This window comes from Desulfitibacter sp. BRH_c19 (assembly GCA_001515945.1).
Lineage (GTDB): Bacteria > Bacillota > DSM-16504 > Desulfitibacterales > Desulfitibacteraceae > Desulfitibacter.
In genome coordinates this window covers 1-57,671 of record LOER01000026.1, presented here as the reverse complement: position 1 = coordinate 57,671, position 57,671 = coordinate 1, and the positions used below count along the sequence as shown (strand labels likewise).

Sequence of the window (57,671 nt, the reverse complement as noted above, 5' to 3'; positions counted from 1 at the left end):
GTGTACTTTTTTGTTATGCTAAAAATACCGATAATCAGGCTGCTAACCAGCATACCCATGGCGCTAACGGATTCTACTATGCCAAGGGTTTTAACATCTGTTATGGACAGCATCATAGGTATAGATAAGGTTTGTACAAAGCCAATAAAAAATGTGACTATGGAAATAATTATGATAAGAAACAATACACCTTTTTTCTCAGTAACAGCATTCCAACCTTCAGCTAAGTCTTTTAAAAACTTCTGCCTTTCCTGTTCTTTTTTAGTTACCTGCATACCTTTTTTAACAAACATAACTGCAAAAACAGTAACAGCGATAGTAGATATATCAATAATTAAGATGGTTTCTAGGCCAGTTACACTAAGTAAAAATCCTGCAATAATAGGCGAAAGAAGATATTTTGATGATGCAGCTAGTTGTACCAGACCACTTGCCTTAGAAAATTGTTCCTCTGTTAATAAGTCTGTTATGGTAGCTTTGTAAGATGGTTCTAAAAGGGCAACAAAGACAGAACTGACCATAACCCCAAGGTATATTTGCCATAATGCAATTTCTCCGGTCAACATAATCAACAAGATAAAGACAAGTCCAAAAGAAGAACAGCCATCACCGATGATCATCATTAACCTTCTGTCAAAACGATCTGCCAGCACACCGGCAATAGGACTGAGTAAAACAGAAGGGAGAAATGCAAGAAGAATAACAAGTGCAACACTTGTAGCAGTCCCCGTCATTTGGTAGACATAAACTCCCAGAGCAAAGGCGGTCAGCCCACTACCAATACTCGATACTAACTCCCCTGCCCAAATAATCAAAAACTTCCCAAAAGATTTATTCTCAACATTTTTCATAATCTTACTTTTCCTTCGTTCTAAGAGCCCGTTATTTATGTTCACCTAAATCGTTCCCACATACTGGATTAACTGTAGTACAAGCATCATAATACGATAACAAAGATAGGGTTGTCCCCTATCTAAAGATATGTTTACCTAAAAAACCACCTGTTTCACAATTGCAAACAAGTGGTGTATTTCCCCGGTCTTGATCCTTCTGTATTTTCACTATTTGGCTATCATCCTATTAAGATTACAGCCTCTTTAACTTAGGCTTTCAATTGCATGCTTTGCCCATTTTGAGTCTTTCAATATTGCTCTACCTACACCTATAAGGTCTGCCTTTTCTTGGGATAATAGTTTTTCAGCTTCCTGTACTTCAGTTATTCCCCCTGTTAAAATAACTGGGATGGAAACTACCTTTTTGATGGTCTCAGTTAGTGGAGAAAAGTATCCCTGACCTGTAAGCCCATTTACAATATATCCAGAGAAACCACCAGAAATATCTAGAACGTCTACCCCTGCCTTTTCAAATTCTCGAGCAGCAATTTGACTATCTTCAATAGTTACCCCTCCATCAATAAAATCAGAAGCCCCCAGCCTTAAGAATATGGGAAAATCCGTGCCTACAGTTCTACGAATTTCCTCAATAACTTCTAGATGAATACGTATTCGATTATGAACATCTCCGCCATATTCATCCGCTCTTTTATTTGTCAGAGGAGAAAAAAACTGATTAAGAAAGTAGCCATGGGCTGAATGTATTTCCACACCATCAAAACCTGCTTTCTTTACACGTACTGCCGCATCTTGAAATGCTTTTATAATGTCAGCAATTTCCCCCTTTGTAAGCTCATGGGGTGTACTTCCCTTGCGTGGATTTGCTATGGATGAAGGTCCTACTGGGGTTTTTCCTGTAACTTCTTCATCTGTTGCACTACCTGCATGATTAATCTGCATTATAACCTTAGACCCATTTTGCTGAATCACATCTGATAAATTCTTTAACCCTTTAATAACACAATCATCTGCAACGGAAAGTTGATTTTTACTTGCCTTTCCCTCTTGAGAAATGAAACTATGTTCGATAGTAACTAGTGAAATATATCCACCTTCAGATTTTTCTTTATAGTACTGGACAATCTCCTGAGTAACCTTACCATCTGCCTCTGACTTTGAAGTTGCCATTGGTGGCATAACTAGACGGTTAGATAGTGTCAACTTTCCGACTTGTAATGGTTTAAGTAAATGATACATAATTAAACCCTCCCAAATTAGTATATTAAGGATTAATTTCTCTTATCTAAAGTTATCAGAATTAATCTGAAGGTTTTTTAAATGGTATTATTTTGGCTTTAGCTTGCTTAGCTGGAGTTTCGTGGCAAGAATTGCACCCTCCGCTACAGCCCGATTTATGGCCTGTAAACACTTTACGCCATATTATTTGCCATTTCCCTCCCACATTTTCTACCTTGGTTTCGACTTCATACTGAGCTCCACGAGCTTGACTTGCCAATCTGGCTTCTGTAGTAGAAATAATATTTGCAACCTTTAGTGCCTTTTCTTCTGAATCATATAAATTCTTTGCTTTTATCCATTCCATCACTATCCACCCCTTTTGGAAACATTACTCACTAATATTTTTTCGAGAGGTATTCATACAAGACCCCTCTATACCTAGTATTATACCATCAATAGTAAGAAAACGTTAATCGAGAAACCTATTTGTGCTACCATTCTCCGTATCAAGTCTAACGGCGGTTTCTTCAACTAACCATCCATCTTGACACAGATCATTATCCAAGATATAGTTATGTTAGCTATATTAGCTAATATAGCTATACGGAGGTGTTATGGGTGAAGGTCAACTCAACAGAGCTTCAGAATAACTTTGGTAAATATTTGATGCTGGCAGCCAAGGAAGATATTATTATTACCAGAAATGGGATGGAAATAGCAAAGCTATCAGCTTTAGGAGATGTATCATCTATAGGCAATACTGAAGACATAGTTATGGAGACATTAACTGGAAGTGGTTATGGAGGAAAAAAAGCCTCTTATGAGGAATTTCTTGAATTGACCAAGGATACCGAGGAAAGGTACGAGTATATTGATGGTGAAATATATTATCTAACTTCACCTAAAACTGCTCATCAGGTAGCTTTGACAGAGCTTTTTGGGATTTTTTACAACTGGTTTCAGGGCAAGAAGTGTTCTCCCTTTGTGGCCCCTTATGATATTACCCTGAGAAGACAGAAGAACGATATCAATGTGGTCCAGCCAGACATTATGGTAATATGTGACCTTGAAGAAAAGCTTGGCAGAGATGATTACTACAAGGGAGTTCCTACATTGGTAGTAGAGATTCTCTCTAAAAGTACTCGAAGTAAGGATTTAGTTAAGAAGCTTGATCTTTACATGTCTTGTGGGGTTGCAGAATACTGGATTGTAAATCCAATTGCCAGAGAAGTGACTGTTTACTCATTTGAAGGTGGCGACATTAGCGATAATGTTACATTCAAACAATCTGAAAGTGCGAAGTCAATATTTTTTCATGGTCTGACAGCAGACCTTGACAAGATATTCAGGTTAATTAAATAGATAGCAATTATTATATATAGAAGGTTAACAAGATGCACTAATATTCAAAGCTATTTACAATTCCCCAATTGGTCTTTTGCAGACTCTCTCCCAATATATGCAAGTTTTAATTCTATATTATTTGCAATTCTCACTATTTTTCATTTTATTTCCCCAATTAGCTAGTGCTTTAAGAGCTGTAATAAGATTTTCCCCATTATTAGTCAACGAATACTCAACTCGCGGTGGTACTTCCATAAATTGCTTTCGTTTTATAATATAATACAATTCCAATTCTTTGAGTGTTTGAGTCAGCATCATGTTGGTAATTCCATCAATACTCCTTTTTAATTCATTGTATCTCATGGTTCCATTTTTACTTAATGCCCAAATTATAGGTAATCTCCACTTTCCACCGATAATGTTTAATGCAAATGTTAATGGACAGTTGTCAAGGGGGCCTTTATACAATCCTTTATCATTCATAATATCACTCCAATACTCAGTTTTTTCTTTCTTAAACAGAAAATACTGCATACTTGTTATAATAATTCTAGCTGATATAATCATATCAAAGCTGATTGATTAATCAAATATGCTTTCAATTTTTTTCTAGAAAGGAAGATTGCTATGAGTATCCATTATGAGGTTATTTCTGATGATAGCATTATTTGCATTAAGAATTTATGCAATGAATTAATGGTTTATCAAAAATCTAAAGCACACTTCCATCCCGAGTGGTTTGATAACATGTCTTTTGAAACCAGAATGATCCCATCTATCAAAAGTGCTAAGTCTAACTATATAATAATAGCTAAAGATGATAATGAAATTGTTGGATATGCCTATAGTAATATTTGTCCGAAGGATACATATTCTGGAGGATTTGCTACTCTTGAACCTGTTAATTTCTTTGACTTTGATTCTGTTAAAACTGATGACGTAGGTTGCCTTTCTCAGTTTTATGTAAAAGATGCGTATCGTAAAACTGGCATTGGTACAGTTTTATTCGAAAAGTGTATGAATTGGTTAAATTCATTTAACTCAATAAATGATTTGTTTATCTTTGTATCAAACGGAAACGATAGTGCATTAAAATTCTATCAAGGTAAAGGCTTCAAAGTAAGTCATCAGATACTCGATGGGTTTATTACAGTATTAAGGAATACATAAACCTAAATTAATAGACAGACAGAGATACAATATAATCTAACATTTTTTTGTTAGATTATTGACAATTAAATTTGTATATATTATATTATTCTTAGGCACACTATAGGTGGTGATTACATGGAAAGTAGCAGTAAAGATCCCGTATTTAGTATAAGTGTGGCAGCCCGTCTTGTAGGTACTAGCATTAGAGTGCTGCGTTATTATGAAGAAATGGGTCTTATCACTCCCTATAGAACTGATGGAAATACTAGGTTATATTCTGATCATAATATTAAAAAACTAAAGCTTGTCTTTTTACTTCAAAAGGAGAAAGAGGTTAATTTATCAGGGATTAAAATTATTCTAGGTATAATAGCGGACCAAAAAATGACCGATGGTAAAGTTAAAGAATTACTATTAAAATTTTAATGGAGGGATGACCATGTCTAATATAATTAGAAGAGGACCTTTTAGTGAATTAATGAATATGAGAAATGAAATGGACCGCTTATTAGGAGACACTTTTCGCTTATTTGACCAAAAAATAGTGGATGACAGGCTTGGTTTACAGCCGTCAATGGATATCTATGAAACTGCAGAAGCAATTGTTGCCAACATAGATTTACCAGGAATAAGCAAGGAAGACATTAAAATTAACATAGTAAATAATGAAGTAACAATATCCGGTGAGATTTCAAAGGAAAACAGAGAAGAAAATGGAACATATTTTTTACAAGAAAGAAGTAGTGGTAAATTCTACAGAAGCTTTTCATTAAATACTCCAGTTGATACAGAAAAAGTAAAGGCATCCTTTAAAGATGGAGTTCTTGAACTTAAACTTCCAAAAGCCGAGCAAGCTAAACCAAAAGATATACAGATTGATGGGTAATATCAATTATAACTGGAGCTGTTTTATAACTCCCCGGTCTTTAGGTCCGCTATAAATAAAACAAAACTTGGCTTCCGCCAAGTCCTTAGACGCGGGTGGAAGCCTTAGCCTTTGTGAATACTATCTACCTTGTTTGAACTTATACTTTCTGATAGTATAAAAAATGACCGCCCTTTGTTCATTCCATATTTAATATTTTAGCAATGGGCGGTTTTTTATTTTGGTAAATAATAGAACTGCAATGCTTTTGTTTTTTGAATAACGTGGAAACTACTTGATGTTGATTGCCAAAGAAGATATTATTATCACTAGAAACGATGAAAATAGTAAAGCTATCAGCTATAGAAGATGGCTTTAAACTTACTAGGAGGACTATATGAATTCTATTGTACAAGAGGTAATTTATAATTCTCCAATTGGATTAATTAAAATAACAGGCACGGAACAAGGAATCATATCACTAGATTTTACTGAAGAAGGAGAAGCTCCAAAAGAAATACCTGATTACCTCGTTGACTGCTATAATCAGTTAGATGAATATTTTAAGGGTCAACGCAAGGATTTTTTCTTAACCTTAGTAATCAATGCTACAAGCTTTCAAACGCAAGTTTATGAAAAACTTAGAGAAATACCCTATGGCAGGACTGCTTCGTATAAGGATATTGCCATTGCAATTAACAATGAAAAGGCAGTTCGGGCAGTAGGAGGCGCAAATAACAAGAACAAGCATGCTATCGTAGTTCCCTGCCATCGTATCATCGGGCACAATGGAGGCTTGGTGGGCTATGGAAGTGGATTGTGGAGAAAAGAATGGTTGTTGGAGCATGAGCAGAAACATATTTAGCTAAAAGTTAATACTCTTTGCAATATTAGCAAAGATGCTTGAATCTAAAATTAAAGTTTATCTTAGGACTCCAGATAAAACTCTTAAAAAATTTTTACCCAATACTTTTTCAATGACATCAATTCCATAGCCTCTAACCAAAAGTTCTTTGGTGATATTGGGAAAACACCTGGCATCCTCTAATCCAGTTGTCATTATTTCTCCTATGTAACCATTAAAGTCTAAGCCAAGACCAACATGATCCTCTCCAGCCCTATCTATTATATAGACAAGATGCTCCATAAATGTATCTAAAGATCCTTTATCATCATCTTCGGAATAATAGTTATTTAAACCAATTACCCCTCCAGTTTTAACGATTGCGTCTATTTGTTCATCTGTTAGGTTTCTAGGATGATTATAAAGTGAACGAGCATTAGAATGAGAGGCTATAATAGGTTTTTTTGCAACCTCAATTACATCCCAAAAGCCTTCATCATTTAAATGGGAGACATCCACAATTACACCAAGACGCTCCATCTCCTGAACAGCCTCTTTTCCTAACCTGCTTAAACCACCTATCTCACCAGTACCTGATGCAAAATAGTTTCTAAAGTCCCATGTTAGACTAGCGCTACGTAATCCTAGTTTATAAAAAACCCTTAATAGACTAAGGTCATTGCTAATAGGTTCTAATCCTTCCATGGATAAGAGTAATCCAATTTTATCTCCAGTAATAACCTTGCTTAAATCCTCTGATGTCTTAATTAGGGTTAAGTAGGGGCATTCATCTATTTCTTTATAAATATCCCCAAGTTGAAGAAGAGTCTGCTTTAATGAACCTTCGGGATGTAACTCTGCATATAGATTCACAAAGACAATATTTACTCCCCCCTCTCTTAAATGGGGCAAGTGCTTCTGATTAATTATATTGTCAATTCCTTTATTTCGAGAATAGTAGATATCTAACGGTATGTCGCTATGGGCATCAACAACTATGGAATGTTTATGAACCTCTTTATAATCGTACATTTGATTTCTCCTTCGAACGTTTATTAACTACGCTTTAATAAGATCCTTTCTTGCTGCAGAGATTATTTTATCAAGTTCCTTTTCTACTGCTAAATCAAGCGGCTCCACCTGATGCATTTTTATTATATAATCTGCCTTTTCTTTAGCATTATCAATAATACTCCTTTTACCATCCTGTACCCAAGCTGTATAAACTCGACTATTACCTATATAGTTAATTCGACTCCAAACTTCTTTGCTCCTAAGATATTTCATAGTATTTTCATGGGTAACAAAATCATTATTATTATCCATAATATCCTTTATTACTTCATAACCATAATCCTCTTCATCATCCTTTATTGAACCTAGCAATTGGAATATACCCCCAAAGAATTCATTATCAAGGACTAATTGTTCATAGGATATACTAGCACCATCCGCCACTAACCCAGCTCCGGACAACCAGTTGCTGCCAACTATAGCTGGGAAGATTGTATTTAGAGCTTTTTCGAAGCCCATTTGAGCATCACCCAGAATGGCACTAGAGCCTGCTCCATAAACATTGGAATCAAGTCCATAAAAGTCAGCTAATTGTACTGCACAGGCTCCCGTTATAGCAGCCTCAGGAGATCCACCTACTGTGTTTCCGTATCTCATATCTGCATAGGAGAGTCTTGCACTATACGTAATAGGGACAGACGGATCAATTAAACGCACTAAAACTAAGACTGCTAGAATCTCTGCATTTTGCTGAGTAAGTGATCCTAAAAAAGTGATGGGGGCTGTCATCCCAGCTATGGGACAAGGTAATGCCCCAATTGGAATACCTCTTTTTACTCCCCAAATTGCTGTATCTGTATCACCTTTTGGAAAGGTCAATGGACTTAAAGGCGAAAAGCCTATATCATACATTGGTTTTTCTCTTAGTGTTTGTTCATCTCCTGCAAGAGCGACAAACATCTCATGGATATATTGGGCTTCTATTATAGAACTAACCCCTGGTCCACAGATAGGTTTTGTGGTATTTTTGATTATTTCTCTTACAGCATATAATAGTGCCACGTCCTGCTCAATTTCTTGAGGGTATACGATGGGCGTAATAGCATGGATATTTTCAAGGGCGTCCATCAATCGGACAAGATTAGCTGCATCATCCAAAGTAGCTGCTCTTTGACTGCCATTTTCCAAATCAATAATATTGGCAACTGCACCAACATTATGCACAAGTATGTTTCCCTTTTCAACATCAACAGTTTTTCCAGTTCTAGAGTATAGTGTAGTCTTTCCTTGTGGTATAAAGGCTAAGTCTTGGATTATATGCTCTGGAATATACACTCTACTTCCTACTATCTTGCAGCTATTTTCCCCAAATATTTCTCTTGCAACTTTTGACTCAACATTAATTCCTATGTCTTCTAATATTTTAACACTTGTTTCATGAATTTTATGTATTTGTTTTTCATCCAGTAAGCGCAATGGTAAAAATCTATTATTCATCATCATTTGCCTCCCCCCAGATTGGAAAAATAGTAAAGTCTTTTATTAATTCTTGATTTGGTTTAAGCTTATATCCCACATTAGAATTGTCATCATCTATGGTGGACCAGCCTTCCTTTTCAATGGAAATGCTAAATCTGTCTTGAAAACTTATCACACACTCATAAGAGCCATTCTTTCTCACAGGACTGGAGGCTAAAGTCTCACCATTTTTATTCTCAAAGAATCTTTTGATTTTAACTGTTAAATATGGAGGAATTCTACCTTTAACAGTAACCTTTCCTTTTATTATTGCAGCCACATCAAGGGGGAAAACCATGAATTTTTCATCAATATCCTGTATGCTTAATTCAAACTGCTTTGATTTATATAAAAGACCCTCTTTTATTACTGCAACGGATACTAAATATTCTCCAGGTGATAAAATTAACCTGAAGCTCCCATCCTCACCACTAATCCATTCTCCTATAAATCCTTCTATAAGTTCATATCCATTTGGATCAAGTTTGCCTCGCCAGGCTCTTATCAAAGCCCCTGAAAGAGGAAGTGCATTTTTTGAATCAACAACTGTACCTCTCACTACGGCATATTTCGCTTCCTGCAAGTCCACTTCAATTCTATCCTCCGAAGCAGCTTTCCATAACTCTTTTTTGAAAGGAACATAACCTTCCAGTAAATCATACAATGGAAATTGTTCTTCAATGGTTAACTGTGCTGCCTCTTTTGCACAAAATAGTAAAAACTCTTCCCCTTGTTTTATAACCGCTTCAGCCAGTGAGTATGGCAGATTACCTTCTAATAGCCCCGCACGAACTAAGAATGATTTATTAGAACTGGGTGTAGATTTTACTATTCCTTTATATTCGCGGCCTTCAGTAAGCTTAAGTTGAAAGATAAGCTTCTGTGCCCGTAACAGCATTCTGGTATGATCATCAATAACCAGGAGGGGAATAAGAAAGTGCAATCTATAGCCTTCTCTTAAAATTTCAGTAGAAAAATGCCAACCACTTTTCATATTTATTCTCATCGGAGAAAGCATGAGATAGGGAATTTTGAAATTAGAAAAATATTCTATGGCCTTTTTTTGCAGATCTAGTGTCTTTCCACATATAGCACATTCTGCACCTGCTTCTACATCAATTAAGGTCAAGCTCAACGGAGCCTTTTCCCTAGGCAAATCCATTTTCACATGTAAGTAATTAGACATTATTGCTACATCAGATATCCCGTCTGTATCAGGTGCTAACTGGTAAAAATCTCCCCAGGGTACTAGGTTCTCTGCAACAGGTGTAATCACCTCAATTGAACGGGACTTATAATACTTTCGAATAAGGTCTTTTTCATTAACTATAGCCCTGGCACGTTTCCAAGAAGATAAAGGAATGTTAATCTCAATAACCTGATCAGTATCCTTATTATTAACTGATTTTAATATGGTTTTTGTATGAGTAACCTTAGGATGGGGTACTAAAGCTGGATCTCCAAGGAGTATCTGTTGATGGATAAAATTTGCAGTTCCCTCCTTGTATAACCTATATAAATCTGGAGCTTTTTGATTAAGCATGGATGAATATAAGGAGACAAAATTGCGAGTTTCATTAACTGCCTCTCCAACACCCATACCCTTTAAAAGCAGGGCCTCCATGAACATACTATACACAGAGGTAGTATACTGTAAGTCTTCAGATGAGGCACCTCCAACAAAGCATACTGCACCTTTTTCAACAAGTGACAACCCTATTACTTTCTCAGGCTCTATATCTATTGCTTCCCAAGAGAAGCCTTCATCAATTGATAACCAGTAGGGTCTAGGATTAATGGTCGAACAGGCAGAAGCATAAGCTATCAAAGGTGGTAGCTCAGGCAGGTCTTCACTAGTTAAATAACGCCCATGGGTATTCAAAGTTTCTTGTCCACCATGGCCAGTATATAGAAAATAATCTGCCTCCACTAAGTGATCTGCTACCTTTTCATAACTAGTAGCTTTTTGGGCTAATACTGTTACATTATTTCCTGATTTCCCAAGAAGTGGTTTTAAGTATGCTTCAATGATGGCATCATCTGAATCGAAGATGATACCAGTATCCACATAGGGTGTGGTGGCAATGAGCACCTTTTTCTCTGATTTATGGTTGATCTCGTGATAATATTTTGAACTAAGGATCTGTAAGGATAACCCAGCTAGTGTTGATTGAAACAGTCTGCCTTCTGCAGTATCAATAAAAATATCATTATTGAGCTGAAGATGAATGTCTCTTACCATTTCTTCTGCTTCTGAACCAATGGTTTTAATGCTTGAATGGATAAATGGAATAGCTCCCGGAGAAGCCATTATTGCAAGAAATTCAGGTTTTAAGTTTGATTCTTTAACAAATTGATTTACTGTTTTCTCAACGTCTATGGAAACAGGATTTTCTGAGGCAATATCATAAATAAAAGTATTTCTATATGAAGCCAGAAGAGGGCATAATAAGCTTATACCATTTACCCATAAATCCCCAAGACTATTAGTTTGTTGGGGTCTCTTAGCTAAGTCACAGGAATTTACTAAAACCAGATAATCCACACTTAATCCTACCTTTACCATATACTCATATATCTCTTCATCACTCGCTAAACAGAGGTAATCACCTAGTAGATTCTTTTTGGTATATTCAGTTATATCTTCTTCACTTCCTAAATGAATTAATGGTAATACTTGAGATTTGTCTTTAAAGCATAAGTTTAAGTAACTTTTTAAATATAAACCCTGTTCATCCTCAGGCAAAAATACATAGCCCAGTCTTACAGCTAGGGCTGCAGCTTTAATACATGTTGATGGGGAGCTTGCAGATGTAGAAACAATACCCTTAGGATAGCCAAAATATTCTAATAACCTGGAACTATAGGATTTTTCAAAATTAAGCTTCCGGTACTCAAACTCTTGAAGAGCTTTATCATACTCCAAAGCAAATTCACATCCACGGCAGTCACTAAGTGAAATGGATAACCTTTTGGATAACTGCTTTAAGGTTTGGGTTTCCCTTTCCCCAGCCTTAGGGTTTATATAAAAAACATCCATATTACTATTAAGCTGTACCCAAGTGGAAAGAGACAAGCTATCTAACCAGTTTTTTATTGACAACAATACTATCTCCCGACTTTGCATCTTGCCATCCCCCTGTTTCTAGTAATCTAATCTTAAGATGCCTTATGACATGCTACAAGTTGGCCTTTATTAGCCTCAATTAGAGCTGGTTCCTCCTCTTTACATATGGTATCTGCTATGGGACAGCGAGGATGAAATCTACACCCAGCCGGAATATTCATTGGGTCTGGAACTTCTCCATGAAGCAGGTTTTCTGCATTAATTACTTTCCTTTTAGGAACAGGAATTACAGATACTAAAGCCTTGGTGTATGGGTGTAATGGGGACTTAATGATATTATCTGGAGATCCCAATTCTACAATTTTTCCTAAATACATTACACCAATTCTATCTGCAACAATCCATGCTAATGACAAGTCATGGGTTATAAATAAATAACTAAGATCCTTTTTATCTCTTAGGTCAATCATTAGCTGTATTATTCCAGCACTAATAGAAAGATCCAGCATAGATACAGGCTCGTCTGCTACGACAAACCTTGGATTAAGAACCAGAGTGCTAGCTATGGCTACCCTCTGTCGCTGACCTCCACTTAACTCATGTGGATATCTATGGAAAAGATTCCTTGGACTATCAAGTCCAGCATCTATTAGTGCCCTCTCAACAATTTCTCCTTCTTCCTTAACATTACTTGTTACCTTATTTACCCTGATTGGTTCAGATACAATTGAGTAAACAGTTTGACGTGGGTTTAAGGATTCGAATGGATCTTGTAGAATAATTTGTGCATCCTGACGGAATCTTCTTAAACGTGAAGCTTTGAAACTACGTATCTCTTCACCCATAAAATTAACTTCACCATCAGTTGGTTCTACAAGTCTTAAGATACTTTTACCTGTAGTTGTTTTACCGCTTCCCGACTCGCCTGCTAAGCAAAGAATTTCTCCTCTATTTATGGAAAAGCTTACTCCATCAACTGCCCTTATTAATTTAGGCCCGTTAGTAAAAAGAGACTTAATCAGTCCCTCCCGAACAGCAAAGTGTACCTTTAGATCGGAAACCCTTAAAAGATCTGTCATTCTCATTTCACCTACTTAAAAAGTTTTACCCCTTATGGATGACAACTGGACATGCACTATAATGATCAGTCTCAACTTTAAACAATATTCGTTTCTCCTTCTTGCAAGTATTTATTGCATATGAGCATCTAGGATGAAATCTGCACCCAGATGGTGGATTCAAGAGGTTTGGAGGAGCTCCTGGAATGGAGGATGCTAGTGTCCTTTTTCCATAAATATTTGGAAAGGAATTTATTAAGGCCTTAGTATATGGATGTGCGGGATTATCAAAAATAGCTTCCGTACTCCCAAACTCTACAATTTTTCCTGCATACATAACTGCAACCTTTTCACAGATCTCCACAACAACTGACAAGTCATGTGTAATTAAAATCATTCCCATATTAGTCTCATGACGTAATTTTTCTAGAAGACGAAGAATCTGAGACTTTACCATTACATCTAGCCCTGTAGTTGGTTCATCCCCTATAACAACCATAGGATTACATGAAATGGCCATAGCAATCATTACACGTTGTCTCATACCACCACTAAATTCATGGGGATATTGCTTTATTCTTTTCGGATCTATTTCTACCTTTTGGAATAAGTCCGAAGTGCGACTCCAGGCTTCTTTTTCTGATATTTGTTCATGAATTCTTATGGCCTCGACAATTTGTTCCCCGACAGTACGTACTGGATTAAGAGCATTCATAGCTCCTTGAAATATTATTGAAATCTCTTTCCATCTTATTAATCTTAGCTCTTCCTGGGTTAATCTAGAGATATCTCTTCCACCCAGTAAAACACTACCACCATTTATTGTGCCATTATTAGGTAATAAATTTAAAATGGACAATGCAAAACTACTTTTACCACAGGCCGATTCGCCAACAAGTCCTAAGCCCTCCCCTTTATTAAGCATTATGGATATATCATCACATGCAATGAGGTGTCCTTCTTGAAGTTCGTACTGTGTTATTAGATTCTTCACTTCAAGTATAGTTTCCACAGATATTACCTCCTTCTTAAACGAGGGTTAAAGACTTCATCTAGGGCATAACCTACAAAGGTAAAGCTTAGAACTACAAGCACCACGCATAACCCTGGAGGTATTATCCACCACCATGCCCCTAAAGTTGTTGCACCAGTCTCAAAAGCATAATGTAGCATCATTCCCCAGCTAATATGAGTTGCATCTCCCATTCCCAAGAAGCTTAATGTTGTTTCAGATATGATGGCTATAGCGGCAACAAGGACTGTGTTTGCAAATATCAATGGAAACACATTTGGTAGGATATGATTACTCATAATATGCAAATCACCAGAACCAATAGCCCTGGCTCTTTCTACATACGGTCTTTCTTTTACACTAAGGGTTTGTGACCTTATAATTCTAGCAGTTCCAGCCCAACTAGTTATACCTATTACAAATATAATGGTCCATAAACTTGGTCCCAGTAAGGCAGCTAAAACAAGCATAAGTGGAAGCCATGGAATAACAAGAAAAACATCTGTAAATCGCATAAGCATAACATCAATCGTTCTACCATAATATCCAGAAAAAATTCCAACTACAGCACCTATAACCATGGACATGAAAGTAGCTGCTACGCCCACTAGCATGGAAACACGTGCACCGTTAACAACCCCTGCAAGTACATCCTTGCCCATATCATCTGTTCCTAGGGGATGCTGCCAAGTAGGAGCTAAAAGTATTTTATCTAACTCTTCTACTTTTCCTGTATACTCAAACATAAAAGGCCCAAACAAAGCAAGTATCCCAAATATAATTAGGATTATTAATCCCATCATACCCATCGTGTTTTGTTTATAGGTCATCCACAGAGACAGCATATTTTTTTTCACAAGATGAAAAGAATCACTCTTAACTACTGGTATCATTTATGCCCCCCCCTGTCATGATTTGACCCTTGGGTCAAGATAGGTATATAGAAGATCTGCACAAAGATTTGCCAAGATGACACATACAGTTATAAATAAAAACAAGCCTTGTAAAAGAGGATAATCCCTATTTGTTAATGCACTATACATTAATGTTCCAAGGCCAGGCCATGAGAATACAGCTTCAACTTGAATTGCCCCTGCAACTACAAATCCCAGGTTGATAGCAATTAGTGTCACCAAGGGAAGCATAGCATTGGGCATAGCATGGTTCATCACTAAGTCTATTGTTGAAACCCCTTTGGCTTTAGCTGTTAGCATATAATCCTCTGTAAATACTTCTATTAATGAATTTCTCATAATTATGGCATATTCCCCTGCCATAATTATGCCAAAGGTAAACACAGGCAGAAATGCATATTTGCTAGTGGCTACTATTTGTTCCCATAGATTACTAAATGTTGCACCAGCGACCCCCATTCCTCCTGTGGGAAATATTTTTAGATACACAGAAAAAAACATAATCATTAGAATTGAAAACCAAAATGCAGGCATTGAGTAAAGGAATAAGGAAAAACCTAGGCCCATAAAATCAACTCTAGTTCCTCTTTTCCAAGCTGTAAAAACACCAATAAGAACTCCCAAAAATACAGCAAGGACAGTTGCTAACCCAACTAGGAGTATTGTTGCAGGAAGCCTTTCAAGGATTACTTTTAACACAGGCTCCCGGTAAAAAAAGGAAGCTCCTAAATCCCAATGAAATAGGTCTCTTAAATAGATAAAAAATTGTACATATAGTTCCTGGTCCAAACCAAACTGCTGTCTAACTCTTTCTAAAGCATCTTGAGAAATCCTAGGATTTCTAATAAGTATTTTTATAGGGTCCCCTGGCATTACTCTAAATAGGAAAAAATTAATAACCAGTACAATAAAGATAGTAACAATAGATTGAAACAGTTTTTTTAGAAGGTACCATCTCTTATTCAAGATACTTATATCACCTCACTTAAATCTGCAGGGCAGGGACAAATTGCCCCTTGCCCTTGCAGGTTAATGGTGTTTAAGACTTTTTGCCTTTTCTTAATGAGAAAACAACTGCACCTATCACGACAATACCTATCAACCATAAGGCTGGTGAACCTCCACTACTACTATCATCACTACCTGCTACATCAGCTTCTACCACTGGTTCCTGAGCTATTGGAGTTAGGTTTTCGTAGGTTTTCATGCTATGGGTGAAAACAATGCTACCCTCTGTTGGGGTTCTAACCCATCCTTCAAACCTATCAGTTCTATATGCCTGCAGCTCTGGTCCATAGGCTATAATAATATAGGGTGCTTCTTCATATACAATTCTTTGCATCTCATATACTGTTTGCTGTCTCTCTTCCCAGTCTATTTGTTTTTCCTGTAATGCAAAGAGTCTGTCATATTCTGAATTTGAGAAGAAGGAGTCATTCCAAGAAAGAATTTGATCAGTAGTCATGATTCGAAGTATTGACGTGGGATCAACATCCATATAGTAACCCCAGATAAACATATCATAATCTCCATTATCATAAATCCTATCTGTTAGAACTCCTGAATCTACCACTTCAATATTTACATTAATTCCAATGTCATTGAACCATTCAGCAATGATTCTCCCCATTCTAACTTCCTCAGGAGATTCTGAACGTAAAAGCAAATCAAAATCTAAGAGTTCACCTGCAGTAGATTGTCTTATTCCATCTCCATCAACATCTGTGTACCCTGCCTCTTCTAGAACTTCTCTGGCCTTATCTAGATTGAATTCTCGCTTTTCCTGAGGATCTAAGCTATAATGCCAGTATTCATACATTGGAGGAACAAGTGTGGAACCGACCTCGCCATAGCCAAATAATACTGCATCGATTAGATGTTCTCTATCTACAGCATAGTCCATGGCTACCCTTATGTTTTTGTCGGCCAATAATGGATTACCTTTGGATTCTGAATCCGTCCAGCTATTAATGGCCAACTCAACAAAGGATGGGGATTTGGAATCTAATGTCACAATGTCTGGCTCTCCTTCTAAGGATCTAAATTGAGCAGCCGGTATTTCTGTTAGCACATCCACTTCCCCAAGTTTTAGAGCTTCTGCCGCAGTACTTGCATTACCATAAACTGTGATTACTACCTCATCAATTTCTGGTGCCCCCTTAAAGTAGTCTTTGTTTGCAGCCATTCTTGTGAATTGTCCCTTTTTATGCTCTACAACCTGGAATGGTCCAGTCCCTATAGGATTTGAGTTCTCATAAGTAGTTTCAGCCTCTTCAGGATCTATTCCCTCCCAAATATGCTTCGGAAGTATGGGAACCCAGAGCTGAGGCATCCATGCAGAGGCTTCCTCAAATTTTAAAACTATGGTGTTTTCATCAGGAGTTTCAATATCAATTACGGGTGCAACATATTCATAGAAATAACTCAATCCATTATCTCTTAAGTACTCAAAAGTAAATTTTACATCTTCTGATGTAAATGGCTCGCCATCATGCCAACTAACCCCTTCCTCTAAATATAAGGTCCATTGTGTACCATCTTCATTGGAAGACCAGTCCTTGGCTAGATTTGGTACTGGCTGTAAATCCTGATCCCAGGTAACCAGCAGATTATAATTGAGCTGTAAAACTTCATAGGCAGGTGCAGAATATGCAATAAGAGGATTTAAGCTTTCAATTTCTCTAAAAACCCCAATTCTTAGGGTCTCCTTAGTGTCATCTTGTGCCCTAGAAACATCACTAAAAAAGGTAAATCCAACAGCGAAACACAAAATTATAACTAACACTTGCACAAATCTTTTCTGATTTCTACTCATCAAAATTCCCTCCCCGTAATAATTTTTACCATTTTATACCCATTGTCCAAGTATCCAAAGGATGAAAAATGCTTTGTGTTACCACCCCTTATATCTTTTTGCAGCATACTACTTGGGACCTAATGGAAGATTACTTATATTTAAATCCTCCATAATTATCTTTGTAGCCTTATCTAAATCAATCGCTCTTTTTGAATCTAATTGTCTAGGTATATGGTTTTTTAGTATATCCTGTACTCTATCTTTTGCTCTATGAAAGATATCCTTTGCACCCCCTGCTTCCCAAGCATTCCTCTGCATACGGTCAATTACCTTTGTAGGAATAAAGGGTTCTTTTTTATACCACTCAAAAGTATGTTGTGAGGACATATAGTCTCCACCTGGCCCCAACTGTTCTATTAAATCTACCGCCATAGCATTATCTGTACAATCTATTCCTTTTCCTAATCTTAGCGCCATTCCACATATTTCATTATCCATAACTAACTTCTCAAGACTTATACATGCCACAAAGTCTAGAATTCCAGCTCCAGAAATAACATTAATACCAGCAAGCTGTGCCACAATTCCACTCATACTTGTTTCCAATCCTGCCTGACCATCTACAACTTTTGAATCACTTAAACAAGCATATGTGTGGGTGGGCATTCCATAGAACTTGCCCATCTGTGCATAGGCAGCAGCTATCATGGTAGACTCAATGGCACTTAGTGGTGTAGTGCCAAATCGCATATCAAAATATGCAGGCGCACCTCCATACACCATGGGGTTTCCAGAATTTACACACTGGGCTAATACAATACCGCTAAGTGATTCAGCTGTATGTATTATGAGTGACCCAGAAATAGTTGCAGGTGATGCAGCACCTGGCATAGGCATGGAAATTGTCTCAATAGGTAGACCATGTTTTGCACAGTCGATTATATTTTGGCAGCTAATCTTGGTCCACTTTAGTGAAGGAGATGGACAAATATCAAATACAGCCCTAGGTTTTCTATTTAATTCGTCATAGCCTCCTACCGCAGCGGCTAACAGTTCACGAATATATGCAATCCCTTTAATAGAAAATGCACCTGCTATCATGGGTTTTGAAGAGTTTTTTAGGAGAATATAAACCCTGTAGCTATCACCAATTGCTTTAGGAATGTCATAGGGTGTTAGTGCAGTAGATTGTATGGCTATATTATCTAAAGCATCTGTAACCCTTGTAATACTTACTAAATCCTGGGCCTGTGTTTGTCTTACAGTAAAGCCATCAGATTCCATGAACTTGATAGCAGCAGACCCAGGGTCAAAATGGACCTTATTTCCTCCTAATTCTGCGGCTAGGTGTCCATCAATATTATAAAGCTCTATTTTCTCAGGAGTTAGGTTAATCGAATTCATCACCATCTTTGAAGGAAACCGGACAATTTTACTAGCAAAATCCACATTGGCTCCATTGTTTTTTAGTATGTTTAAGGCTTCTTCAGAGTCAAAATATACTCCCGTTTTTTCAAGGACGCCAAGGCTCTTTTCATGTAGTTTAGATATTTGTTCATTTGAAAGTAATCTAAGGCTCGGTTGACCTTCAAAAGAAAATTTGGGCATTGTAAAAGTACCTCCTATTCAACATCATTTATCACTTAGCAATCGTCCGTATGGCCCTCACTTCCACTAACCCTTACTGGCGGATTTGATACTTTTTTCATGTTCATCAATTATTCTGTTAAACTCATTCAATGTGTTTTCAGCTAGTGGCTCAGTATTGTGACCAGCAAGTATGCTGTCAACTTCCTCTTTAATTCTGTCCCCCATGGTTTTCTTTCCATGAAGTTCCCAGTTCTGATAGTCCTTCCTGTTTAAATACCTGGGATTCCAATTTGAAGAACGGAAATGCTTAAATGTATGGTCAGTCGCTAAAAAGTGTCCTCCAGGACCTATTTGATGAATGATTTCTAACGCTAAAGTTTCTTTATTAACTTCCATACCTTTCATGAAGTGTTTTACCATGCTAATACATTCATCACATAATACAAGCATCTCCAAGCTGCCTACTAAGCCATTTCCAATATATCCATTATCATGGACAAAGTTGGTTCCACTTAGTGCAGCTGCAAAAATAGAAAACATTGCCTCAATTCCGGCCTGCTGATCTAAAACAGCGGAATCTGTACATCCAGACTGTCCATAAGTTGGTAGTTTATAGTAATTTCCCATTTCACCTACCACACAATAATTTAGAGGCATCTCAGGTCCCCCATAATTCACCATTGTTGTATTCATGTCGGCTGGTGAAGCCACAATACCATACATAAAAGGAGCTCCCGGATTAACCATCTGGTGCAATACTAAACCAGCTAAGCACTCAGCATTAGCTAGGGCTAGTGTTCCGGCAAGGGTTACCGGACCTGTGGTTCCTGATGATATCCCAGAAGCATAGGTTACTGGAATCTCATACTTAGCAGCTAACATAAGTTTTTGCAAAGCTTCCTTACTATGAAGCAATGGAGATATTGGTTCTGTATATAGCAAGAATAATGGATTTCGTTTTAACTCCTCATAGCCTCCTGCTGAAACTGCAGCCATGTCAATTAGTCCCTGTAAATTATTCTCATCAGAAGCTGTCATAAGGATAGGCTTTTGACAATACTCGTGCATAGCTTTAAAATGATAAAGATCAACTAAATGGGTATTTACATCACTTGCAATACCTAAAGATGCAACAAAATCAAGATTGGGCAAATAGTCTACGACTGTAGCTACATTGATAATGTCCTGTAAAACCGTCTTTCTATACTCTCTAGTTTTCATGTCTAGAAAAAATGGTAAATCGGTGCCCAGCCCAAAATTCACATCATTTTTTTCCAGACGTAATAGTTTTTTATCGCGCCCCTTCAGGGTTATTCTTTCTGGAGCTGTTTTTATTGCTGCCTCAATCATCCAAGGGGGTATATATATCCTATCTTCCTTGACATATGCTCCACCTTCCTTGAGAATCTTTTGCGCCGATTTGTCATAAAATACGGTTCCCGTTCTTTCTAATATTTCAAGAGAACTCAAGTGAAGTTCATGGCACTGGTCTTCTGTCCAAACTTTTAACCATGGTGATATCTGTGCTTGATAATTAACTTGCATTCTCTCACCCCCTGATTTCTGTTCGTGTTTTCTTTATTCTTTTTTCTTCATCCATAATTACCCTGTCTAGTTCCTCAATCTCCCTATCAGCAATTCCATTTCTATCTGTATTTTTTAAAATGTTTAACACCCTTTCATGGACCTTTAACCCCATATCCTTGCCACCCTCCTCAAGCCACTTTTTATAGTGACTTCTATTCATGTATTTCGGATACCAGGTTTCCTTTTTAAAGTGTTTTAAAGTATGATTTGATAATAGATAGTTGCCTCCAGGACCAACTTCATCAATTAAATCTAACGGTACTGTCTCTTCATTAACTTGTATTCCCTTCATAAAATGCTTGGTCATGTCTATAATCTCATCAGTCATTACAAGGTACTCTAAATTACCTATCATACCGTTCCCAGTATAGCCATTATCATGAACTAAATTAGTTCTTCCTAGTGCCGAGGCAAATATGGAAAAAGTACCTTCAATGGCAGCTTGAAGGTCGGTCACACAAGCATCGGTACATCCGGACATTCCATAAGATGGTAATTTATAAAATCGTCCCATGGCCCCAACAGCTGCACTAATTATATTAACAAAAGGGTCTCCATATGGGGCGATAGTAGTTTTCATATCTAGTGGCCCAGCTAGGCAAGAAAAAATAAAGGGTGAACCACATCTTTTTAACTGATGTATAACAAGTCCCGATAAACATTCTGCGTTACCTAATACAAATGTTCCAGCTAGGGTGGCAGGACCAGTACCTCCAGAAAGTGGTGCAGGAGCATATGTTACCGGAACTCCATATTCGGCACAAATAAGCAACCTTTCCAAAGAATTTTGGGAATGAATAAGGGGTGAAGTTGGTTCACAGTATACAGCAAAATTTGGATTTCTTTTAAATTCTTCTATACTACCAGATGATATGACTCCCATTTGTATCATTGCATTTAGAACGTGTACATCAAGAGATGAGCCTAGAATTGGTTTTTTTGTGTGAAGTCTTAAAGCCCTAAAATGGTACAAATCTGATAATCCCACGGTTACATCGGAGGCAAGGACAAGGGAACCAACAAAGTCAATATTATCGAGATCATCTGCCACCATTGCAGCTTTTTCTACATCTGAAAGGATAGAGGGTCTTATAGATTGATTATTGGGATCATAGAAAAATGGACAATCATTACTCATTCCATAGCTGACAACACCATCTTCCAAAAAGACAGTCCTTTTTCCATCTGTATCTGCTAGAACAATCCTCTCAGGGGCACTATCAATCGCCCAACTCACTAACGCAGGAGGAAATCTTACAAGATTTCCTTTCACTAAACATCCTGCCCCCTTTAGCAGATGCAGGGCTTCTTTTTCATAAACCATTACTCCAGTTTGTTCAAGAATTTCAAATGTAGCATGATGTATCATATGGCACTGGTCTTCCGTCCATAGGGTAAATTGTGGTGAATATTGAGCCCTCATAGAAAACTTTGACATTTTGAAATCTCCCCTTACAAGCGTAGAGTCACATAATTTAAAATTGTCTGACTTTTAATAAAAATATATCACTTTATTAAAGTTTAACAATGTCTATGGTGTATAAACATGCTGACTATAATTTGTACCCAGGATTTATCATTTTTATTTGAATTTTTTGACAATAAAAATTATAATAAGCATATGGAGGTGAACATACTTGATAATCTCCTTGTATGATGTCCTTGGATTGGATTTAATGAAAGACGTACAGGTGGTAGCCGGCAAGTCAAATTTAGGTCAAGAAATAAACTCTGTTCATATGGTAGACATACTAGATAGAGTACCTGCATTTAAAAAAAATGATTTCATAATAACAACTGGGTATGATCTCATCAATAATGAAGAGCTATTATTAAAAATAGTTAATAACCTCAGTCATGGAAATGTATCATGCCTTGCAATTCAGATTGGTATTTTTTTGGACGAAATACCTTCCCAGCTTATTATTCATTGTGATGCTCTAAACCTTCCTTTATTAGAAATACCTAAATCACTATCCGCAGCAGAGATTGTAAAAGCAATCTACGTTGATATTAATACATGTACCTCACTTAAATATATCTCTGAACATGAGCGAAATCTAAGATTTGTACAATTGCTCCTCCAAGAAAAAGGCATGTCAGAAATAGCTGCATTTTTATCAGACAGTATTTCCATGCCTGTAAGAATTCTCGATGAACACTTTAATTTAATTGCCCACCATGGGTTTGATACTTCGCTGGATTTATTAAACCCACAGCAAATCATATTGGAGTACGAAAACCTAAAAAAGGACAATCATTTTAAAGACCTTTTAGAATCAAAAAGTATTTATTATCTATCTAATGAATCTAATGGGCTGAAACCAAGTCACTTACTGTATCCTATTAAAGTAAATTCAATACTACATGGATATATATCCATAATTGGTGTGGATAATAGCAAGATACACAAGCAAGATTTCATGCCCCATATAGAAATAGGTGCTGTAGTATGTGCAATTGAATTGTTACAAGAAAAGGCCATCTGGGAAGCTCAAGATAGGATTTCAGGGGATTTTTTAGATAAATTGTTAGACGGTAACCTGAAGTCAGTAAAACATTTAAATAGAAGAGCTGCTCATTTTGGATTAGATCATACTAAGAATTTTACAATTGTAATAATGGAAATTGATGACTTTGCTATTCTAAAGAACCAAAAGACCAATAGAGAATTAATAGAGATAAAAAAGTTAATACAATCCTATGCCAAGTCTTGTCTGTATTTTCAACAACACAAAACTATGCTTAAATATAGAAGTGATAAGCTCTGCATACTCTGTCAGTTAGCCAAAGATTGCACAAAAGAACATTTAGATAATATGGCAAAACAGCTTCAAAAAGCAGTTAAAGATAATTTGGCTATATCAGTATCAGTTGGCTTTGGGAAATATCATGCAAACTTAGGGGATTTACCGGTTATTTATAAGGAGGCTGAGAAAGCATTATCTATTGGAAAAAAACTTTGGAAGAAAGAATATACAGTTTTTTATGAGGATCTTGGAGTATACAAGCTTTTTGCAAACGTTGAAGGAAAGGGGGAGTTAAACAGTTACTACCATAGTACTGTACACCCTTTGATGCGTCACGACAAGGAGTATAGCAGCGACTTAATGATGACCCTAGAGGCTTTTTTAGATAACAACGGTAGTATTAAAGAAACATCTGAGAACCTTTACTTACATCGCCATACACTTCGTTATAGATTAAACAAAATTAAAGAAATAACTAACTTGGACCCTCAGGACTGCCAGGATAGGTTTAAGTTACAGATGGGAATCGTTGTGCATCATTTATTGTCAGATGGCCTTGAAGGTTAATAGAATTATTAGCCCTTTGGTTTAAATATTAAGGCTGCTAAAAAACCAAATATTATTGCAGCAGATATACCTGCACTAGTGACTTCAAATATACCAGTTAGAACTCCTATAAAACCATTTCTCTCCGCTTCCCCCAGGGCACCTTTTACAAGGGAATTGCCAAAGCTGCTAATTGGTACCGAGGCCCCTGCACCAGCGAACTTAATTAAAGGCTCGTAAAGACCGAGACCTCCTAATACTGCCCCTGCTACAACCAAAGTACTCATTGTATGAGCTGGCGTTAATCTACCAACATCCATCATTAACTGCCCTATGACACAGATTCCTCCACCAACTAAAAATGCAATAATAAATTTTTCCATAGATTTTATGCTCTTCCTTTCCTATGCTTCTATTGCTACTGCATGAGCAATACAAGGTATAGTCTCTTTTTGCTGGTACGATAAAGGTGATAACAAAGCTCCTGTTGCAACTATAAGAATTCTTTTTAATTCGCCCTTTTTTAGCTTGTTCATGAAGTGTCCAAAAGTAACAGTAGCGGAGCATGCACAGCCACTACCACCTGAAAAAACAGGCTGATCTTCCTTGTAAATCATAAGTCCACAATCTGTTAATATTTTCTTCGGTATTTCTATTCCATGTTTTTGTAATAATTCTGCAGCAATTTCGTGACCCACTTTACCCAAGTCTCCAGTAGCAATTACATCATAATAGGATGAATCAATGCCTAAATCTCTAATATGGGCCGTAATTGTATCTACAGCTGCCGGGGCCATGGCTCCACCCATATTAAATGGATCAGAAAGACCCATATCAATTACACGTCCCACAGTAGCAGCTGTCACTTTTGGTCCGTCTCCTTCACTAGCTACTAAGGCTGCGCCAGCACCCGTTACAGTCCATTGTGCTGTTGGAGGTTTTTGGGAACCATACTCCGTAGGATATCTAAATTGCTTCTCAACTGAACCATTATGACTAGACGCTGCTGCTAAGGCATTTTTGCCCGCCTTACTATTAACAATAAGGGCAGCTAATGCTAGGCTCTCCATGGAGCTTGAACATGCACCAAAAACTCCTAGGTAAGGAGCGCCAAGGGTTCGAGCTGCAAAACTACTGGAAATAATCTGATTCATAAGATCTCCACTAATAAAGAACTGTATATCCTCTTTTTTCATTCCTGCCTTGTCAATTGCTATTTCACAGGCCTGCTCTAATAGCTTTTTTTCTGCCTTCTCAAAACTCTTTTGCCCCAACCACAAATCTCCATGGAGGGCATCAAAATCTTTTGCTAATGCGCTCTTTGCTTCAAATGGACCTCCTACAGCAGATGAAGCTATTATTACAGGTAGTGAATCAAAAACCCATGTTTGATGACCCTTTTGCATATTATATTCCACCCAACCATTGAATTATCAAAGTAATAATTGCTACTACAAAGGATGAAAAAACCCCGAAGACAATTACTGAACCTGCTAGCTTAAACATATTTCCTCCAACGCCAAGCACAAATCCTTCACTTCTATGTTCAATTGCAGCTGATGCTATACTATTTGCAAAGCCTGTAACGGGAACAGCACTACCAGCACCGGCCCACTGAGCTAGATGATCGTACACTCCAAACCCTGTTAATAAGGCTGAAATAATAATCAAAGTCGCTACAGTAGGATTACCAGCTGAAACCTCTGTGAAATTAAAGTATGTCATGTACACCCACATTAGCCCTTGCCCAAAGGCACAAATTATTCCTCCTACTATAAATGCTCTAATACAATTCATCAATACAGGCCTTTTTGGCTCCCTGAGTTTAGCAAAATTTTTATACTCTTGTTGAGTAGGAGTTAGTTTCTTATTTTTTAGATTAGACATTTAATAATCACTCCTGAATTCTATAACTACCGTATAAGATAAGGCTGAAGTTTCTCCTTAAGCTTTTTAATCTTATTAGCATTTTCTGCATACATTGCTTTGACGTTTGGTTCCAAAGTATCAAGAGAATAGGTTAAAAAATCTGATTGAATTTTTTCTAGGTTTGTATATACAAGTTCTTTTACTTTTGGTTGAGGAATTTGCATAGCATCATCAAAAACATCTACATATAGGTCTCCCACAGTATCAATCTGTGCAATAAATACATTATCCAAAGATATACCTGTACTTGCAAATTGGGTTATGAGCCAATCTCTGTTAAGTCCCATATTAGTAAGTGGTTCATCCATTATATTTCCATCTAACACAACTGTCTGTGGTTCAGTTTGAGGTGCTACCTTTCTTCCAAGATCATGGGATGTAATAGGTTTTTTATCAGACTTTAACATAACATTTATGTCGCCTGTTGTTTCCATTACCGCAAATTCCACATCCGCAACATTAAAAGCATTTTTTAATCTTAATTCCCTTAAAAGATCCTCGCCTGTAAGCCTTGTCTGCATAAGACTTTCTTCCATAACCTTGCCTTGTTTTATCAAAATTGTCTCTTTGCCATTTACCAAATCATGTACTAACTTGCTTTTTAAGGATAGATACTCTAGAGCAATAGGAAAACCAACCCATACTGCTAGCGCAATTGCACCGAAGGCTGTCTCAATTAAATTCAAAATCATAAAAGAAGCGATAATCGCAATTACTATGTAATTTACAAATTGAAATGCTGTCACCCTTGATGGCTGCCTTTTGCCCATTAACCTCACAGCTGCAAAAACTACAATAAATAGAATTACAGCTCTTAATAGTATCTCTATCCATGGCTGCATATAATTACCTCCACTTAGTAGCCTTTGTATTGAGGCTCTTCAAATTCTAAATTTTGTATTCTTGCTTCCAATTCTTTTATAATATCAGTTGATACTTGAACTGCTTCTTTGAATACATACCTAGTTTCCTTATCCTCAGTTTGAGTTGCATAAATATTTAGGGTTCCTTGAACACCTTTTAAACTGGCTAATGTTTGTTTTACCTTGGCAATGACAGTCATTAGAATTCCTCCTTACCTAGATTAGTATTCCAGATAAAATGATGTAAAATTCATAAATAATTAAAATAAAAGAGGCCTAGAATATTATAATTCTAGGCCCCTAGAGGAGGAGTGTTACTTAACAAATAGTTTCCTAGGGAACTTAGTGATTGTCTCGCTGCCTTTTTCAGTTATCCTAAAGGTTTCTGTAATTGCAATTCCATATCCATCTAGCCACATACCTGGCATCATATGAAATGTCATATTTGGTTTAAGTTCAATTTTTTCACCCGGTTTAAAGAAAGCAGTATCTTCACACCATACAGGTGGGTAGCTAAGACCAACAGCATAGCCCATTCGGGATTCCTTTTCTAAACCATATTTATTTATTGTTTTCTGCCAAACTCTTTCAATTTCCTCACAGGTAACTCCAGGTTTTGCCAACTCCAAGGCTGTATTTAGCCCTTCAACCACTATAGCTGCGGTATCATGAACTTTTTGGGGAGCTTTGCCCACATAAATTGTTCTTGTAAGGGGAGCATGATAGCGTCTGTAGCAGCCCGACATCTCCATGTATACTATCTGGTTATCCTGATATTTTTTATCCGTCCACGTTAAATGTGCCCCAGAAGTTCTCTTACCTGAAGGCATGATAGGTGCCAAGGAAGGATAATCCCCTCCGAATTCTGCATTGCCGCTTATAATGTCGCTGTAAATTCCAGCTGCCACATCACATTCCCTTATTCCTACATCAATTTTGTCTATTGCATTCTTCATAGCCTTTTCAACAAGACGCGCTGCCCTACTCATATATTCAAGTTCCTTTTCAGACTTGATTCCCCTTATCCAATTAACAAGCTTTGTTGCGTCTTTAAAGATTGCATTAGGTAGACTTTTTTGTAGCCATTGGTACCAAAATGCCGTAAAGTAGTATGCATCCATTTCTACACCAATAACTTTTTTATCAAGCCCATGTTCTTTCAGATAATCAGCTATAAAACCCATAACATGCCGTTTAGTGGTATCCCAGAGAAATTTATCAGGATATGCAATAATGTTGTCAGTATCCACCCAGGTAGTTTCTACTGCACAGTAATAATCTTGGAGCCTCCCTATCCATACTGGCTGTTCAAATTCTGGAGCAATTACCACCGCTTGTGCTTCATAAAATGAGAGCGCATCATATCCGGAAAGATAGCACATATTAGCAGGATCCGTTATAATTAAAACTTCAATTTCCCTAACAGCCATGCTTTCTTTTACTTTGTTTACCCTTTCAATATATTCCGATTTCTCAAATAGCATAACCATACACCCCCCACAGTAAATTTTTTACTAACCGCCACCGAGAGCCAATAGTATTGTTACTTCATCTCCATCCTTCAAATAATAGGTATCATCAACTGCCTGATTTTTGACTAAGAAATGAACAAAATATTTTCTACTATTTGATTGCATGTAAATCATGCCCATAAATCTTGTTCCATACTTGTCACATAATATTTCAACTAAGTTCTCAATAGATGTTTCGCCTTCCAGTTGAATAATTTCTGACTTTTTCCTAGTAATAGGAATTAGAACCGACAAGTACTTCACTACTACTTGCATTTATTCCACCATCTTTAATGATTTTATTTTGTTTTCAGTTGGAACCCCATTTTGGTCCCAGCCTCTAAGATTATAGTATTCATCTAAAGCTTCATTTAAAGCAAATGGAGCTCTGTTTGCCCTAAATCCTGTAAGGGCAGGTTCATACATTCTTTTAGGTAGCTTATCTGATTCTCTACCAAAACCATCTTGTACATTTATAAGCCTCTGCAGATTAAAAATCCTTTCCCCAGCCTCCATGAGTTCTTGAGGAGTTAATTCCCAACCAGTAATTGCATTTAAAAATTCAGTTGTTCTTGTTAAATCCATTCCTGTGCACTGCATGAACATACAACAAGCTAAAGAGTCTAACATGGTACAATAGTCTTGATAAACAATAGTTAAGTATGCTTGACCCTCCATGGAAAAGCGTTCCGGAGGTTTGGTTATCCCAACTTCAGGAATTAAAAGTCCCGATTCTCCTATGTGAGGGAAACCCCTTAAATGACATGCTCCTCTAGTACCTGTTGCATAGTTAACCGCCAAACTGAAATATGACCTTGGGTCATGAGCAGGAAGGTCTAACCCTTTAACATGTACAGCTATTACTTCTGCATCTTTTCCAATCTTTGCTGCCGCTTTCACTATCCCATTAGCAAATACTGCACCAAATCCTTTTTTCTCCCCAATTTGTTTCACTAGCTGCAGTAATACATTGGGATCTCCCCAAGGCACTTCATATCCAACATCCTCTTTGCTTACCAGGCCCTTCTCAAAACATTCCATTGTAAAGCCCACAAAAGCTCCAGCAGATATTGTATCAATTCCTAAGCGATTACAAATATCATTAGCTTCAGATATTGCCTCTAAATCATTAACCAGACAGCAAGATCCCAGCATACCTAATGATTCGTACTCTGCTCCTGCACCAACGATTTTTTCACCATTTTTGATTTCTAGTTCTATCTTTCTATGACATGCTACAGGGCAGTTCCTACAAGGCCATGCTTTAGCATTTAACTTTTCACCATAATATGGCGCACCAATTTTTTCAGCACCTTCAGTCCAAACATCACCACTCCAGTATTTAATTGGTAAGTCTCCTTCTGCTTCAGCACCACCAACTAATATTGATGTGCCATGTTTAAAAAATGTCTCTTTAGTATTAGTTTTTAACAGTTTAAGAGTCTCATCTGTCAGTTCTTTTAGCTTTTCCTCGTTATATACTGGAACCTTTTTGTCACCTTTTACTGCTATAGCCTTAAGATTTTTCGAACCCATAACAGCACCTAGTCCACATCTACCCGCAAAACTATGGCTATCAGCAACTATGCAAGCAATAGCTACCATTTGCTCCCCAGCTGTTCCTATTGTTGCAACACTAGTACCACTTGGCATCTTCAGCTTAATCTTTTGACTTGTTTCTATAGCATCTAGTCCCCAAAGTTCGGACGCATCTTCAATAGTAACTTCATCGTTATTAATTGATAAATATACTGGAACATCAGAACTACCTTGGACGCATATGGCGTCAAAGCCTGTTCTCTTAAATCTGTATCCCCATTCTGCTCCCGCGGTAGTTACTGCAAATGTGTTTGTCAAAGGTGACTTGGAAACTACTGACCATTTACCGCTACCTGGAACATTAGTTCCTTGATATGGACCTGTAGCAAAAATGACTTTATTTTCAGGTGCTAATGGATCTGTTTTCGGAGCTACCTCATTATATAACAGCCTAGTTCCTAGTCCTGATCCACCAATGTAACTCTTTAAAAACTCTTCTGAAATTGTTTCTGTTGTAACTTCTTTAGTAGTTAGGTCAACTCTTAATAGCTTAGACCAATATCCATACGCCATGGTTTTCCCTCCTTTATCCAAATTATTCTATATGGTTTAAGACCCCCACTTTATCCGCTGACTATCACCGCCAACCTTGCATAGGTTCAACTTTGGCTGAACGAGTTCACTACCTTATTTGCCACTTCGATAGCTTTTATTACATCCTCTCTAGTAACATCCTTATGGGTCACAAACCGAACAAGGTGTGTTTCTACTGCTATAGCCCGTACACCATGTTCCTCCATCTTGCTAGTGAAAGTCGCCGAATCCATACCTGTATCCGTAGTCTCAATAAATACCATATTAGTATGTACCCTGTCTAAATCTATCCTTATACCCTTAATTTTTGAAAGGCCCTCTGCCAATATTTTTGCATTAGCATGGTCTTCTGCAAGTCGATCAATCATTTTTAATGATATCAACCCAGCTGCAGCTAATACCCCAGCCTGTCGCATGCCACCACCTAGTGCTTTTCGATACTTGCGAGCCATTGCAATAAACTCTTTGTTACCTGCTAATATTGAACCAACTGGTGCACTCAAACCCTTTGAAAGGCAAAATTGAATACTATCACAGTACTGTGTAAATTCTTTAACATCGCACCCTGCACCAACAGTAGCATTAAATATTCTTGCTCCATCCATATGAACTAGAAGGTTTAATTCCTTTGCTACTTCACATGCAGCTTTTACTCCAGCAGGGGGCATTATACTACCCCCTCCACGGTTGAAAGTATTTTCCAAACACAATAAGCTACTGTTTGGATAATGGATATTAGGCTGACGATGGGCTTTGTAAATTTTATTTAACGTATCATTTACTAATAGACCAGGTACTGTACGCAGTTGAACACTTGCCAGCATAGCTGGGCCTCCCACCTCATAATAGGCAATATGGGATTCCTCGTCTAAGATTACTTCATCTCCCCTTTTGGTATGAGTTAGTACGGCAATTTGGTTACCCATCGTTCCAGTAGGTACAAACAGAGCTGCTTCCTTGCCAACTAATTCTGCTGAAACCTTTTCCAAACGATTTATAGTAGGGTCTTCTCCATAAACGTCATCACCAACTTCAGCATTAGCCATTGCCTTTCGCATTTCATGTGTTGGTTGTGTTACTGTGTCACTTCGCATATCTATCATGTCAAATTCGCTCCCTAAAAATATAATTATTTGATATACTTTTGCTCAGCTTGCTTTATGATTAAAGCAAGTTTTTCACTAATATCTGCTGGTAGGAGTTCTGGCTTATATTCTTCGGTAATTTTTTTAGCTTTTTCATTTGCCTTATCGAAGAGGGTCTTGGAACCATTATCTTTCCAAACATCATAACGAACCCTATTTAATATATCTGGAGACCAAAACTCATCCCTATAGTGTTTGAACGTATGTTCATCCGTGAAGTAGTTTCCACCAGCTCCTACCCTTTCAATTACTTCTACAGCTAATGTTTCTCTGTCAATTTTAATTCCCCTTGCCACATGTCTTACTAAACCAATAATATCATTACATATTACTAATGCTTCTAGGGCTCCTATCAAACCTGTATTTAAATACCCTACATCGTGTACTATATTTGCCCCACTACACTGACCCATAAAGATATTAAATCCCCACTCTAATGTTGCTTGTTGGTCAAGGACAGGTGCATCGGAATTTCCTGCTGTACTCCAACTGGGTAGCTTATAATAGCGTGCCATATGGGCTAAGACCATTCCAAACATTTGAAATTCAGGTGCTCCATGGGGTATTATAGTAGTCTTCATATCTAGATTACCACAGGCAGCCCCGTAAATAAATGGTGCACCTTTGGATTTTAGTTGATGGATTACTATACCACTTAATAATTCAGCATTGACCTGGGTCAAAAGTCCAGCCATGGTACATGGGGCGGTTGCTCCTGCTCCTGCTCCTGGAGTATATATTGCTGGAATTCCATACTCAGCACAAGCTAATAACTTTTCTAAGCCTTCTCTAGCATGTACTAGGGGAGAGATTGGTTCATGATAACATGCTATAAACGGGCTTTCCTTTAGTTTGTCATATCCGCCTCGAATAGCAGCTGCCATTTCTACTATCTGCATAAAATCTTCTCCATCTTTGGCTGTAAATACAATGGGCTTCTTGGTGTTTTCTACCATAGCATGAAACTGGTGCAGATAAGAAAGCTGATCGTGTACATCTGTGGCTATTCCATAGCTCATCATAAAATCAAAGTTTGGTAAAGAATCTACTACTCTTGAAGCATTTACTATATCTTGCTTTAGACTATTACGTCTATCTCCACTATATAAATCAAGTGTCCATGGAAGGTCAGAACCCGGTCCAAAGTATACCTGATTTGCTTCACAGTAGAGCTTTCTTTCTCCATCTCTATTTGATAGCACAACTCTTGATGGAGCAGTTCTTAACCCTTCATCAACTATATGCGCTGGGATTCTAACCATATTGTTTTCCCCAACATAGGCACCTGCATTTTTTAATAGTTCTCTTGCTTCTTGATGGTCTACTCGAACCCCTACTCTTTCCAATACTTCTAAACTTGCCATGTGGATTTCATAGATCTGGTCTTCTGAAATATAAGTGAAATTTGGTGTGCACTGCTCCACATAATTTACTTTGCTAATTCTCATCAGCTAATCCCTCCATAAGTTATTATTGAATACCCTCTTTTAAAAATCTACTAAGGAATGCAATGGTTCGTGGATTCTTTGGATTACCAAACATAACTTTTGGTGGCCCTTGTTCCACAATTTTACCATCATCAATAAAAATAATACGATCCGCAACTTCCCTGGCAAAGTCCATCTCATGGGTAACAAGAAGCATAGTCATATTTCCTTCAGAAGCTATTTCTTTAAGAACTGCAAGCACCTCTCCCACTAGCTCAGGATCAAGTGCTGAAGTTACCTCATCGAAAAGCATTATTTTAGGATTCATTACTAGTGCACGCGCTATGGCAACTCTTTGTTGCTGTCCTCCTGATAGCTGTGACGGATAGGCATCTAGCTTTTGCTCTAATCCAACCTTCTTTAACATAGCAATGGCCTTTTCAGTAGCCTCTTCCTTAGACATTCCAAGTACATGTATAGGAGCCTCTGTACAATTTCTCAAAATTTTCATATGTGGAAAAAGATTAAATTGCTGAAAAACCATCCCTACTCTACTACGGACTTTACGTACATGTTTATCATCTGCAAGTACAAGCCTTCCATCCACTTCCTTATGCCATAGATACTCACCATCAATTTCAATTGTACCTGTTTCAGGTCTTTCAAGAGTCATTAGAATACGGGCTAGGGTAGTTTTTCCAGATCCACTTGGTCCAATTACCGCAACAATTTCATTGGCAGCAATATCAAGGTCAAGCTCCCTAAGTACATGATTGTCACCAAAAGATTTACAAATCTTATTATAAGAAATAAAAGGCTTTTTCTGTGGGTTCTCAGTCATTATTACACTCCTTTCTTTTGCTAGATCCCCTGTCTTTATTTGCTAAAATTTAACCACTTAATTGTGCAGTTAAAAGGTTAATCTATAATAAGCTTCTCCGGTTCAGTCGAACCTCTAATTTTTGAACTCCCAGCGACGAAACATAACTTAAAATCAGGAATAGTACCCCAACTATTGTAATAGCCTCTGTATATCGAAATGTTAGAGAGCCTATGATTTTTGCAGATTGTAATATTTCAACTAGAGTAATAGCAGAAAGTAGGGGGGTATCCTTAAACATACCAATTAAATAGTTCCCCATCACCGGAACTACTGGTGGAACTGCCTGAGGGATAATAATATTTAACCAGATTCGCGCTCTTGAAAAGTTCAGGGCAGTTGCTGCTTCCCATTGCCCTCGAGGAATTGCATCAATTCCTGCACGATATACCTCAGAAAGATAAGTGCTATAATGCACCCCAAGGGTCAATACACCCGCAACAAGTGGAGTAAGTGTAAGTCCAAACTTCGGGAATACATAAAAAACAAAATATAGTTGCGCAAGTAGTGGTGTGCTTCTAACAAATTCAATGAAACCGCCTATTAGCATTGAAAGGGGTTTAATAGTTGAACGTCTTCCTAGAGCTAATAAAAGGCCCAATATGCAAGCTAAGGTAAAACCTAGAAGCGTCGCCAAAATGGTGATTCGAAGTGCTTTCAAAAGTTGAGGCATAATAGAAAACGCAAAATCCCAATTCCACATGTGTTAAGCCCTCCCCTCTGAAAATTTTCTCTCGAACCAACGCACACCTAGTGTAAGAGGGTATGCCAATAAAAAGTACATGACTAACACCAAACTGTATATTTCTATAGTTCTAAAGGTAGAAGAATTTAATAATACCCCTTGAAACATTAAGTCATTTAACGTTATAAGTGAAACCAAAGCAGTACATTTTAATAACTCTATTAAATAGTTGCCATAGGATGGCAGCATGATTACAAAAGCTTGTGGTAAAACTATTTTTGACATTATTTGTGTAGAAGTCATATTTAATGAAATCCCTGCCTCTGTTTGTGTTTTTGGGATAGCAAGAATCGCACTACGAACAACTTCTGAACAATATGCACCAAAGTTAAGGCCCAGCACCAAAATTCCAGCATGCATTGCTGAAAAGTCTAGACCAAAAACCGGTAACACAAAATAAACCCAGAACAATTGTACAAGCATGGATGTACCACGGAAAAACTCAACATAAATAGTAGATATTATACGTACTATTTTATATTTGGAAAGCCGGCAGAAACCGACAAAAAAGGAAACGAAGAAAGCCAAAATTGATGATAATATGGTAAGTTGTATTGTAACTTTTAAACCAACTAATAATGTAGGTAAAAGATCAAATGGGGGAAGAATATTCATCACCCTCCTTTGTGCATAGTCCAATGACGCCATATAGTATTTTAATCGGGGAGGTGCCTAAGCATCCTCCCCTGTTTTTGTTATTAGTTTGCGATAACGTCTTCTGCAGTCAAGCCATCAACAAATTCACTCTCAGTAAATCCGAAGGATTTCTGAATTTCTAATAGTTCACCAGAATCCTTTATGTTTTGAAGTTCACGATTATATGCTGCTAAGAAATCTTGATCCTCCATACGAAATGCAGTAGAACCAAAGCCCTGCTGTCTTACACCATCAATAACAGATACGACAAAATCTTCAACTCTTTCAACTTTAGGATCATTTACTGTATCTAACATGGACTGAAGTGCAGGCCCTGTCATAGTGATAGCGTCTACCCTTTCAGCCTGTAATGCAGCTAAACAAGATGGTTGGTCCGAAACAGTTAAAAGTTGATCTGCACTTACACCTGCTGCAATCATATACTCGTATTCCTGACCGCCAGCCATAACCGCAACTTTAACTTCAGGGTTGGCAGCAATGTCCTCATAACTAGATAGACCATATGGGTTTCCTGCTTTAACTGCTAATGCTCCACCAATTGTATATTCAGGATCAGCAAAAGCTACTTCTTTGGCACGATCTGGTGTAATATACATTCCTGCAGTTATCATGTCAAAACGGTTTGCTTTAAGTCCAGGTATAAGTGAACCAAACTCCGTAAGAACACCATCCATTTCATCAATTCCTAACCTCTTTAATACAGCACGTGCTATCTCCACATTTTGACCCGTAAGCTGGCCAGCTGGAGTGGCATAGGCAAAGGGGGCTTCATTTGCAAAACCAACAGTAACATAACCTTCCCTTTGAACACGTTCAAAGGTTGTCTCTTCTGTTTCTTGAACAACTTCAGTCTCTTCAGGAGTCTCTGGCTCAGTAGCAGTATCGGTGCCACACCCAGTTATACCAATCATCAACGTTAAAACTAGGACCATTAAAAACACTAACATTTTTTTATTCACTTAAACTTACCTCCCTTTCAAATTGGAATTACTCCTCCAAGATACAAGACAAAGATATTGATTAAATAGATTTTCACCTCCTCAGTTATTTAGCTTTAAGTAAATAGCGCATCTAGTCATACTTTTCTAACAATTTTGATTGTTTATTCTGAATTTGAATTCTACCTTAGAAATGTAATACAATTCAAGAATTTACAAGTTGTTGGCAAATCATTAACAATATCCTAACTGGAATTATCATTACTGCTTCATCTAAATCAAATTGCGGATTATGCAGCATATGAATAAGATTATTATTAGGATTATAAGTTCCAATCCAAAAATGACAGCCGGGAATATCTTTTAAAAATACTGCAAAATCCTCTGAAGTCAAACTTGGACCAATTTTCTCTATCAAATTACTTTTGCCAACTACACTTTCTGCACATTTCTGTACTACATCTACCATGGCTTCATTATTTTGTAATAATGGATACCCATATGAATACTTCAATTTATAGCTTCCACTATATGCTTTTGATATTCCATCCAACACACGATCAATTTTTTCTGGGAAAACATCCTTTAAATCCTCTGAAAGATATCTTGTAGTTCCCTTAATAATTGATTCAGCTGGTAGGACGTTTGGACTTTTTCCACCTTCGATTACACCAACTGACAACGTAGCCTGTATTCCAGGTCTAATATTTCGTGCTACTATATTAGTTAAAGATAGTACTGAAGCACTAGTCATCAAAAGTACATCTGAAGATTGATGAGGATTGGCTCCATGAGCTCCCATCCCATTAAAAACAACCTCAAAAATATCTCCTGCCGCCATCATTGGGTCCTTTGAAACTGCAACTTTTCCGCTTTCGGTGCTAGGCCAAAAGTGGAAGCCAAATATTGCTTTTAGGTCTTTTAAAATATCTCTTGCCTCTTTGCAGAATCTTTTAGCCCCGCCTTCAGGTAGATTTTCCTCTGCAGGCTGAAAAATAAAAACAATGCTTCCATTTAGTTTGTCTTTCATTTTAGAAAGTATTTTTGCTGTTACTAAGGTCACCGCCATATGACCATCATGACCACAGGCATGCATTTTATAGGGATAACGTGATTTATAAATAACATCATTGGTTTCATTAATTGGCAATGCATCCATTTCTGCACGAATACCAATTGATGGGCCTTCTTTTCCCTTTAAAATACCCACTATCCCTGTTTTGGCAAAACCTTTGATAACCTCAAGACCACACTCATGTAGGTATTTTTCTATATATTTAGCTGTTTCATATTCTTCATTAGCTAACTCTGGATGCATATGAAAATGCCTTCTTAGACTTATTAGTTCTTTTTCATATTCCTTTAATTGATCGATATTTAACAATATTACTTCCTCCTTTCAAGTGACTAAGACAGAAGAATCGAATAGAGCCTGCCTGCTGTATCTATAAAAACAATACAACAAGCAAGCCCTGGGTACCTTTTACCGAAAATACAAGAATTGTTAGATTATTTTGTATCTTTGGATATTATGATTAATTTTTCAACTTAAACAGTTTTATTCCAAGTAACACATTTAAAGCCATTTCTTGATCTTTTAAATCAAACCCTAAGAGTTTTTCAATAATGCTCAGTCTATAACGGATAGTATTATGATGTATATATAGTTTCTTCGCCGTTTCTCTATAATTACAATTACTATAGATGAACGTTTCTAAAGTCTTGAATAGTTCAGTCTTATTTTCATAATCATAGGTAATTATGGGATTGATTAGTCTTTCTAAATAGTTATCAATCTCTTTGGAGTCTAACAATTCAATCAGTAATGAATATGACCCTAGTTCCGAGTATTCACAGACTTCATTTAATGCCATACTAACCTGACAAGCAATAGACGCCTCCTTGAAAGATTCTGGCAACCTATCATATGTATTACAAGGATTACCTATACCCACAGCTATCTGTAGGTTCTCCAGATTCCTAGTTAGCTCTAACCTAGCCTCCACAAGTGTCTCTATTATTTTCTTGCTATTAGCACCATCGCTTTTCCATGGGATGAACAAAATTATTGTATCGTTTCCTTCTATTCCTATAGTTATATCTAACTCGCATTTTAGTTTAATCTTGTCCTTAAGATAATTAAAAATAAAATGGAAGCTTTTCCAGTCATCAAAATCCTTATCTTGGTTTATTCTAGCTAGGGCTACCATACTCTGAGGGCTAAGCTCCAATCCGATCTCTTCCGATCTATGTCGGACATAGTTGTACGAAAACTCACCTTTAATTAGTTGTTTAATAAAGTCATCTCTAAATCTTTGGTTTATTTGATTAACCTCTTTAAGCTGCTGGATATGAAGGGCAGCTACGGTAGTAGCTTGTTCAATTGCTATCAAGTCTAACTCTTTTAATTCTTTTGTTTCCCAAACAATCACATAACCTTCAACTCTTTTGGCAACTTCTATTGGATACACATATCCATTAATATTATTAATAATACTTTTTACTTTGTTTGCCAAGCCTATCCCATTATGTTTTCTTTGTAGGCTGTGCAGATCATCCGTATTAATATGGTTTTTAAAATAGTACGGCCATGTTACATCTGTTTTATTTATTAATTCCACTAGTGTTACAGGGTTATGTGTCAACCCAGAAAGGGTCCTAGCTATAGTCTCTAGCTTTCCACCTTCTAAAACCTCATTTATAAAAGATCGTCTTATAGCGTTTGATTTTTCTAACATCACAACTTGTTGATTTAAAAGTTCAGCCATAATAGGGTTTATCAAATCAATCCAAGCCTTTTCATAGGGAATCCTTATTAAGGGTAGGCAATATTTGTCTGCCAAATCAATTACTTCACTAGAAAGGGCATTTACAAATCTATTTAGTTTTATTCCTAGTGCTGATGCATTTCTTTGGGACATATCTTCTATTAGCTTTAATTGCTCACTTGTATCCTTAAATAAGTATAATGTTGTAACAACAAACTCATATCCCCTGATCCACTTAGCTGCATCAGGGGCGTCTAATACAGTTACATGGGCAACCTTATTATCTATCCCTTGTTTTCCTGCTACAACGTCTATCCCTTTTAATACTTCTAAATTTAAGATATCTCTCACAGTAAAATCCACTTTCCCCCAACTCCTCTTTCAAGTTTCCAAAGCATAACTTGGCTTGCGAATAGTTCTAGCATCGTATCTTTACAATGCGTAGAAATTCTAATCCTTTAGGGCGTTAATACTATCTATCGGCAAAAGTTATGATAGTACAAAAAAATAAGTGTCGTTTAAAACATTACTGTGTTTATATCGTTCAAATATTACATAAAAAGTATATTTTTTAATTTTTTTGTAATTTATTTCATTATAACACATTTATTTCTGAAAGTTTTAGCAGTTCATCCACCAGTTTTTCTGATATTTTCAATTAATATTGTAATTTCTCCAGAAAAGACTTAAAATTATTTTAGATTCTAATACATCATAATTATGCAGAGAGGTGAATTATTTTTGACGTCACGTACAGGAAATAAATTTAATGATCTAGTGGATAGAGCAATCGAAATGGGTGCTGAAAAAGCAGCTATAATAAAAACTGATACAGTAGCTGTTGCAGAATGGGTTCAATGGAAATGTCGTTATGGATGTCGTTTTTATGGAAAGGATGCATACCATCCCCCTCACGCCCCCACCACTAAAGAGATGGAAAAAATGCTAAAGGAATACAGCCAGGCATTGCTTATTAATAGTTCAAATGGTACAGCACTTACCAAAATTGCATTAGCCATTGAAAACGAAGCATGTCAGATGGGCTATTATAAGGCTTTTGCCCTGATTGCACTTCCTTTAAGTGAAGGGTCTACCTGACAATCCGGTGGAGGTGCTCAGTCTGAGCCCACTTCATCAGAACACCCACAAATCAGACCCATGATGGAAGCCTGTGGGATAGATGTCTTTCAAACTGTAAGAACTAATGGTTTTAAAATAGATACCAAAAAAGAAACCTATGGAAAGTGGAACTTCTTTGCACTAATACTAGTTGAATAAAAAAACGATGACACACACTCAGCTCACCTAGACTTTTTGCCAAAGACTTTGCCAAAAGGGTTTTGCCTGTTCTAGGCATATCTTCCATAAGCACATGCCCCTCTGCTTTGGTAAATAATAAGAAAAACACCCTAACCTAAATGGTTAGAGATGTATTAAAGTATAAAGAAATATTTTTTTATCCTATTTTTCTATATCTTGTTAACAGATTAACCAGTAAGTATATTGAAAGTCCAACTACCCCAAAAAGCACAATTCCCCATACAAGCATTTGATAGTCCATACCAAAGCCCCATCCTACCATAGTAATAATCACTCCTCATTATTGAATAGATTATTACTAATTTACCCGTATTTCTTTTTTTTACTACCTGGCTATAGCAAAAAATACTAGTACAAATTTACGAGCTTTTTTCCATTGACCGAACAATTATTTTCTCCAAAATTTTTGTATAAATATTTTTAAAAAATTTAATCCGGGTTTGAATATAATAATCTTTAGTATCTTTATAAAATTCATAATCCGCAGGAAAATGTTCTTTAAATTTAACAGAATTAAGTTTTATTATACGAAACTGTAAGAGTTCACTCAGTCTTGGAGATATTTGCTTATTATCCTTAAATGAGTCATAAAATTTATATGCTATTTTTTTTATGTTACTGATTTTCTGTGAATGATCAACTACTGGATGCATCATAATTCCCAGTTTACCAGCAAAACGAAACCCCCAGCCATGTAATACTGACTCTAGATATTTTAAGGTTTCCGGAATGCCACCTCCACCAGAGGTAACTACTGCCATAGCAGATTTTCCGAAAAACTGAGGTCTATGACTCATATAGGCTAAACGGTCAATAAGGTTTTTCATAAGTGTTGACACATTAAAAACGTAAACAGGTGAAGCAAATATAATGCCATCAGCATTAAACATTTTTTCTGTAACTATTAATAAATCATCTTTTATGGGACAAAAATGTTCACCTTTAGCAATACATGCAAAACAGCCTTTACATAATTTTAAATTAGTATCTTTTAAGAAAAGATATTCAAAACATATATCTTCCCTCTGATTTTTTAATTCTCGTTCAATTTGTTGTACTACCTTAGTTGTATTTCCTTTACGTGGACTTCCTATGATTGCTAATACTTTCATCTTTAATTACTCTCCTTTCTAAAACTATAGCCATTTTATCTCTTTATGAAATCTTGGGGCTGGTCTGTAATAATCCGCCGCAGGATGCCCAAGCAAAATAACTGCATTAATGTTATCCTTCGGAGAAAGATTTAATATTTCCTTGCACTTTCTACTACTATTTATAGCTTTTTGAGCCAGAGTAACAAAACAAGTACCTAATCCCATAGTCTGGGCCATCAATATGATGTTATATCCTGCAAGGATACTATCTTCCTTTGGAGTAGGTATCTGTTCCTTTGAATGGATAATTATAACGATTGGCGCATCATAAAACAATGGGTCCTCACTTTTACAAATTCTGTTGATAAGGTCTTTCATACGGTTACGATAATTCTTATCTTTTAGGAACCCTCGAGTAGAAGAGTCTGTAATAAAACTTGCGATTGTCCTCAGTATGGGATTATTAATAATAGTATTTTTCCTTTTGTAGATAGTAGTAAGTGCCTCTCTTAATTTATTTTTCATTTTGTCACTCTTAATTACGGTAAATTCGTAAGAATGTCTATTGCCTCCTGATGGAATAAGTATTGCTGAATTAACTAATCCTTCTAGAGTTTCATCACTAACAGTTTCCTTTGTGAATTTTCTATGGCTTCGCCTCAAAGAGAAAAGCGCCTTCAGATCGTTCTCGTTAATGGGATTTGGTAATTCTCCACAGGAACTAGATACATTATATGTGTCCTTAACCTTTATTGCATTGCTGGGACACACTGCTAAGCAATGGTAACATCTGCTGCATGCTGGATTTTTTGGATTCACGTGTTTTTGGTGAGGTATGTTAACATGACGTATACATTCCCTCACACATAAGCCACAAGAATTACATAGGTTTCTGTCAATTATAAAATTTGTGCTCACTATTAAACACCCTTTCTCTTTTTTCTATATATTTGGATAAAAAGAAAGAGCTAAGGTTACGGGTAATTAAATAATTTATTTATTTTATAACAAAAAGATGTATTCTAGTTAAAACAATTTTTAGTAGTATGATAATCGCTAACGTTATAAATGCCTCTCGTTGACCATGTATGAATGGAACATTTTTATTAAAAATAGTGAGTATGCTAATTATTAAAGCTAGTACTCCAAGGATAGTGCCCGTTAGAGTAAATGGACTAAATAGATTTTTTGACATAACATATCCCATTGCTCCCAAAGTACACATGAGAAATCCTGAAATCAATAGTATAAATGTTGCAGCTCTATAATTTAACATGAAAGGAATAAATACATTCGTAAGACCTACTAATACCACTCCAAATGAAATAATTCCCATAATTACAAAGCCCAGAAATGAATTGTACACTTGCATCTTTAATCCCTCCTTAAAAAATAAAACCTTTCGCTCTTTTCTATTTAGAGAAAAAAACGAAAGGTAGGTTACGATTTTTCAAATAATTTTTTGCTTAAGTGTTTAAAACGTAATTTTTTATAACCTCCATATTTGGTTCGGGCAGCTGTACTTGTTTATATATCTGCTCTAAATTATTTAATTCCTTTTCTGAAACATCAATTTTTTCACTAATAGGCTCAAACTCTTTCATTTCCTCATAGACTCTTTTAAGTGCCTCGGTATCTTGTGCTAAAATGTAGCCCACTTTTGACCTGCAGCAGGAGCTAGATTCTCCCTGCGTATACCATTGACATTTATTTTGGAAATGATTTAAAAGGCTTTCCCTAGCCCTATGCAGCCTAGACTTAATTACATTCTCAGATATTCCTAATGTATTGGATATTTCCTGGTATGTAAGATCAAGAACTACCCTCATAATAAAAACCAGCCTTTGCTTTTCAGGAAGCTTCTGCATTACTATTTGATGACATTCGTTTCTAATATCTTTTACTAATTCGTTTATTAAAGCTGCATTTTCCGGATTACTATAGCAGTCTTTTTGTTGCTGAAAAGATATTTTATCCTTGTACAGGGTAATCTTGTCTTCTAAATCTTCAACATATGCCTTATCTTTTTGTTTTTTTAATTGAAGACATGTGTTTAAAGCAATTTTATATATCCATGTATAAATATTGCTGTCACCTCGAAAATTATGAAGATTTCTATAAACCTGAAGAAAGGTTTCTTGAACAACATCTTCAGCATCTTGTCTATTACCCATAGTATGGTAAGCAAAATTATATACTTTTTTGCTATATTTATTTATTAGGTCAGAAAAGTAGGATGACTCCACGTCTATATCCTCCAACACTTAATATTTTTAACGTAATATGTTTACGTTATATTATGTTTTGCCAGCTATTATTTAGGTTCACAATAAGCTTAACAAGGTAATTTTCATTCTTAGGAACATTTAATCACAGATTTACTTTTTGGTCAAACAACTACTTCGATCTCCTAATGGTTGCTACAAACCCCCATAGTGGACTTTCACCACCTAGTTAATCGCCATGCGTATCGCATCCTTATTTTTCCTATATTCATTATTACTTTTTGTCTATTCAAACAATGTTGGTCCTGTAACCTTCGACACTAGTGAGTCTACAGCTTTCTTAACAAGATTATATCTCATTTCATTTTCCTCTTCATGTGTCAAAGCCGGGTTGCCTACTGGATATGGAATTGCCACAGTAGGTACGATCCTGTTTGCACCAACTGACTGTGAAATTGTAGTTATCGTAGCCATGTGAACAATTGGAATGCCATACCTTTCAATTTCTTTAACCATCGTTGCACCGCAACGAGTACATGTGCCTCAGGTGGATGTAAGGATAACTCCATCTACACCTGCCTTTTTCAATTCGGCACCTATTTCCTGTCCAAACTTAACTGAGTTTGATACTGATGTTCCTGTTCCCGTAGTTGTATAGAACCATTCGTAGACCTGACCAATATATTTTTGTTTAACCATCTTCTTTAAAATGTCTAGTGGAGCAATCCTATCAGGGAACTTGTTAGCATATACAGGGTCATAACCACCATGTACTGTGCAAAACTCATCTACTGTTCCTAGCAATGCACTTTGATCAAGGGAATCCTTTCTACTTACATCATATTTGCACCATTTCTGAGCACTAGCAGACTGTAGTCTATCAGGATTACCCTTTGGCACGATTCCACCACTAGTAACTAATGCAATATTTGCCTTCTTTAAATCTTTAATCGGTGGAGCTGGATCTACCATATCAAAGACAGGCATTGGAAGCTCTGTTTCAAATTCTTCACCCTTAAGTCTTTTAAGCAGCATATCTACTGCCCTTTTTGAGCCTCTTTTATCAACAATTACTGTTTTTCTAATTCCCTGGGGAATATAACCTTCTTCCTGTGGAGGACCTAATTCAACTCCGAAAGCAATCTTCTTTACAATATTTGCCATGGCTGGTAACGCCTTACGCATTCCCGCTGCAGAATTTCCAACGCTAACTACTATTGCTTTGTCCTTACATGTTTCTACTCCCGGGTTTTCTATATACATTCCAGTTACAACAGGTATCTTCAGTTGATCAACTACTGCTTTGGCAATTTCACCACATGCCATACCATACCTGCCAGCATTAAAGGCTGGACCAGCCACCAAGATATCGGGTTTAACCTCTTTTACTATATTTAAAATGTATTCTAGTGATTTCTCTTTGTTTTCATTAAAATAGTTATCTCCACAAATAATGGTACCAACGATTTCTCCCCCTTCATTTGCGGATTTCATTATGTCGATTGTTCGGGCATCTCTAGCAGCAGCTATCGGTGTATCGTCATGGGGAATGCCTAATGGTCTGATACTTTTTATTAAGCTGGCAAAACCTAGGGCAGGCCCAATACTTTCCTTTTTAAACATTGGTTCGATGCCTGCTTTATCTTCTCCCCCAATCTGACCAAAAAACTGATTTACATAGTATAAAACCTTAAATGTAGTTTTATCATGCTTTAACATGTCTTATCCTCCTTTCAAACTATGATTAATATAGTTTACATGTACAATAGTGGAATCCAATTTCTGAAGTAGAACCTATAACAGCATTCAATTCACACATTATTTTACCGTTTTCCTTTAAAGACCCATCCCAACCGCCAGCAAGTGTACTGATTGCTGCAACATTACCAAGTACTTTCTTAGCAGGAGGCAAAGTAATTACATGACTAACATTACCACCTGATATTACTGCTACTGCCTCAGGAGCAGTATCAACTAGAGGTTGAGACTTCCCATCCCACCCTGTACACTCATCAGTAATTAAGACAGTCTTTATCCCTGAGTTTTCTAATCTTTTACAAATCATCAATAAGTCTGAATCAGGGTTTCCGTACCCTTCTTCTGACACAATAACTCCATCGACCCCAAGCATTTTACAAATCTTTGCTGTATAATCACAAGCAAGAATTTTACCATCCATTGTAGTATGTTCCGGGGTAAGAATAACACCAACAAAATTAATCTCTTTGCCATGTTGCTCATATAAATCTAGCAATACTGAATTGTTCTGATGCTGGTAAGTTGTTATTTTATCACAAGCCGCAACACAGTTCCCGCTGATAACAGCGCCATCTAGTTCCTCATTTGGATGCATTAGTGTTGGAAGCATTTGTTGACTATTTACCCCATACACATATCCACTATGAAGTAAGCCCTGAGATATTAACATCTCCACATATGCCACTTTAGGTAGATTTGGATTTTTAGCGGTTTCTTCTGCTAGGGTTCCTATTTCATAAGTTAATACCTCGTCTGGTTTTACATTTCTCCCAGCTTCTCCAACAAATTCGGCAGCCTTAAGACCTGCAATTCTAAGAGTAGTCTCATGTGCATGGGGATCAATACCTTCTACTGGAGTTATATTAACTACCAGATTGTACGTCTTGGAAAAGGGTGTCCATTTTGCACCTTCACCCCACATATCAATTACACCTTCCTGAAAACCAACAATATCACCTACCGTAACAATAGCAGCGCCATACAAAACATGGGTTTTTCCTTCTCCAACCTGTGCCATTTTTGTAGATACTCCAGGAAAACCGTTTCCATCTCCTTCAACTTTTACCCTTGGCTCTATAACATCTTTTACAGGAATAATTCTTACCCTTTCCCCTGGAATTGCAATATCTACTTCAACTTCCTCAATTCTTTCATCCTCTTTTAACTTAGCTATTAGGGCTCCTTTGTTTACAATTAAAGTACCATTATTCACAATGGTTTCATCACCAAATTGGACATTATTAATCTTAATTCTTCCAATTTCTAACTTCAAAAAAATCACCTCCTAAAGATTTTGAAAAATTAAACATTTCCTATCTGAAATTTAATAGCTGACTCAAAAAGTTCCAAGTCAATAAGCTTATAATCTTCTGCATTTATCTCATCAACTTTACGTACATCCATGTGCCTTTTATATTTTAAAATACTATTTTCTATTATATCGACATGAAATGCATTAACTTTTCCACTTCCATTTTCAATAGCAATTGAACGATATGGCGAAAATAGCATTCTTAAACTTGCAGGTAATGGATGATTGACAAGGATATGTCCCTGATGAATAAAATTTCTGACTTTCTTTAACGTATCTTCTACGCAACCATTTACAAAAATTATTTTGTAAACATCCTTATATTTATCTGAGACTAGTGGGTTATTTGTTATAATTATATAATCTATAAAATCATCCCCCTGCTTTATTTCAATAAGATAGATTTAATCTTTCCTATGACCCTGAAATACATTATGTATTTCTATGGTTTACTTCAAGTACTTTATATGTATTCTATATTTTTTGAAAAGTTCCTTCTATATTTTAAAATAATATTAAATTCTTTATTACCACTCAAAAAAGTAAACCCCTATTGGCTTGAGGTCTTGGCCAACAGGGGTTTACTGCTATAGTAATTTCTCTTTAATTTTTTCTACGAACATGTCAGTATGTTCTTTTGCATAATGCACAGCCATTTCTGAATCCCTTGCCTTTAATGCATTTAATATATTTGTAAGTGTATCTATAAAAAGATGTTTTTCTGTAATATTTTTCTGGACGTAAAACCACAATCGTTCAGTATGCATATGTAGGTTATGAAGAATATCAGAAAGGCATGGGTTATCACAACTATCAAATATAATCTTATGAAAATTACCATCATCTAGAATTATCTGTTTGTAATCTTCCTCTATGGAATATCCTGTTAAACGATCTATTATATAATCTAACGCTTCTAGATCACTATCAGTCATTCTTTCCGCAGCCAACCCGGTAGCATATGCCTCTATTTCTCTCACCACTTCAAATATAGATTTCATATAATTGAAATCTATTGGTGCCACTTGGGCTCCATATCTCGGAATAATATTCAGAAGTTTACTAGTTTTCAGCTGTTCAAATATTTTCCTCACAGGTGTTCTGCTTAATTCAAATTCATTAGCAATATCGTTTTCATTAAGAATTTCACCCGGGTCGTATTCTAGCTGAATGATTCTCTCTTTTAAAATTTTATAAATTTCATTATTAGATAAGATCTTTTTTAACATGCATTTATCCCCTTTAACCTTACAGTCTAATGAACCCTCGCCCCAAACTAATTAGATTTAATTTCTAAATATTATAATTATACCACTGAAGTTGAATATGAACAATATTTGTATTATCAAAATATATGTTATATAAATTGCAACTTTAATTGCCTTACATATTTTGGCATACTCTGATTTAAAGTCAAGCGAGGCTTACTAGCCCCACTTTTTACTATATAATTCGAGTATCCTACTTCTGTTTTTTCTCAATTCTTGACCAACTATCACGTAATGATACAATCCTGTTAAAAACAAGTTTTTCACTAATTAAATCCTTATCTCCACAAAAGTAACCTTGTCTAAGAAACTGATATCTATCTCCTGGTTTGGCATTTTTCAGGCTTGGTTCTACCAAGCAGGATGTAATTGTTTCCAATGAGTTATGATTCATTTCTTCATCTAAAAGCAGATGATCATATATTCTCACCTGGGCTGGCAGGGCATGTTCTGCTGATACCCAGTGCAAGGTCCCCTTTACTTTTTTGCCACTAGTGTCTTCTCCACTTTTCGTTGCAGGATCATAGGTGCATTGAACCTCAACAATTTCACCTTTGTCATTCTTGACTACTTTCTCACATTTAATTATATAGGCATGTTTTAATCTAACTTCTTTATCTGGAGCTAACCGGAAATACTTTTTAGGGGCATCCTCACGAAAATCATCTTGCTCTATATATATTATATTGGAAAACGGAACCGTTCTGGTACCCTTTCCTGGGTCTTCAGGGTTAATTTCAGCCTCTAGTTCCTCTACCTTGCCTTCTGGGTAGTTTGTAATAACTACCTTCAAGGGTTTAAGAACTGCCATTACTCGTGATGCTTTTAGATTTAAGTCTTCTCTAATACAATGTTCAAGCATTGCAACATCAACTATGCTATTGCTTTTAGCTACACCTATACGATCACAAAAATCACGAATAGATTCTGGTGTATATCCGCGTCTTCTTAAACCAGAGATAGTTGGCATTCTCGGATCATCCCAACCACTTACATAGCTCTCCTCTACCAGTTTCCTAAGATGGCGTTTACTCATAATAGTGTTAGTTAAGTTTAACCTAGCAAATTCAATCTGTTGAGGACGGCTTCTAAAGTACTCACAACCTTCAAGGGCATCAAGAACCCAATTATATAAAGGCCTGTGGTCTTCAAACTCAAGGGTGCATATGGAGTGGGTTATTCCCTCAATAGCATCAGATATAGGATGAGCATAATCATACATTGGATAGATACACCACTTGTCGCCAGTCCTATGGTGTGTTGCCCTTAAAATTCTATATAATACAGGATCACGCATATTCAAGTTAGGTGATGCCATGTCAATCTTAGCACGCAAAACCCTGGATCCGTCTGCAAATTCTCCTGCTTTCATTTGCTCAAAGATCTTTAAGTTCTCTTCCGGCGTTCTATTGCGATATGGGCTTTCTTTACCTGGCTGGGTAAGGGTACCACGATATTCTCTGATTTCATCAGCATTTAAATCACAGATAAAGGCTTTACCTCTTTCCATGAGTTGAACAGCACAATCATAAAACATATCAAAGTAATCTGATGCATAAAACATCCGATCTTCCCAGTCATACCCTAACCACTTAACATCTTCAATAATTGAATCAACAAACTCAATCTCTTCCTTACTAGGGTTTGTGTCATCAAATCTTAAATTACATACTCCTCCATTGGCAACTGCAATCCCAAAATTTAAACAAATAGATTTAGCATGTCCAATATGTAAATACCCATTTGGTTCAGGCGGAAATCTGGTATGGATTCGGCCACCATATTTGTTTGTTTTCATATCTTCAGTTATTATATTTTGAATAAAATTAGAATGTGCCATAGAATTTATATTTACATCTATTGTCATGACTTATATTTTCCTCCTCACGCATAATTCTTTTCTATTATATCATAACTCAATCGTTATTTATTCATTTTGCTCCTTATTCACGTCTATTCCGACCATTTTCATCAAATATATAGCATTTTTAGTAGTTGAAACCCCATAACGAAGCTTATAATCAAAGAATATCTCTCCATCCTTATAATATTCGCGAAAGTTATAATTTCTTATGCCAAGTTTCTGTTCATGCTCTAAATCTCCAAGCTCAAGATCATGGGTAGAAACTAGACCAAATGCACCCTCTCTGCTTAACTTCTTTAGGAGTATTCTAGCACCTGTATGTCTATCTGCTGAGTTAGTGCCCTTAAAAATCTCATCTAAGAGAACCAACACCTGGCTGCCTTCCTTTGAGGCTCTTTCTGATGCTGATACTATTTTAGAAATCCGTAGAAGCTCTGCATAGAATGATGATAAGTTTTTTTCCAGATTATCTCTAGTTCTCATGCTGGTATGCACATCTAGTATAGAACACTGAAACTCACTTGCACAGACAGAGGTTCCGGAATATGCAAGGGCCAGGTTAATTCCTACAGTTCTCAACAAAGTGCTTTTACCCGACATGTTTGAACCTGTAATCATTAATAGAGAATAAGGTTTAGCAATAATTAAGTCATTGCATACTCTGTTACTTAATAGTGGATGCCCCATATTTTTAGCCAATATACCATGTTTATCTTCTATAATAGTAGGGAAAACCCAATCAGGATGATCATATCTAACATTTGATAGACTTGATAGTGCTTCTACTTCTGCCAATATATTGAACCATTTCCGCAGATTTTCTCCAGAGCTTTGCTTCCATCTTTCAAGTTTAGATATGTTTTTATAATCAGATAATAAAAGGATATTTATAATAATATAAAACTGATTATTCCTATTTGCAATAGAATCAACAATTTTCTCAAGCTGTCCAATTTGTGAGTGAGCAGTTTTACCCTGCTTGTTTTTCAGGCCTTTCTGGAGATTTCTTAGATAGTCCTTCTTAAAGACCTCTTTTTCAAAAGTATCAAACAACTTAGTATAGACTCTTAGATTGCTTCGATATTTATAGGCAGTTTCAAAAACTCTAGATCTTTCCTTGCCACGATATAAGAGCAATAGCATATGTAAAATAACTGCTAGTACTGGTACATAGTATGGAATGATAGATAAGATATTCAAAACAATAGCGGCTGCTGTGAGTATGGGAAGTATTTTGAAACCTATTACAACATGGTTCTTTCTGTAAAATTCATCACCCACCTCTGCCCAACTGCACAGATCCTCAGGGTCATGCATTTCTCCTAAAACCATAAGACCTTCAGCCAAAAATTTTTGCCTCCAGTCCAGTTTTTTTGCCATTTCATCTATTGATTGTTGCCTTTTATGTATTTGATCTTTACTCTTATCTGGGTTCACCAAGGCTTCCTTTAACTTATTTCTTCCCCAAAAAGTTTTTGCAGAGTTTGTCCATTGAAATAATGACCCCTGTCCGAAGATATCTAGATCCTGTGAGTAGTTGTGTTCATCATCAATAAATTCTTCCCCTTTATCATCAAAGTCAGTCCATTTTCCCGTAATTCTCTTAATGGCATCTTCATTTATTGTAGACATGGTTAAATAGAACTTGTGCTTTTGTTTTGCATCCTGGTGTTTTTTAATCAAATAAATAAATAGACAAACCACTACCACAAAAGCTACAGAGGATAGATAATATTTTTGTATCCAGTATAGATAAATGCTTATACCCATACCAACTAGAAAGACAATCAATCTTAACTGGCTAATAGAGTTAACAACACTATTTTGTTTTTTTGCTAGTTCATAGTGTTTATTTTTTCGGTGCTGGTATTGCCCCATAGGATTATTCAAAATATTATCCCCCATGTCCTTTTTTATTCCACTTTACCAAGTATTATAATCCTTTTCATGTTGTATTATCTACCCTATGTAAATATTTTTAAAAGAAGCATACAATATTTTATAGATTTAGCATCATATGGTCTTTTATGATGCCAAGGGCTATTCAGGTTTAAGGATAAAGCCATGTTCCAAATTATGCTAAGGATCCCACCAAAAAAGATTTGAAATAAGAAATCCCTCTCATACTGCAATATGTATGTAGGGGGATTATTTTTTCTAGTTCATCTAAAGTCCATTGTATAAGGCATACTGATTGCCTCCTGCCTTCTTTACAAGATACAAGGCCTTGTCAGCCTCTTCAAATAAACTCATTGTTGAAGAATTAGGATCGGGCAATTTGCAGGATATTCCCAAGCTTATAGTTATAATCCCAGCCTTAGATTTAGGGTGAATAATTTTCAACTCTTCCACATTTTTTCGTATCCTTTCAGCTACTTTTCTTGCACCTATGAGATCCGTATTTGGCAAAACTGCTGCAAATTCTTCCCCACCGTACCGAGCAACTAAATCGCTAGGACGATTTAATGATCCACCTATACAGACCGCAATCTTCTCAAGGACATTATCCCCAGCTTGATGTCCAAAACTATCATTATAGGATTTAAACTTACCTATATCTATAATAATTAAGCATAATGGTTTTTTGTCACGAAGGGCTTGTTTCCAAGTTCTTTCAAGATACTCATTATAGTACCGCCTATTTGCTATATTTGTTAAATCATCTAGGTAGGACAATCTTTTAAGCATATCATTGGAAGATTTAAGCTCTTCCTTTTGTTTTTCGATTATTTTTTTGCTTTGAAACTCTTTAACTTGGTTTTTATAAACCGTGTACGATATTACCACAGCAAGAATGGTTGTAAATGTAATATTCAAAAAAGCAGAAGCTGCTATAACCCAGTCAGGCTGAAATCTCCAAATCATTACACTCATTACAAACCATGAGGTAGAATATAAGATGAACGTTTCTCTTTGGTTTAGATAAACAAATGACGCCGCAACCAAAATAGCCATTATGTAAGAAGAGGCAATACCAGGACCCACAGCCTGTATAAGCCCACTTAGCATGCTAAAACCTACTAGATTAAATAATAGATAAGCCGGTACATAGGAAGCATGGAAACTAGTAACTTTTTCAATACTTCTAGTACTAAATATAAAAAGAATTGCTCCTATAATAAAAATTGCCCTAATTCCTATTATATAAGGTCCTAGCTTTATTCCCTGGATTAATCGAGACTTTTCAATAAATAGTATTTGAGTTAGGATTAAAATTGACATACAAACTATCAGCAGCCATGCTATAATCCGGAGATGCTTTAGATTAGAAGTAGTTATTATTTTTGAAAACTCAAGCCCCTCTCCATCTATAGATTGAGAGGATGCTAAAAGGATATCTTTATGGAGTTGCTTCATTGATTGCATATTCCTAATAACCCTTCTAATTAGATTTCCAATATACTAATTTAACAATTTCTTCTGAATTCCTGCCTTTTCAATAAAAAATAAAACAAGGCAGACTGAAATAGTATGCCTTAGATAAATTGCTATTCTTTCTAAAATACTCCATTCTAATTAAAGCTAACGCCCACTTTCTCGCCTAACTCTATTAGAACTCTTACAGTTTCATCTCCTAAAACAATCCCCTTTGCTTTGTTTTCTATGTAACGTTTTTCCTCTATATCCCCAGGAACAAGGATAGACTCGCACCCCACAGCCTTTTTAGAAGATTTTATCTGTGAAACATAATCCTTAAGTCTATTTATAAATTCATTAATTGAAGTAAATTTTTCAATATCTATGGCCATAATAAAATGTCCCATATTTAACGGCTTACTAAAGTCCGGTGGCACAAATGAACCAACATTCTTACCATACGCTGCTCCACTTAATACTCCAGAAAGAACATCAAACATAAATGCCAAAGCATAACCCTTGTGCTGTGCCAAGGGTAACACAGCACCCTTGAGTGCATCTGCAGCATTGGTTGTAGGTTTTCCATCTGCGTCTACTGCCCAATCTATTGGTATTTCCTTACCATCTCTTGCTGCAAGTATAATATTTCCTCTAGCGGTAATACTAAGTGCCATATCTAGTACATAAGGAAAAGGATTTCCATTAGGTATTGCAATAGAAATAGGGTTATTTCCTAGGGTCGGTTCTGCTCCTCCCCAAGGTGCCATTATAGGACTGGTATTAGTAATTGCCAATCCAATCAGACCTTCCTTAGCAGCTTTTTTCGTTGTAATACTTAAGGTTCCCATGTGAGAACTATTGCGCACGCATACTACCCCAACCCCAGTTTCCTTGGCCTTGCTTACCGCCTCTTTCATTGCAAAATCAGCAATAACGGGACCCATGGACCTATCTGCATCTATAAGTTTTATAGATGCAAAATCAGAAAGCGTCCTAAACTGTGGTGCTGGGTTAATGGTTCCATTAAGCAGATGATCCACATAAAAATTCAGTCTAGATATGCCATGGGTTTTGACCCCTAGCAAATCGGATTCCACTAATGCTAAAGACATTATCTCGGCTTGTTCTTCAGGTACCTCAACCTTAAGAAAGATTCTTTTACAATATTCATAAAGAAAATCCCATTTATAATTCAACTTAGATCCCCTTTTCTAATAATTCTAGTGATATTTTATTTGCATCGTAAGCAAGTTTCTCTTCATCTATATTTATAAGTCTTCCATTTTCAACTACTATTTTACCATTAACAATTGTCATATCAACTAAATTTGAATTACCTGTATTAACTATGGCAGATACAGGATCATGCTGACCACCAGCAAAAGCAAGTTGCTGAAAGTCTATCAGAATCATATCAGCAGCTTTATCTTTTTCAATAGATCCAATATCATTTCTGCCAAGTAGCTGTGCGCCACCTACTGTTGCCATCCTAAGTACATCCTCTGCGGTGAGTCCATTTGTTCCAAGAGTGAGTTTCTGCAATAAATATGCTATTCTGGCCTCTGCCCACATGTTTGAGGAATCATTACTAGCACTACCATCTACCGCCAATCCCACTCGGGCTCCCGCTTTTTGGAGATCTTTAACTCTACAAACACCTGAATTAAGCTTCATATTTGATGCAGGGCAATGGGCCACTCCTGTTCTAGTATCGCCCAGCAGTTGTACCTCCCCATCATTTAGATGAACTCCATGGGCAAACCATACATCTTCTCCTAGCCAACCCAACTTTTCCATATACTCTACTGGTCTTAAACCAAATTTTTCTTTACAAAAGTCATCCTCATCCTTGGTTTCTGCCAAGTGTGTATGTAAAAATACCCCGTGCTTTCTTGCAAGAATTGCACTATCTTTCATAAGCTCCCCAGTCACAGAAAATGGAGAACATGGTGCAAAAACAATCTTACACATTGAATATTCACTAGGGTCATGATATCTATTAACAAGACGTTCACTATCTTTTAAAATGACTTCCTCAGTTTGAATAACCTCATTTGGAGGTAATCCACCCTGATCCTTCCCCAAGGACATACTACCACGACTCGGATGAAATCTTATCCCCAAATCGTCTGCTGCCCTAATCTGTTCATCTATTAATTCACCAGGTTGGTTATAAGGAAACACATAGTGATGATCCGTACTTGTAGTACAGCCAGTTTTTAGGAGTTCTCCTAGTCCAACCATGGCCCCTATTCTCACAGCTTCAGGAGTTAGATGCTTCCAAATCTCATAGAGCTTTAAAAGCCATGGGAAAAGGGCGATATCTTGTGTTTCAGGAATATTTCTTGTGAGTGTCTGATAAAAGTGATGATGGGTATTTACCATGCCAGGCATGACTATCTTACCTTTAGCATCTATCACATGGGTACCATCAGGAGGCATTATGTCTTTGCCTACTTCGACAATTCTATTGCCTTCAAATAAAATCGAACCATTTTTGATTCTTGTATTCTCATTATCAAAGGTTAAAACCCAGTCAGCATTTTTGATTAAAGTAGCCATTATAACACCTCTATACATTTGAAGTAAGGTCTTGTTTTGATTTGTTAGGTCTACAGTTTACCTCCATTATCAGTATATGATATTTTTACAACAATTTAAAGCAAATAACCTACCAGATACCCAAATGACATTTAAAAAACGTTTACAAATATCTCAAACAAGACTTGTAAACGTTTATTTAATATTCTCTATAAAAACTTCTACCTTGCCGCCGCAAACCATTCCTTCTTCCTCTGCATGATTGGCCGTTAACACTATAGTATGTATGGTTGCTTTTCCCGTATCAATTACTTCCAGGGCTTTTTGCCTTATCTCTGCTTCTACGCAGCCCCCACCTATTGTTCCAACAATTCTCCCATCGGCAAGGACTAGCATTTTAGTACCTACATCCCTAGGTGCAGATCCAGTCCTCTTTACAATTGTAACTAGTGCTTTTGGAATATCTTCATAGCCATTTACAATTGCATTAATTACGTCTTTGGTCATTTAGTCCCACCTCCCATAATTTTACCACTTTTAATAGCTATTATTTGGGAAGCAATAGAAACTGCCAATTCCTCAGGTCTTTGTCCACCAATATCTAGACCAACAGGACAATGGAGCTTGGCTATTTTATCCTTTGAAAAACCAGCCTCAGCAAGCTGCCTTTTCGTAATTGCTGCTCTGCTTTTACTTCCCATCATCCCTAGAAAAGCTAGATCTTCATCAATGAGCCTTTCTAGGCATAGGTAGTCATATTTATGTCCCCGTGTAACAAGAATTACCCAGGTATTTTCATCAACCTCTATCTGTTCTACAGCCTTTTCAAAACTGTCCACTATGATTTTATCGGCACCTGGAAAGCGTTCAATGTTGGCAAAGGAACTTCTATCATCTATAACAGTTACATGAAAACCTATCATTTTTAATAAATGACAGGTTGGCTGGGAAACATGACCAGCACCGAAAATAATTGCTTTCGGTGCTGGAATATATTTTTCTAAATAAATTTCAAACTCACCTTCAGCAACTGCCACTTGAAAAGTCCCTGTCATTTTCTTCTCTTCTAAGAATTTATGAACAAAGCTCATAAGTTTATTAGCTAATTCCGTTGAAAAGTCATTATAATATACTTCTCCTGAAAAATCACATAAAAGCTTTTTGCCCACAAACTTTTTAGAATTGACATATTCTCTAATAACAGTAACTAAAACAACTCTTTTCTTACTTTCCAAAGCGTTAGACAGCTGACAAAAGGCATTCACTTAAACTTCCCCCTAATTACCTTTGTTCTGTAATCATTTTATCGTACTTTTCAATTTTTGCAAACTCTTCTTCCCAGAAATTCATACTTCTCATGGAGTCAATATATTCTTTTGAGTAACCAAATGGCAACCAATCTTTTTCTTTTTGCTTAAATAGTTGTTCTTTATTGTCTGATCTGCGGAAATCGTAAATGTTTTCTTCGTCTGCCTTTAAGAAAATATCATTAAACCATCTTTCTAAAACCATTCCTTCGTGTTCAAGATACCTTTCCTTTAATTCCTCTATTACTGATGGATAACGGTCAAAACCATCTGTTGCAATTGTAACCACATTGTCATCAGGTCCTAATCTTAGATGTTTTGCCATTTTAATTGCACCTAAGATATTACAGATAGATGAGACACCTAACTTTCCAAGCAAGTTCTTGGCAGCGACTTGGGAAACTCCGGCCTTGACAAGAACATCCTGACCATCTTCAATAATTTTTAGGCCTCTAACACAATCATCATCCTTGATTAGTGTTACAAAGTCTGTTGTCAA

Annotated in this window: 55 protein-coding genes (1 of these 55 running past the window's edge); 7 read left to right on the top strand and 48 right to left on the bottom strand. The window is 36.6% G+C overall.

Translation table 11 applies throughout. The annotated features are described in order from the left end of the window. From APF76_16475 to APF76_16465, 3 genes are all read right to left on the bottom strand, one after another. A protein-coding gene (locus APF76_16475; protein ID KUO51089.1) for a macrolide transporter crosses the window boundary here: on the bottom strand, positions 1–851 show its 5' portion. 442 nt of this gene lie to the left of the window's left edge; 851 of the gene's 1,293 nt are visible here — the first part of the coding sequence; it begins with the start codon at positions 849–851; the stop codon falls past the left edge of the window. A 246-nt stretch (positions 852–1,097) separates the two neighbouring features. Continuing rightward, a complete protein-coding gene (locus tag APF76_16470) occupies positions 1,098–2,090 on the bottom strand; it encodes an NADH oxidase (protein KUO51088.1) in 993 nt (330 codons plus the stop codon). A gap of 61 nt (positions 2,091–2,151) precedes the next feature. Beyond that, positions 2,152–2,436: a hypothetical protein gene (locus APF76_16465; GenBank protein ID KUO51087.1), complete on the bottom strand. Its 285-nt coding sequence runs from the start codon at positions 2,434–2,436 to the stop codon at positions 2,152–2,154. Positions 2,437–2,690: 254 nt separating this feature from the next. On the opposite strand from APF76_16465, the gene APF76_16460 reads away from it, so the two are divergent. Next, the gene (locus tag APF76_16460) at positions 2,691–3,434 is read left to right on the top strand and encodes a prevent-host-death protein (protein KUO51086.1); all 744 of its coding nucleotides are present in this window, start codon (positions 2,691–2,693) and stop codon (positions 3,432–3,434) included. A gap of 117 nt (positions 3,435–3,551) precedes the next feature. On the opposite strand, the gene APF76_16455 is transcribed toward APF76_16460, so the two are convergent. Further along, positions 3,552–3,899 carry a transcriptional regulator gene (locus APF76_16455; GenBank protein ID KUO51085.1) on the bottom strand — a complete coding sequence of 116 codons (348 nt, stop codon included), beginning with the start codon at positions 3,897–3,899 and terminating at the stop codon, positions 3,552–3,554. 144 nt (positions 3,900–4,043) lie between these two features. Here APF76_16455 and APF76_16450 point away from each other — a divergent pair, with 144 nt between their 5' ends. The 4 genes from APF76_16450 (at position 4,044) to APF76_16435 (ending at position 6,298) form a co-directional block, all read left to right on the top strand. Further along, entirely contained in the window at positions 4,044–4,586 is a 543-nt protein-coding gene (locus tag APF76_16450) for an acetyltransferase (GenBank protein KUO51084.1), read from the top strand. 117 nt (positions 4,587–4,703) lie between these two features. Beyond that, complete coding sequence (locus APF76_16445; GenBank protein KUO51083.1) at positions 4,704–4,994, top strand: hypothetical protein; 291 nt, start codon at positions 4,704–4,706, stop codon at positions 4,992–4,994. 13 nt (positions 4,995–5,007) lie between these two features. Next, positions 5,008–5,454 carry a hypothetical protein gene (locus APF76_16440; GenBank protein ID KUO51082.1) on the top strand — a complete coding sequence of 149 codons (447 nt, stop codon included), beginning with the start codon at positions 5,008–5,010 and terminating at the stop codon, positions 5,452–5,454. A 376-nt stretch (positions 5,455–5,830) separates the two neighbouring features. Beyond that, on the top strand, positions 5,831–6,298 hold the full coding sequence (locus APF76_16435; protein ID KUO51081.1) for a cysteine methyltransferase: 468 nt from the start codon (positions 5,831–5,833) through the stop codon (positions 6,296–6,298). A 57-nt stretch (positions 6,299–6,355) separates the two neighbouring features. On the opposite strand, the gene APF76_16430 is transcribed toward APF76_16435, so the two are convergent. The 11 genes from APF76_16430 to APF76_16380 form a co-directional block, all read right to left on the bottom strand. Continuing rightward, positions 6,356–7,309, bottom strand: coding sequence for a hypothetical protein (locus tag APF76_16430; protein KUO51080.1), 954 nt, complete (start codon positions 7,307–7,309; stop codon positions 6,356–6,358). A 27-nt stretch (positions 7,310–7,336) separates the two neighbouring features. After that, positions 7,337–8,791: a hypothetical protein gene (locus tag APF76_16425; GenBank protein ID KUO51079.1), complete on the bottom strand. Its 1,455-nt coding sequence runs from the start codon at positions 8,789–8,791 to the stop codon at positions 7,337–7,339. Then, entirely contained in the window at positions 8,781–11,936 is a 3,156-nt protein-coding gene (locus APF76_16420; protein ID KUO51078.1) for a hypothetical protein, read from the bottom strand. The genes APF76_16425 and APF76_16420 overlap by 11 nt, the downstream gene beginning before the upstream one ends. A gap of 32 nt (positions 11,937–11,968) precedes the next feature. Then, entirely contained in the window at positions 11,969–12,961 is a 993-nt protein-coding gene (locus APF76_16415) for a hypothetical protein (protein KUO51077.1), read from the bottom strand. 19 nt (positions 12,962–12,980) lie between these two features. Beyond that, positions 12,981–13,946, bottom strand: a complete 966-nt coding sequence (locus tag APF76_16410; protein KUO51076.1) for a dipeptide/oligopeptide/nickel ABC transporter ATP-binding protein — start codon at positions 13,944–13,946, stop codon at positions 12,981–12,983. A gap of 5 nt (positions 13,947–13,951) precedes the next feature. Further along, on the bottom strand, positions 13,952–14,749 hold the full coding sequence (locus APF76_16405) for an ABC transporter permease (GenBank protein KUO51318.1): 798 nt from the start codon (positions 14,747–14,749) through the stop codon (positions 13,952–13,954). Between the two features lie 105 nt (positions 14,750–14,854). Further along, a complete protein-coding gene (locus APF76_16400; GenBank protein KUO51075.1) occupies positions 14,855–15,826 on the bottom strand; it encodes a hypothetical protein in 972 nt (323 codons plus the stop codon). 73 nt (positions 15,827–15,899) lie between these two features. Beyond that, positions 15,900–17,675, bottom strand: coding sequence for a hypothetical protein (locus APF76_16395; GenBank protein KUO51074.1), 1,776 nt, complete (start codon positions 17,673–17,675; stop codon positions 15,900–15,902). 108 nt (positions 17,676–17,783) lie between these two features. Beyond that, complete coding sequence (locus APF76_16390) at positions 17,784–19,265, bottom strand: hypothetical protein (GenBank protein ID KUO51073.1); 1,482 nt, start codon at positions 19,263–19,265, stop codon at positions 17,784–17,786. Between the two features lie 66 nt (positions 19,266–19,331). Continuing rightward, positions 19,332–20,792: a hypothetical protein gene (locus tag APF76_16385; protein KUO51072.1), complete on the bottom strand. Its 1,461-nt coding sequence runs from the start codon at positions 20,790–20,792 to the stop codon at positions 19,332–19,334. A gap of 4 nt (positions 20,793–20,796) precedes the next feature. Beyond that, positions 20,797–22,272, bottom strand: a complete 1,476-nt coding sequence (locus APF76_16380; protein KUO51071.1) for a hypothetical protein — start codon at positions 22,270–22,272, stop codon at positions 20,797–20,799. A 199-nt stretch (positions 22,273–22,471) separates the two neighbouring features. On the opposite strand from APF76_16380, the gene APF76_16375 reads away from it, so the two are divergent. Continuing rightward, a complete protein-coding gene (locus APF76_16375) occupies positions 22,472–24,151 on the top strand; it encodes a hypothetical protein (GenBank protein ID KUO51070.1) in 1,680 nt (559 codons plus the stop codon). 8 nt (positions 24,152–24,159) lie between these two features. Here the strand turns inward: APF76_16375 and APF76_16370 are convergent, their stop codons facing one another. The 16 genes from APF76_16370 to APF76_16295 form a co-directional block, all read right to left on the bottom strand. Next, the gene (locus APF76_16370; GenBank protein KUO51069.1) at positions 24,160–24,513 is read right to left on the bottom strand and encodes a stage V sporulation protein AEB; all 354 of its coding nucleotides are present in this window, start codon (positions 24,511–24,513) and stop codon (positions 24,160–24,162) included. A 21-nt stretch (positions 24,514–24,534) separates the two neighbouring features. After that, on the bottom strand, positions 24,535–25,536 hold the full coding sequence (locus APF76_16365; GenBank protein KUO51068.1) for a stage V sporulation protein AD: 1,002 nt from the start codon (positions 25,534–25,536) through the stop codon (positions 24,535–24,537). Position 25,537: 1 nt separating this feature from the next. Next, positions 25,538–26,017, bottom strand: coding sequence for a stage V sporulation protein AC (locus tag APF76_16360; protein ID KUO51067.1), 480 nt, complete (start codon positions 26,015–26,017; stop codon positions 25,538–25,540). A 26-nt stretch (positions 26,018–26,043) separates the two neighbouring features. Then, the gene (locus APF76_16355; GenBank protein KUO51066.1) at positions 26,044–26,901 is read right to left on the bottom strand and encodes a hypothetical protein; all 858 of its coding nucleotides are present in this window, start codon (positions 26,899–26,901) and stop codon (positions 26,044–26,046) included. Between the two features lie 14 nt (positions 26,902–26,915). After that, positions 26,916–27,122, bottom strand: coding sequence for a hypothetical protein (locus APF76_16350; GenBank protein KUO51065.1), 207 nt, complete (start codon positions 27,120–27,122; stop codon positions 26,916–26,918). A gap of 114 nt (positions 27,123–27,236) precedes the next feature. Beyond that, positions 27,237–28,406: an ectoine hydrolase DoeA gene (locus APF76_16345; GenBank protein ID KUO51064.1), complete on the bottom strand. Its 1,170-nt coding sequence runs from the start codon at positions 28,404–28,406 to the stop codon at positions 27,237–27,239. Positions 28,407–28,436: 30 nt separating this feature from the next. Beyond that, entirely contained in the window at positions 28,437–28,709 is a 273-nt protein-coding gene (locus APF76_16340; GenBank protein KUO51063.1) for a hypothetical protein, read from the bottom strand. Beyond that, positions 28,710–30,545: a hypothetical protein gene (locus APF76_16335; protein KUO51062.1), complete on the bottom strand. Its 1,836-nt coding sequence runs from the start codon at positions 30,543–30,545 to the stop codon at positions 28,710–28,712. 86 nt (positions 30,546–30,631) lie between these two features. After that, complete coding sequence (locus APF76_16330) at positions 30,632–31,669, bottom strand: threonine aldolase (protein KUO51061.1); 1,038 nt, start codon at positions 31,667–31,669, stop codon at positions 30,632–30,634. 26 nt (positions 31,670–31,695) lie between these two features. Further along, positions 31,696–33,159: a hypothetical protein gene (locus APF76_16325; protein KUO51060.1), complete on the bottom strand. Its 1,464-nt coding sequence runs from the start codon at positions 33,157–33,159 to the stop codon at positions 31,696–31,698. A 22-nt stretch (positions 33,160–33,181) separates the two neighbouring features. After that, complete coding sequence (locus APF76_16320) at positions 33,182–33,979, bottom strand: ectoine/hydroxyectoine ABC transporter ATP-binding protein EhuA (protein KUO51059.1); 798 nt, start codon at positions 33,977–33,979, stop codon at positions 33,182–33,184. 82 nt (positions 33,980–34,061) lie between these two features. Next, positions 34,062–34,721, bottom strand: a complete 660-nt coding sequence (locus APF76_16315) for an ectoine/hydroxyectoine ABC transporter permease subunit EhuD (GenBank protein KUO51058.1) — start codon at positions 34,719–34,721, stop codon at positions 34,062–34,064. 3 nt (positions 34,722–34,724) lie between these two features. Next, on the bottom strand, positions 34,725–35,378 hold the full coding sequence (locus APF76_16310) for an ectoine/hydroxyectoine ABC transporter permease subunit EhuC (GenBank protein KUO51057.1): 654 nt from the start codon (positions 35,376–35,378) through the stop codon (positions 34,725–34,727). Between the two features lie 83 nt (positions 35,379–35,461). After that, positions 35,462–36,367: an ectoine/hydroxyectoine ABC transporter substrate-binding protein EhuB gene (locus APF76_16305; GenBank protein ID KUO51317.1), complete on the bottom strand. Its 906-nt coding sequence runs from the start codon at positions 36,365–36,367 to the stop codon at positions 35,462–35,464. Between the two features lie 196 nt (positions 36,368–36,563). Next, entirely contained in the window at positions 36,564–37,742 is a 1,179-nt protein-coding gene (locus tag APF76_16300) for a hypothetical protein (protein KUO51056.1), read from the bottom strand. A 151-nt stretch (positions 37,743–37,893) separates the two neighbouring features. Continuing rightward, positions 37,894–39,489, bottom strand: coding sequence for a hypothetical protein (locus APF76_16295; GenBank protein ID KUO51055.1), 1,596 nt, complete (start codon positions 39,487–39,489; stop codon positions 37,894–37,896). A gap of 378 nt (positions 39,490–39,867) precedes the next feature. Here APF76_16295 and APF76_16290 point away from each other — a divergent pair, with 378 nt between their 5' ends. Then, entirely contained in the window at positions 39,868–40,224 is a 357-nt protein-coding gene (locus APF76_16290) for a hypothetical protein (protein ID KUO51054.1), read from the top strand. 581 nt (positions 40,225–40,805) lie between these two features. Here APF76_16290 and APF76_16285 read toward each other — a convergent pair. From APF76_16285 to APF76_16205, 17 genes are all read right to left on the bottom strand, one after another. Beyond that, entirely contained in the window at positions 40,806–41,558 is a 753-nt protein-coding gene (locus tag APF76_16285; GenBank protein ID KUO51053.1) for a hypothetical protein, read from the bottom strand. A gap of 24 nt (positions 41,559–41,582) precedes the next feature. Next, the gene (locus APF76_16280; GenBank protein ID KUO51052.1) at positions 41,583–42,203 is read right to left on the bottom strand and encodes a hypothetical protein; all 621 of its coding nucleotides are present in this window, start codon (positions 42,201–42,203) and stop codon (positions 41,583–41,585) included. 334 nt (positions 42,204–42,537) lie between these two features. Further along, positions 42,538–42,912: a hypothetical protein gene (locus tag APF76_16275; GenBank protein KUO51051.1), complete on the bottom strand. Its 375-nt coding sequence runs from the start codon at positions 42,910–42,912 to the stop codon at positions 42,538–42,540. Between the two features lie 94 nt (positions 42,913–43,006). Then, on the bottom strand, positions 43,007–43,786 hold the full coding sequence (locus APF76_16270; protein ID KUO51050.1) for a hypothetical protein: 780 nt from the start codon (positions 43,784–43,786) through the stop codon (positions 43,007–43,009). Positions 43,787–44,050: 264 nt separating this feature from the next. After that, positions 44,051–44,281, bottom strand: coding sequence for a glycine reductase (locus APF76_16265; GenBank protein KUO51049.1), 231 nt, complete (start codon positions 44,279–44,281; stop codon positions 44,051–44,053). Positions 44,282–44,308: 27 nt separating this feature from the next. Then, on the bottom strand, positions 44,309–45,484 hold the full coding sequence (locus APF76_16260) for a sarcosine reductase (GenBank protein KUO51048.1): 1,176 nt from the start codon (positions 45,482–45,484) through the stop codon (positions 44,309–44,311). Positions 45,485–45,509: 25 nt separating this feature from the next. Continuing rightward, a complete protein-coding gene (locus APF76_16255; GenBank protein ID KUO51047.1) occupies positions 45,510–46,796 on the bottom strand; it encodes a beta-aspartyl-peptidase in 1,287 nt (428 codons plus the stop codon). A 29-nt stretch (positions 46,797–46,825) separates the two neighbouring features. Next, positions 46,826–47,035 carry a hypothetical protein gene (locus APF76_16250; protein ID KUO51046.1) on the bottom strand — a complete coding sequence of 70 codons (210 nt, stop codon included), beginning with the start codon at positions 47,033–47,035 and terminating at the stop codon, positions 46,826–46,828. Positions 47,036–47,422: 387 nt separating this feature from the next. Further along, positions 47,423–48,064, bottom strand: coding sequence for a GntR family transcriptional regulator (locus tag APF76_16245; GenBank protein KUO51045.1), 642 nt, complete (start codon positions 48,062–48,064; stop codon positions 47,423–47,425). A 232-nt stretch (positions 48,065–48,296) separates the two neighbouring features. Further along, a complete protein-coding gene (locus tag APF76_16240) occupies positions 48,297–49,970 on the bottom strand; it encodes a glutamine--tRNA ligase (GenBank protein ID KUO51044.1) in 1,674 nt (557 codons plus the stop codon). A gap of 60 nt (positions 49,971–50,030) precedes the next feature. Continuing rightward, positions 50,031–51,857 (bottom strand): hypothetical protein, encoded by a 1,827-nt coding sequence (locus APF76_16235; protein ID KUO51043.1) that lies wholly within the window; start codon positions 51,855–51,857, stop codon positions 50,031–50,033. Positions 51,858–52,133: 276 nt separating this feature from the next. Continuing rightward, the gene (locus tag APF76_16230) at positions 52,134–53,333 is read right to left on the bottom strand and encodes a hypothetical protein (protein KUO51042.1); all 1,200 of its coding nucleotides are present in this window, start codon (positions 53,331–53,333) and stop codon (positions 52,134–52,136) included. Between the two features lie 146 nt (positions 53,334–53,479). Then, positions 53,480–54,520, bottom strand: coding sequence for a hypothetical protein (locus tag APF76_16225; GenBank protein KUO51041.1), 1,041 nt, complete (start codon positions 54,518–54,520; stop codon positions 53,480–53,482). A gap of 1 nt (position 54,521) precedes the next feature. Further along, positions 54,522–55,889 carry a hydroxydechloroatrazine ethylaminohydrolase gene (locus APF76_16220; protein KUO51316.1) on the bottom strand — a complete coding sequence of 456 codons (1,368 nt, stop codon included), beginning with the start codon at positions 55,887–55,889 and terminating at the stop codon, positions 54,522–54,524. 171 nt (positions 55,890–56,060) lie between these two features. Then, a complete protein-coding gene (locus APF76_16215) occupies positions 56,061–56,372 on the bottom strand; it encodes a hypothetical protein (GenBank protein KUO51040.1) in 312 nt (103 codons plus the stop codon). Beyond that, complete coding sequence (locus APF76_16210; protein ID KUO51039.1) at positions 56,369–57,130, bottom strand: hypothetical protein; 762 nt, start codon at positions 57,128–57,130, stop codon at positions 56,369–56,371. The genes APF76_16215 and APF76_16210 overlap by 4 nt, the downstream gene beginning before the upstream one ends. A 16-nt stretch (positions 57,131–57,146) precedes the next feature. Next, positions 57,147–57,671 (bottom strand): hypothetical protein, encoded by a 525-nt coding sequence (locus APF76_16205; GenBank protein ID KUO51038.1) that lies wholly within the window; start codon positions 57,669–57,671, stop codon positions 57,147–57,149.

Excerpts from the sequence above, each read along its gene's own strand:
- APF76_16470 (KUO51088.1), bottom strand. The coding sequence starts at position 2,090 with ATGTATCATTTACTTAAACCATTACAAGTCGGAAAGTTGACACTATCT.
- APF76_16465 (KUO51087.1), bottom strand. The coding sequence starts at position 2,436 with ATGGAATGGATAAAAGCAAAGAATTTATATGATTCAGAAGAAAAGGCA.
- APF76_16455 (KUO51085.1), bottom strand. The coding sequence starts at position 3,899 with ATGAATGATAAAGGATTGTATAAAGGCCCCCTTGACAACTGTCCATTA.
- APF76_16450 (KUO51084.1), top strand. The coding sequence starts at position 4,044 with ATGAGTATCCATTATGAGGTTATTTCTGATGATAGCATTATTTGCATT.
- APF76_16445 (KUO51083.1), top strand. The coding sequence starts at position 4,704 with ATGGAAAGTAGCAGTAAAGATCCCGTATTTAGTATAAGTGTGGCAGCC.
- APF76_16440 (KUO51082.1), top strand. The coding sequence starts at position 5,008 with ATGTCTAATATAATTAGAAGAGGACCTTTTAGTGAATTAATGAATATG.
- APF76_16435 (KUO51081.1), top strand. The coding sequence starts at position 5,831 with ATGAATTCTATTGTACAAGAGGTAATTTATAATTCTCCAATTGGATTA.
- APF76_16430 (KUO51080.1), bottom strand. The coding sequence starts at position 7,309 with ATGTACGATTATAAAGAGGTTCATAAACATTCCATAGTTGTTGATGCC.
- APF76_16425 (KUO51079.1), bottom strand. The coding sequence starts at position 8,791 with ATGATGAATAATAGATTTTTACCATTGCGCTTACTGGATGAAAAACAA.
- APF76_16420 (KUO51078.1), bottom strand. The coding sequence starts at position 11,936 with ATGCAAAGTCGGGAGATAGTATTGTTGTCAATAAAAAACTGGTTAGAT.
- APF76_16415 (KUO51077.1), bottom strand. The coding sequence starts at position 12,961 with ATGAGAATGACAGATCTTTTAAGGGTTTCCGATCTAAAGGTACACTTT.
- APF76_16405 (KUO51318.1), bottom strand. The coding sequence starts at position 14,749 with ATGATGGGATTAATAATCCTAATTATATTTGGGATACTTGCTTTGTTT.
- APF76_16395 (KUO51074.1), bottom strand. The coding sequence starts at position 17,675 with ATGAGTAGAAATCAGAAAAGATTTGTGCAAGTGTTAGTTATAATTTTG.
- APF76_16390 (KUO51073.1), bottom strand. The coding sequence starts at position 19,265 with ATGCCCAAATTTTCTTTTGAAGGTCAACCGAGCCTTAGATTACTTTCA.
- APF76_16385 (KUO51072.1), bottom strand. The coding sequence starts at position 20,792 with ATGCAAGTTAATTATCAAGCACAGATATCACCATGGTTAAAAGTTTGG.
- APF76_16380 (KUO51071.1), bottom strand. The coding sequence starts at position 22,272 with ATGTCAAAGTTTTCTATGAGGGCTCAATATTCACCACAATTTACCCTA.
- APF76_16370 (KUO51069.1), bottom strand. The coding sequence starts at position 24,513 with ATGGAAAAATTTATTATTGCATTTTTAGTTGGTGGAGGAATCTGTGTC.
- APF76_16365 (KUO51068.1), bottom strand. The coding sequence starts at position 25,536 with ATGCAAAAGGGTCATCAAACATGGGTTTTTGATTCACTACCTGTAATA.
- APF76_16360 (KUO51067.1), bottom strand. The coding sequence starts at position 26,017 with ATGTCTAATCTAAAAAATAAGAAACTAACTCCTACTCAACAAGAGTAT.
- APF76_16355 (KUO51066.1), bottom strand. The coding sequence starts at position 26,901 with ATGCAGCCATGGATAGAGATACTATTAAGAGCTGTAATTCTATTTATT.
- APF76_16350 (KUO51065.1), bottom strand. The coding sequence starts at position 27,122 with ATGACTGTCATTGCCAAGGTAAAACAAACATTAGCCAGTTTAAAAGGT.
- APF76_16345 (KUO51064.1), bottom strand. The coding sequence starts at position 28,406 with ATGCTATTTGAGAAATCGGAATATATTGAAAGGGTAAACAAAGTAAAA.
- APF76_16340 (KUO51063.1), bottom strand. The coding sequence starts at position 28,709 with ATGCAAGTAGTAGTGAAGTACTTGTCGGTTCTAATTCCTATTACTAGG.
- APF76_16335 (KUO51062.1), bottom strand. The coding sequence starts at position 30,545 with ATGGCGTATGGATATTGGTCTAAGCTATTAAGAGTTGACCTAACTACT.
- APF76_16330 (KUO51061.1), bottom strand. The coding sequence starts at position 31,669 with ATGATAGATATGCGAAGTGACACAGTAACACAACCAACACATGAAATG.
- APF76_16325 (KUO51060.1), bottom strand. The coding sequence starts at position 33,159 with ATGAGAATTAGCAAAGTAAATTATGTGGAGCAGTGCACACCAAATTTC.
- APF76_16320 (KUO51059.1), bottom strand. The coding sequence starts at position 33,979 with ATGACTGAGAACCCACAGAAAAAGCCTTTTATTTCTTATAATAAGATT.
- APF76_16315 (KUO51058.1), bottom strand. The coding sequence starts at position 34,721 with ATGTGGAATTGGGATTTTGCGTTTTCTATTATGCCTCAACTTTTGAAA.
- APF76_16310 (KUO51057.1), bottom strand. The coding sequence starts at position 35,378 with ATGAATATTCTTCCCCCATTTGATCTTTTACCTACATTATTAGTTGGT.
- APF76_16305 (KUO51317.1), bottom strand. The coding sequence starts at position 36,367 with ATGTTAGTGTTTTTAATGGTCCTAGTTTTAACGTTGATGATTGGTATA.
- APF76_16285 (KUO51053.1), bottom strand. The coding sequence starts at position 41,558 with ATGAAAGTATTAGCAATCATAGGAAGTCCACGTAAAGGAAATACAACT.
- APF76_16275 (KUO51051.1), bottom strand. The coding sequence starts at position 42,912 with ATGCAAGTGTACAATTCATTTCTGGGCTTTGTAATTATGGGAATTATT.
- APF76_16265 (KUO51049.1), bottom strand. The coding sequence starts at position 44,281 with ATGGTTAAAGAAATTGAAAGGTATGGCATTCCAATTGTTCACATGGCT.
- APF76_16260 (KUO51048.1), bottom strand. The coding sequence starts at position 45,484 with ATGTTAAAGCATGATAAAACTACATTTAAGGTTTTATACTATGTAAAT.
- APF76_16250 (KUO51046.1), bottom strand. The coding sequence starts at position 47,035 with ATGCTATTTTCGCCATATCGTTCAATTGCTATTGAAAATGGAAGTGGA.
- APF76_16245 (KUO51045.1), bottom strand. The coding sequence starts at position 48,064 with ATGTTAAAAAAGATCTTATCTAATAATGAAATTTATAAAATTTTAAAA.
- APF76_16240 (KUO51044.1), bottom strand. The coding sequence starts at position 49,970 with ATGACAATAGATGTAAATATAAATTCTATGGCACATTCTAATTTTATT.
- APF76_16230 (KUO51042.1), bottom strand. The coding sequence starts at position 53,333 with ATGCAATCAATGAAGCAACTCCATAAAGATATCCTTTTAGCATCCTCT.
- APF76_16215 (KUO51040.1), bottom strand. The coding sequence starts at position 56,372 with ATGACCAAAGACGTAATTAATGCAATTGTAAATGGCTATGAAGATATT.